The following is a 57,671-nucleotide window of genomic DNA, read 5'->3' as shown; positions in this document are numbered from 1 at the left end:
AATTATGTGAAGGACTTGCCTACTAATGATATTTTGAATGGAAATGTCGTGATAGATGCTATAAATTATGTAAAATTTGATGATGGCGAGAGACGTTACTGTGAGATTTTTCCAACGTTAGTTTATGTTGATGATTGCAGTGATGCTAATAATATTAAGTATTCATTTGGGTATGATGTGGTAAGAAAGCTGGAGAGAAATGACTATATTGTCAATGGCTCGATTTTTTACAGCTTGAAAAGGTGGGTTCATGAGCATAATAAACTTGAGAAAATTAATGATGAGTTTGGAAATATTTTGTATGTGAAAAGAAAGGATATAATAAAGGCGTATTTGAAATATGTCGTGAATCGTGCTGAATACATGTTTAAATGCAAATTTAAAAAAATTCATGCTTCAAGCCCTGTAAAATTAAAGGAGCAGTTTTTGACGATGTTTCAAGAAATTTTTATGGTGGAAAATAAATTTAATAAAAATCAGAATTCTGAAATTTCTGAAAAAAATATAATTTCAAGCGAGAAAAATTATGAATATGAGATTATTCGTGAAAATGCGATGGATGAAGCGATTGCAGTGCTGTATAATACAATTGAGATACAGATAAGGAAGGGGAGATATAAGGAAAACGAGGAATATAGTGCTTTAATTATTGATTGTGGTGGCGGAACGACAGATTTGGCGGCTTGTAAGTATGTGATTAGAAAGGATAGGATTTCATATTATCTGGATATAAGAACGAGCTTTGAAAATGGGGATGAGAATTTTGGTGGAAATGACTTGACTTACAGGATTATGCAATTTTTGAAAATTGTGCTTGGGGCAAAGTATTCTGAAGATAGGGTTGTTTCTATTAATGATTTGATAAAATATGACAATGATATGATTTACAAGGTAATTGATGACAGCGGTGTTGAGAAAATCTTTGAAAATCTGAATTTGGAATATGAAAAGTATGAAAATGTGATTCCTACAAAATATTCGCAGTTTGAGAATAAAATGAGTGAAGAATATCAAAAAATACGGAATAACTTTTATATGTTATGGGAAGCCGCTGAAAATCTTAAAAAAGAATTTTTTACATCCGATGGAAGACTGCGGACACGTTTTGATGTGCCTAGAAATTATGAAAAACGGAATGATATTCATATAACGCAGTTAAAAAGCTGGAAAATTCATATTTATAAAAATGGAATATTTACCACAATAACAGATTATCCAAGACATATTTTTACTATAAAAGAAATTGAAAAAATCGTAAAAGCTGATATTTACGGAATGCTTAGAAAATTTTTGAATACGTATTATAAGGAAGGGCTGCTTTTTGAATATTCATTAATAAAATTAAGTGGGCAGTCAACGAAAATCAGTACATTTCAGGAAGTACTAAAGGAATTTGTGCCGGGAAAGATGATTGAATACAAGGAACTGAGCCATCGTGATGATTACGAGCTAAAACTGAACTGTCTGGATGGAGCTATAAAATATCTGGATTATAAGCGTTTTGGGCATATAGATGTGGAAATTGTGAATGAGGTTCCGCTTGTACCGTATTCTGTGTGGGTGGAAAAATACGATGGGGGAAAAGTGGAAATGATACAGACTTCACGAAAGGCTGATATTCTGATTGGACAAATTGACAAAAAGATTTCTGCTGAAGAACTAAAAATTTATGTTTATACTGCAGAAGGCGAATTGAAAAAAGAAATGATTTATAAAAATGAGGATAATTATGAAGAAATGGATGCACAGGAAATTTTGCCTGAGTTTACAAATATCATTTCTCAAAATGATACCGATACAATTCAAAATAACACAGTAAGATTTTTTATTTATACGGATTTGAACAACTGGGGATTTTTTGTCGTTCCAATTCAAAGGAAATCGGATCAGCTTTATCTTGGACGAAAGGAATATTTTCCTTATGAAGATAATTTAAGTGAAAATTCCTATTTTGATGGAAACCACTAAAAAAGGAAGAGAAATTTGAGAAAAAAAGATGAAATAATTTGGATAATGCCCACAATTTTTATTTTTATTATTCTTTTTATGATAAAATTTTGTACTCCGAAAGTTAATCAGAAATATGTTATTGAAAAAATAACACGTGAAAATCTTGAACTTTTTGTGGATATGAAAGGAATTGTTGTTGCACATAATATTACTAAAATTGGACTGGATGTGAATTTATCCGTTGATGATGTTTATTACAAGGCTGGAGATTTTGTAAAAAAGGGCGATGTAATAGTGAAATTTAGCGATTATCAGAAAAATGGATTGAATGAAAAACGTACGTTATTAGTGATTAAAAATCGAGAATTACGAAATTTGGAAAAACAAAAGGAATTGGGAGCTGATGTTAGTCAGAAAATTCAGGAATTAAGCGGAGAAATATCAGGATTGGAAATTGAAATTAAAGATGAAATGAGAAATACAAGATTGATTCAGAGAAGTGTAAGAAGTCCATTTGATGCTTACATTGTGAAAATTAATACAGTGAAAGGCGGAATTAGAAATAAAAATGAGCCTATTTTGATTCTTGCAAAAAAGGAAGATTTAAAAATAGTTAGTGAAAGTTTGAAAAGTGAGAAAGTTAAAAATCTCAATATTGGTGATGTTGCCGAAATTAGTATTTTTAGGAGAAAAGATAAAAAAAATGGAGAAGAAAAAACACTTGAAGAATTAATTGAAATGAAAAATGATAAAAATAAGGAAATTTTGCAAGATAAGGATAAGACAAAAAAGAATTCAGATTTATTTTCTGAAAAAAAAGTTATTGAAGCAGAATTATTTAAGATTAATAAAATTGGGGATATGAATGTGTTTGAGTTTTTACCAACTTTATTTAAGGATTTGTTTTTAAACGAGCAAGTGGATATTCGTGTGATTTATAAGAAAAAAGAGAATATTCTAGCTATTCCAAAAAAGGCTGTTATTTTTAAAAATCAAAAAAACTATATTTATTTGATTGATAAGAATAATTTGGTTAAAGAAAAGGAAGTGTTTATTGGGATGGATAATGGAGAGAAGATTGAAATTTTTGGAATGGATATTGGAGAAGGAATGGAAATTATTGGGAATCCTGATGATAAAATTGGGAATAATGTGATTGTGGAACGAAGGAATATTAAGGATGAGGAAATTGAAAAGAAGAAAAAGTTGGAAAGGTTAGAGCGGGAAAATGAAAAGCTGGGGAATAGAATGAATGAGAATGAGAGAGAGATTATCAGACTGAAGAGAAAATAAAAATCAGGATTTTTTTATCCTGATTTCCAGCTATATTTTTTAAATTTGTGAAAAATAAAAGAAAAAGTTTTTAATTCATACTCAAACCTATTTTAAATTAAACTGCTAAAATTATATAAATTTATGGTTTGAGTAAAATAGTCATAGCTTTTGAGTTTAGTTTTAAATAAGTTTTACTATAGATCATTATTCTTATTAATTTTTCCTTCTTCGTTGATAGAAAACCCATTTCCATTTGGAAAATCAGATTTATTTAAGGAAATTATCTTTTTTATTGCTAATTTTTCTGAATCTATAAAAGGACCTAAACTTCTGTAGGTTTGTCTTACTGGAATAATTTCTCCAGAAATAAAGTCTCCTTTATTATTTATTTTGATTTTAAAAATAGGTGCAATTCCCATTGAACCAGAAACATTTATTTTTCCAAAAGTTGCAAAATTTCCTCCACTATATGAAATAAATTTATTTTTGTAAAGTTCGACTGCTCTTGTAACATGAGGGCCTTGCCCAAAGATTACATCAGCTCCATTGTCTATAGCAAAATGGGCAAACTCATAAACATTTCCTCTATCTTCGCCATGAAAAATTTCATGTCTTTTAGTAATGTGTTCAGCATTAGCACCTTCGGCTCCACCGTGAAACATAACAATTACAATATCAACTTTTGATTTTAATTCAGAAATAAGTTTTTTTGCATAATTATAATCATTTAGTTTTACAGTAGCTGAATTTGGAGAAAATGAAATAAATCCAAATTTTTTTCCATTTTTTTCTAAAATCGTACTTTCAGCAATATTTTTAATTCCAGAGTATTTTATTCCTAAATTATCAAGATTTTTAATAGTTTCCTTAATCCCGATTTCTCCAAAATCATTACTGTGATTATTGGCAATGCTCAAATAGTCGAATCCAGCCTGTTTTAAATATGTCCCATATCTTGAAGGCATGCGAAAAGCATAACACACATTTGGATTATTACAGCTTTTGGGAGTTCCGCCTGTATCAAATAGTGTTCCTTCCAGATTTCCTGCAGTTATGTCAGCATTTTTCAGTATATTTTGCGTATTTTCAAGAATATTGGCATCATTTTCAGGAAGCAGATATTCAAAAGGGTAATTTGATCCAAGCATTATATCTCCAACGCCAATTATTGTGAATTCTGTCTTTTCATCAAATTTATCATTTTTTTGAGTATTTGATTTTTTAATGTCGGTTGTTTTTTCAAAATTAATAAATTTATTCCTAAAATTTTTAAAATTGGGATTTATTATGATTATTGCAAGTATAGAAACTAAAATAATAAATAAAATTAATAATAGATATTTTTTCATAAAATCCTTTCATAAATATTTTTTATAATTCAATTATATTTTACATATGTTTATTATAAAAAGCAATAGGCACTAAGCTTTAAAATAAAAAAATTTGACAATAAATAATAATTTTGATACCATTTAAAAGTAGAATAAAAAAACTGGGAAAGAAGGAGAGTATATGTCAAGTATTATAATTCCAAAAAATTATGATTCCAAATACGGAATTATGGAAACAGAAATTGCCATAAAAGTGGCGAAAGACTGTTTTGAGAGAGAACTTGCAAAAGCATTAGATTTAACAAGAATTTCAGCACCTATGTTTGTTAGAAAGTCTGCTGGGATTAATGATAATCTAAATGGAGTCGAACGTCCTGTGGCTTTTGAAATGAAAGAAATGCCAGATACTACATTGGAAATTGTGCATTCACTTGCAAAATGGAAAAGAATAGCATTAAAGCAGTATGGTGTAGAGGCTGGAAAAGGTATTTACACAGATATGAATGCCATTAGAAGAGATGAAGATCTAGATAACACTCATTCAATTTACGTGGATCAATGGGACTGGGAAAAAGTTATCTCAAAAGAGGATAGAAATTTAGAGTTTTTAAAAGAAACTGTAAAAAAAATCTATCAAGTCTTTTTAAATACAGAAAAAGAATTGACAGATAAATTTAGCAAATTTGAAAAATTTTTACCTAAGGAAGTAACTTTTATAACTTCACAAGAGTTAGAAAATTTATATCCTGAATTGACTCCAAATGAAAGAGAAGAAAGATTTGCAAAAGAAAATGGCGCAGTATTTATTATGCAAATTGGAAAAATGTTAAATTCTGGACAAAGACATGATGGGCGTGCTCCAGATTATGATGATTGGGAACTAAATGGAGATTTGATTATGTGGAATCCAGTTCTTGATAGTTCGTTAGAATTATCATCAATGGGAATCCGTGTAGATAAAGAGGCGCTAGAACGTCAATTGAAGGAATTGAACTTAGAAGAACGAAAAAATCTTGATTTTCATAAAATGCTTTTAAATGATGAATTACCGTTAACAATCGGTGGAGGAATCGGACAGTCGAGAATTTGTATGTTCTTGTTACAAAAAGCGCATATTGGAGAAGTTCAGGCTTCTGTTTGGACTCCTGAGATCGTAAAAAAATGTAAAGAAAATGGAATTAATCTTTTGTGGTATTAAGATGAAAATATAAATCAAAAAGAAAAAAGTGAATTACTAATTAATTTTAGTTTTTCACTTTTTATATTGTTTTTATTTTTTTATAAACTTAAGATAAATCAAGTCTAACAGGATTATAATAGGATTTTTTTAAATAAACTTATTTACTGTAAGTCATGTTTAAAAAATATAAATCAAAAAGCCACTTTATATTTAACAGTCTACATATTGTAACTAAAGTAATCCCGCAACCCAACCTCGATATTACTAATTAACATATGGTAGTAACATTTACAATGATTCGTACTGATGTAACAATACTGGGATTAATCGTAATTTTTGTAACTTCCCCGCATTACGTCATTTTGTAGGATATTTTTTTCCTAATATCCAAAGGCTTATGTTCACCTTAATAATATCTACGCCCAAAATTTATTATGAATTTTCTAATTAAAGAATATAAACCGAATATTTTTAAATAGAATTTAGTGTAAGTTATATTTTTCTATTCTTCAATCAAATCAATAGTCCAGTTTGCCTGCTGTAATTTTGTATCAGTTTCACGAATTTCCTTAGACAATTTATCTAGCTGCTTTTGCTGTGCTGGAACATTAACCGTACTAAAAACCTTTATTTCTGTTGAGGAATAAAGATTTATCTTTTGGCTTGCAATTTCTATAAATTCACGCAGAATTCCTGCTTTTTGTGAAAGAGTATCTTTTTTTGCAATTAGTTCAACTAATGAAATCCCATCAATTTTTGAAAGAGTATTCGTTTTGTTTATTTTTATTATTAAATCATTTAGCTGGGAAATTAAGTCATCTAATTCAGTTAATAAAAATTCGGGATTTTCAGCAGGTTCTTCATTTTCTTAAACTTTAGCATTATTATTAAGTCTTGTTTTTAACTGTGAAATTCTTTTTTGAATATCGGCACGTAAAATAAGAGCTTCAACGATTTTCATTTGATTTATCCTCCAATTTTCAATTTTTTAGTACTTTAAAGTATAATGTAAAATTTATAAAATGTAAAGGATAATTTTGTATAATAGAAAAGATTAAAGTTAGTAAAAGAAATAAGTACTTAAAAGATATTTTTTTAACTTGTAAATATCTATTGTAATGATTACAAAATTATGATAAAATTAACTGGAAAATTTTGAAAAACAAAATATTGATTGTTAAAAATTTATAAAGATATAAAAATATATTTAATGGAGGGAATTATGGAACTATCAAAAGGTAAATTGCTGAATATTTACGAACGAATGCTTAGCATTAGAAATTTTGATTTAAAAGTAAATCAGCTTGTGAAAAGAGGAATGGTGCCTGGAATGACACATTTGTCAGTAGGAGAAGAAGCGGCGAATGTTGGTGCTATTGCGGCATTGAATGCTGATGATCTTATTACATCTAATCACAGAGGACATGGACAGGTTATTGCTAAAGGGATTGACTTGAATGGAATGATGGCTGAAATTATGGGAAAGGCTACTGGAACTTGTAAAGGTAAAGGTGGTTCGATGCACATTGCTGATTTAGAAAGTGGAAACTTGGGAGCAAACGGAATTGTTGGTGGTGGACACGGAATGGCAGTTGGTGCAGCTTATACTCAAAAAGTAAAAAATACTGGGAAAATAGTGGTTTGCTTTTTCGGAGATGGGGCTACAAATGAAGGAAGCTTTCACGAAGCAATGAACTTGGCGTCAGTATGGAATGTACCTGTTATTTTTTATGCAATTAATAATGGATATGGAATAAGTACTTCAATTAATAGTGTTGCAAAAGTGGAGCATCTTTATCAAAGGGCTGCAGCTTATGGAATGCCAGGATATTTTATTGAAGATGGAAATGATGTTCTTTCAGTTTATGAAACTTTTGAAAAGGCTGTAAAGGATGTGAGAGAAGGAAAAGGACCTGTATTTATTGAAAGCGTAACTTACAGATGGTTCGGACATTCGAGTTCTGATCCTGGAAAATACAGAACAAAAGAAGAAGTTGACGAATGGAAGTTAAAAGATCCTAACTTAAAATTCAGAAATTACTTACTTGAAAATAATATTGCAACAGAGGAAGAATTAGTAGAGCTTGAAGAAAAATCAAAAAAACAGATTGAAGATGCAGTAGAATTTGCAAAAAATAGTCCAGAACCTACGTTGGAATCTGCATTTGAAGATATATTTGCGAATTAGAAAAGGAGATAGAAAATGGAAACAAAGTTGATGTCTGTAAAAGAGGCAATTATTACAGCAATGTCGGAAGAGATGAGAAGAGATGAAAATGTATTTTTAATGGGAGAAGATGTAGGAATTTTTGGAGGGGATTTTGGAACATCAGTTGGAATGCTGGATGAATTTGGGCCAGAAAGAATAAAAGATACTCCAATTTCAGAGTCGGCAATTTCTGGAGCTGCAGTTGGTGCTGCAATGACAGGGCTTCGTCCTATAGTTGATGTAACATTTATGGATTTTATCGTTTATATGATGGATAACATTGTAAATCAGGCGGCAAAAACTAGATATATGTTTGGTGGAAAAGGACAAGTGCCAGTAACATTCAGATGTGCGGCAGGTTCTGGAGTGGGTTCGGCAGCACAGCATTCACAGTCACTTGAATCTTGGTTTACTCATATTCCAGGAGTAAAAGTTGTTGCGCCAGGAACACCTGCGGATGTAAAAGGGCTTTTAAAATCAGCAATTCGTGATAATAACCCAGTAATTTTCCTTGAATATAAAGCACAATACAATATGAAAGGTGAAGTTCCTACAGACCCTGAATTTGTTATTCCTTTAGGAAAAGGTGAAATTAAAAAAGAAGGAAAAGATATTACAATTGTAACTTATGGAAGAATGCTGGAAAGAGTAATGAAGGCAGCAGAAATTGTAGAAGGTGAAGGAATTAGCGTAGAAGTTGTAGATCCAAGAACATTAGTTCCATTAGATAAGGAAATTATATTAAATTCTGTGAAAAAGACTGGAAGAGTAATTTTAGTAAATGATGCTCACAAAACAAGCGGGTTTATCGGAGAAATTTCTGCAATTATTTCAGAAAGTGACACATTTGACTATTTGGATCATCCAATAGTAAGATTAGCAGGGGAAGATGTACCAATACCTTATAATCACACTCTTGAAACAGCGATGGTTCCAAGTGTGGAAAAAATTGTAGAAGCAATTAGAAAAGTAAAAAATAAACAATAAAAAATATATAGGAAGAAATAAAATAGAAAGGAAGAAGCTATGGAAAATAATGAGTTAAGAGCTACTCCTGCAGCACGTAAATTAGCACAGCAGATGGGACTTGATCTTTTTCTTGTGAAAGGTAGTGGAGCAAACGGACGTGTTCATAAGGAAGATGTAGAAACATTTAAATTTGAAAATCATATTAGAATATCGCCACTTGCAAGAAAGATTGCGTTGGATCATAACATTGAGCTGGAAAGTGTTGTTGGGACAGGATACAATGGAAAAATAATGCGAGATGATATTTTGAAATTGATTGCTAAGCCACAGGAAACGGAAGATTTGGCAAGACATGAAAAAGCTGTTGTCGCAGAAGAAAAAGCAGTTGCACAGCAGGATATAGAAATTGTGCCAATGTCAGCAATGAGAAAAGTTATTTCAAAACGTATGACAGAAAGTTATCTAACAGCACCTACATTTGCACTTAATTACGAAATTGACATGACAGAAGCTATTGCACTAAGAAAGAAAATACTTGATACAATTTTGGAAAGTACAGGAAAGAAAATTACAATAACAGACATTATTTCATTTGCAGTTATAAAAACTTTGTTAAAGCACAAGTTTGTAAATTCAAGTTTGTCAGAAGATGGGACACAGATTATTCTGCATAATTATGTAAACTTGGCGATTGCAGTAGGATTTGACGGTGGACTTCTTGTGCCAGTTGTAAAAGGTGCAGATAAAATGACACTTAGCGAATTAGTTGTTGAATCTAAGAAGATAGTGAAAAAAGCATTGGATATGAAGTTGACACCTGATGAGCAAAGTGGAAGCACATTTACAATAAGTAATCTTGGAATGTTTGGAGTACAAAGCTTTAACCCGATAATAAATCAGCCAAATTCAGCAATCTTGGGAGTTTCTTCTACAGTTGAAAAGCCTGTTGTTGTAAATGGTGAAATTACAGTTCGTCCAATGATGACTTTGACACTTACAATCGATCACAGAGTGGTAGATGGACTTGCTGGAGCTAAATTTATGCAGGATTTGAAAAATGCTTTGGAAAATCCAATTTCTTTGTTAATTTAAAATTAGATAGAAAATATGAAATGTAAAATTATTTGAGTATAAAGGAGTGAATTTTATGGCTACAGAGATAATTATGCCTAAAGCTGGAATAGATATGACGGAAGGGCAGATTATAAAATGGAATAAAAAAGAAGGGGAAAAGGTAGAAGAAGGGGAAATTTTACTTGAAATAATGACAGATAAGACAAGTATGGAACTGGAAGCTGAAGCATCAGGATATTTGATAAAAATAGTAAAAGGAGATGGAGAAACTGTACCTGTTACAGAAATTATCGGATATATTGGTGCAGAAGGAGAAGCAGCTCCAGAAGCAGGTTCAGCAAATACAGCAAGTGCAGCTCCAGCACAAGCTTCACAGCCAAAATCAGAAAATGTGGCTCAACCTGCACCTAAAAAAGAAAAGGCAGAAGATGAATTTGATGTCGTTGTAATTGGTGGAGGGCCTGCTGGATATGTAGCGGCAATTCGTGCAGCTCAGCTTGGTGCAAAAGTGGCAGTTGTAGAAAAAAATGAATTTGGAGGAACTTGTCTGAACAGAGGATGTATTCCTACAAAAACATTCCTTAAAAATGCTGAAATTCTCGAAGGTATCGAAATGGCAAGCAAAAGAGGAATTATTTTGGAAAGTGAAAAATACACAATTGACATGCCAAAAGTTGTGCAGTTGAAAAATGAAATTGTTAAAACATTGACAAATGGTGTAAGAGGACTTTTAAAGAGCAACGAAATTAAAATGTTTAATGGAGTTGGAAAAATCAATAAGGATAAAGATGTTGTTGTAAATGGAGAAACTGTTTTAAGAGCTGATAAAATAATCTTAGCTGGTGGATCGAAAGTTGGAAAAATCAATATTCCTGGAATTGAAAGCAACAAAGTTCTTACAAGTGATGACATTTTAGACATACAGCAAATTCCAAAATCACTTACTGTAATTGGTGGAGGAGTTGTTGGAATTGAGCTTGGACAAGTGTTCTTATCATTTGGAAGTGAAGTTACAGTTGTGGAAATGATGGATAGAATCGTACCAGGAGTAGACAGGGAATCTTCAGCTGTACTTAGAAAAGAGCTTGAGAAAAAAGGAATGAAAATATTAACTTCTACACAAATTAAGGAAATAGTTGATGATGGACACAACTTAACGATCAAAGTTGACGGACATGATGACATTGTTTCTGAAAAAGCATTATTGTCAATCGGAAGAGTACCTGATTTAGAAGCTATTGGAGAAATTGAGCTAGAAATGGAAAAAGGTCGAATTAAAGTTGACAAATATATGGAAACAAGTGTACCTGGAATTTATGCGCCTGGAGATATAAATGGAATTAAGATGCTTGCTCATGCAGCATTTAGAATGGGAGAAGTTGCGGCTGAAAATGCGGTTCAAGGAAACCATAGAGAAATCAGACTTGAAACAACTCCATCGGCAATTTATACAGTGCCAGAAGTGGCAATGGCAGGACTTACAGAAGAAGAAGCAAAAGCAAAATATGACATTAAAGTTGGTAAATTCCAGTTCGCAGCAAATGGAAGAGCGTTGGCTTCAGGGGAATCAGCAGGATTTGTAAAAGTTATAGTTGATAAAAAATATGACGAAATTCTTGGGGTGCACATTGTAGGACCATCAGCGGCAGAAATGATTAACGAAGCATCAGGGCTTATGGCAATGGAAATTACAGTAGATGAAGTGATTAAAACAATTTATGCTCATCCAACTTACTCAGAAGCTCTGTTTGAAGCATGTGCAGATGCATTAGATGAAGCGATTCATTTACCTAGAAAAAGAAAATAATAAAAAAGTGAAATAAATTGAAATTTTGAAAGGAATTTTAAACATATGAAATATTATGTTAGTAAGTCAAATGATCCAGCATTTAACATTGCTTTGGAAGAATATTGCTTTAAGCAGCTGCGTGATATTGACGAAATATTTTTACTTTGGATAAATGAGCCAACAATTGTTGTAGGAAAATATCAAAATACAATTGAGGAAATTAACACAGAATATACTCGTGAAAAAGGAATTCATGTTGTTCGTAGAATTTCTGGAGGAGGTGCAGTTTACCATGATTTAAACAACTTAAACTACACAATTATTTCCAATAAGCAGGAAGATAAGGAAGGCTTTAACTTTAAGGAATTTTCAAAGCCAATTATAGAAACTCTAGCAGAATTGGGAGTAAAAGCAGAATTTACAGGTAGAAATGATTTGGAAATAGATGGACAGAAATTTTGTGGAAACGCTCAAGCATACATAAAAGGACGTGTAATGCACCATGGATGTCTATTATTTGATGTAAATTTTGGAGAATTAGGAAATGCATTGAAAGTTTCAAAGGATAAAATTGAGTCAAAAGGCGTAAAATCAGTAAGAAGCCGTGTTACAAACATACTTCCTCATTTGAAAGAACCTATCACGGTAAATGAATTTGGTGAAAAAATAATGGAATATATGAAAAAACAGTATCCAGATATGAAAGAGTATGTTTTTAGCAAAGAGGAGCTGGATTACATTGCCAAGAGAGCTGAAATTAAGAGAAGCTGGGAATGGAATTACGGAGAGTCGCCAGAATTTAATATAACTAGAGGAAATAGATTTGAAAATGGTAAAATCCAAATTTTTGCCACAGTAGAAAATTCCAGAATTAAAAATATCAAATTCTATGGAGATTTCTTTGGTAAAAATGAAGATTTGAGTGAAATTGAAAATCTTTTGAAAGATACGAAATATACAAGGGAAGCTGTGAAAGAAAAATTAGAAACAGTTGATATTGGTGAATATTTTTCTAGATTTACGGTAGATGAAGTTGTGGAAGTTATTGTTGAGTAGCAATAATATGTTCAAATTTTTAAAAATTGAACTAATAAATCAATTAATTTTTAAGCTTGATTTTAAAATATAACTTTAGTAAAAAAAAATAAGCACTTTGGAAACAGAGTGCTTTTTTGAAATTAAATTTAAAGTGCATCCAAAACTTTGGACAATCAAATGAAAAAAACTAATTTTCTGTTTGTTAAAATATAATTTTAGAGAGATATTTAATTGCGGACAAAAGAAGTATAAGCTACACAGATGAATTTAAAAACCCTGTTGGATTGAAATTTGAATATTAAAAATCTTAAAAAAATTCTAAAAAGAGGTAATGTTATGAAAAAAAAAATATTATTTTGTTTTTTGACATTTTTAGGAGTTCTTATAATAAGAAATACATATTATCATATAATTAAACCTGTTTTTTTTTCAATTATAACTTATGATGATCCTTTCCCTAAATTTTATTTAGATTTAACTTCGAAATATAAGTTAATCAGTTCTTTCGAAACAATAACTACTTCAGAGTATATATTGAATGAAAATCGTAATAAATTATATATAAAAGAAAAAAATAAAAAATTAATTTACTATGGCGAAATTTCAGAATTAAAAAAAATAAGAAATTATTGGATTTGTTATGGAAAAATTGGTAATAATAATAAAATTTATTTTATTATAAATCAAAAAAATGAGATAGAAGTTTTAGGAACAACAAAAGAAGAATTGAATAGAAAAATTAAGAAAAAAATTAATTTTCATGATCCAAGATTTTATATGGTTCGTTTTGGTGGAATTATAATAGAAGATTAAATAAATTAAGTAAAGCAATTGTTAAACTTCTTAAAAAATAAATTTTATAAATTTAATAAGTACATAAAATGCAAATTAAGGAGTACTAAGGAATTAGAAATGTATAAGAAAGTTTTTTTGTATATTTTTGTAACAAATGTTTGACATCTATACACTAAAAAAACAAAAAGTAAAGAAAATAGTGTTGACAAAAAATACAGAGTATGGTATTATAAATGAGCTAGTTTATTCTGGTAATACCAATATTTTATTGGGAGGGATAGAAAACGATGAGAGTACAAGTTATTTTAGAATGCACTGAAACTAAGTTGAGACATTATGTTACAACTAAAAACAAAAAAACTCATCCTGAAAGATTAGAGTTAAGAAAATACAATCCAGTGCTTAAAAGACATTCTCTTTATAGAGAAGTTAAATAATCTCATAAAAGTAGATAGGTCAGTAGTTCAATTGGTAGAGCGTCGGTCTCCAAAACCGAAAGTTGCGGGTTCGATTCCTGCCTGGCCTGCCATTTTATTTTATGGGAATTTTTTTTTGAAAGTATCAATTTGATTAATATCATAAAAATTAATCAAGTGTTAAATGATTATACAGTCAGTGTTTAGGTTTTGTTTAAATTCCTAAATAATTCTAGGAGAAAATCATGAGTAAATTTAATTTAAAAGAAGTTTTGGGAAATTTACGTGAAGAATATAAAAAGATATATTGGCCTGATAAAATAGAAGTTTATCATGTAACTATAATTGTGATTCTTATGACAGCATTTATAGCGATATATACACTACTTTTTGATACAGCGTTTAATTTTGTGCTAGCAAAGATAAGTGATATTTTGAAAAATCTTATAGGAGGCGCGTAAAGTGACTGAAACAAAGGAAAAAAATGAAGATGAAATTGTATACGAAAAAAAATGGTATATAATTCATACGTATTCTGGCTATGAAAAAAAAGTGGCGGCAGATCTTGAAAAAAGAATAGAGTCGCTTGACTTGACAGATAGAGTTTTTAGAATTTTAGTTCCTGAAGAAGAGGTTCTAGAAGAAAAGCGTGGTAAACAAGTAAAAGTTTCAAGAAAACTTTTTCCAAGTTACGTAATGATAGAAATGCTTTCTGTTAGAGAAGAAAATGAGCTAGGATTAGGATATCGTGTTGACAGTGATGCTTGGTATGTTATAAGAAATACCAATGGAGTTACTGGATTTGTAGGGGTTGGAAGTGATCCAATACCGTTGTCTGATGAAGAAGCTTCAGATTTGCTTGCTAAAGTTGGTATTGATGTCGAAGGTGAAGAAAGAATACCAAGATTTGATATTAATTTTGAAGTTGGTGAAGTTGTTAATGTTAAAAGCGGTTCTTTTGATGGACAACAAGGAGAAATTTCTGAAATTGACTACGAACACGGTAAAGTAAAGGTTATGCTTGAAGTTTTAGGACGTTTAACGCCAGTAGAAGTAGAGCATACCGAAATAGAAAAAATAGACTATTAAAAGTCAAAAATAAAATTGAAAAACAAAAGTATTATTAAAGAATAATAATTAGCGAAATTTTAATTTGAAAGAAAAAGTGGGAGATTTAACAAATTCAATTACCACAAAGGAGGAAAAATGGCTAAAGAAGTAATCGGGAAGATTAAATTACAATTAGAAGCGGGGAAAGCGAATCCTGCACCACCAGTAGGACCTGCATTAGGACAACACGGGGTAAATATTGCAGAATTTTGTAAAGCATTTAATGCTCAAACACAAGATAAAATGGGATTTGTAATTCCAGTAGAAATCACTGTTTATGCAGATAGAAGTTTTACTTTTGTTTTAAAAACTCCACCTGCATCAGATTTGTTGAAAAAAGCGGCTAAAGTTCAAAAAGGTGCTGGAAACTCTTTAAAAGAAGTTGCTGGAACTATAACAAAAGCTCAATTACAAGAAATTGCAGAAACAAAAATGCCAGACTTAAATGCTGGATCAGTTGAAGCAGCTATGAATATTATTGCAGGAACTGCAAGAAGTATGGGAATCAAAATTTCTGAATAATAAAAAAGAAATTTTAATAACCGATAATATAATTCTATAATAAAAAAATTAAACGATTAGTAAAACAAGTGGGAGATTTAGTAAATTCAATTACCACAGAGGAGGAAATAATAAATGGCAAAAAGAGGAAAAAGATATAATAACATTTCTCAAAAAGTAGATAAAATGAAAGTTTACACACCAGAAGAAGCATTGGAATTAGTTTTTGAAACTAAAAGTGCTAAATTTGTGGAAACAGTAGAGTTGGCAATAAGATTGGGAGTAGATCCAAGACATGCTGATCAACAAGTAAGAGGTACAGTTTCATTGCCGAATGGTACAGGTAAAACTGTAAGAATTTTAGCTATCACAAGTGGAGAAAATATTGACAAAGCATTAGCTGCAGGAGCAGATTTTGCTGGAGATGATGAATACATTAACAAAATTCAAAATGGATGGTTAGATTTTGATTTAGTAATTGCTACACCTGATATGATGCCTAAATTAGGTAGATTAGGAAGAATCTTAGGAACTAAAGGATTAATGCCTAATCCTAAATCAGGAACAGTTACAACAAATGTTGAACAAACAGTTCAAGAATTTAAAAAAGGAAAAGTTGCGTTCAAGGTTGATAAATTAGGATCAATTCACTTACCAATTGGAAAAGTTGACTTTACAAAAGAAGCTATCGTAGAAAACTTTAAAGTTGCTTTAGATCAAATTATTAAATTAAAACCAGCAGCTTCAAAAGGACAATATTTAAGAACGGTTGCAATCTCATTAACTATGGGACCTGGAATTAAAATTGATCCATTGTTGGCTGGAGCATTTGTAGCTGAATAGTAAAAAATAATATTACCGAGTAGATTTTTTCTATTCGGTAATTTAGATAAATGTGTGATTTAAAAATAATTTTTTAAAAGATGCTTGCATTTTTTATAAAGTTATTGTATAATAATACATATTGATTTGTGACACATAAATCATATAAATAATAACCAAAGACAGTAGGTAGAATGAAAGTTCTTTAAACCCTACCGAGGTAAATATTATTACAAATAGATATTAGAATAATAGATATTTTTATAGTATGATACCTCTGGGCTTATTGTTTTTGTTTCAGAGGCTTTTTATTATAAGGAGGTGAAACAAATTGCCAGCACAAGCAAAATTAGAAGCAGTAAAAAGTTTAGTTGAAAAATTAAAAGAAGCTAAAGCGGTAGTATTTGTTGATTATAAAGGAATTAGTGTTAATGAAGATACTGAACTTCGTAAAACTGCAAGAGAAGCAGGAGTAGAATATTTCGTTGCTAAAAACAGATTGTTTAAAATAGCATTGAAAGAAGCGGGATTTGATACAAATGTTGATGATTTATTAGAAGGAACTACATCGTTCGCATTAGGATATGAAGATGGAGTTGCACCATCTAAATTAATTTTTGATTTTGGGAAAAAATTAAAAGATAAATTATCAATTAAAGGTGGATTGCTAGAGTCTGAAAGAGTTGACGTGTCAACTGTTGAAGCATTGGCTAAATTACCATCAAGAGACGAATTACTTGGTCAAATTGCTTATGGATTGTTGTCGCCAGTTAGAATGTTGGCTGTTGCATTAACAAATGTTGCAGAACAAAAAGAAACTGGAGCATCAGCAGAGTAATTTTAAACATAAAATAATTTTAAAAATATAAAAATAAATAAAAAAATTAGGAGGAAATAAAATAATGGCATTTAATAAAGAACAATTTATAGAAGATTTAAAAGCTATGTCTGTATTAGAATTAAAAGAAGTAGTTGAAGCTATTGAAGAAACATTTGGAGTATCAGCTCAACCAGTAGCAGTTGCAGGAGGTGCAGCAGCAGGAGGTGCAGCAGCTGAAGAAAAATCTGAATTTGATGTAATCTTAGTATCTGCAGGAGGAGCTAAATTAGCAGTAATTAAAGAAGTAAGAGGAATTACTGGATTAGGACTTAAAGAAGCTAAAGAATTAGTTGAAGCTGGTGGAAAAGCAATTAAAGAAGGAGTTGCTAAAGAAGAAGCTGAAGCAATAAAAGCTCAATTAGAAGGTGCAGGAGCAACTGTAGAATTAAAATAGTAAAAAGAAAATCAATAGTGAAGACACTCTTAAGGATTATGGAGAGTGTCTTTTTCCACTACAAAACTTTAAAATTGAATAATTAATTATTCTTTTTTGTATTAATTTTTATAAATAAGTCAAACAAATTCATAATTATAATACGATAAAGCTACTTCTAAAAGAATATCGAAAAGGATTACTTTTAGATGAATTCAGTTGTTTTTAAATAATCAAATCTGAAAGTAGTTTTGGTATAATTAACTTTAAGGCTAAATATAGAGGTTTACATGTTTAAAACAGGAGTATTTTTAGTCTATTTTTTAGTTTTTTATAGTATAACGATATGAGTTTTTATAAAGGTTGCTTAGTTTAAGTGACGTGAAATAACAAATCGAAATTATGAGAACATTTTTAGATGAAGTTTGAATTTTTAAATTTAATTTTTGATTTGAATTTAAGAAGAATGTGTTCTTTTATAGGGAGGAATTTTTTAAATGAACAAACTTATTGAAAGATATAGTTTCGGGAAAATAGTAGATAGAGGGGAAATGCCGCACTTTTTAGAATTTCAACTAAATTCTTATGAAGATTTTTTACAGACTAAAGTGCCACCTCAAAAAAGAGAAAATAAAGGTTTTGAAGCAATCTTTAATGAAATTTTTCCAATTGAATCCAGCAATGGATTACTAAAATTAGAATACTTATGGTATGAAATTCACGATAATGATGAGCCTTTAAATGATGAATTGGAATGTAAAAAAAGAGGTAAAACATATTCTGGACAATTAAAAGTTAGATTAAAATTAACTAACAAGAGAACAGGAGAAATTCAGGAAACATTAGTTCATTTCGGAGATATACCACTTATGACTGATAAAGCGACATTTATTATAAATGGTGCTGAAAGAGTCGTTATTTCTCAATTACACAGATCACCAGGAATTACTTTTAACAAGGAATTAAATATTCAGACAGGAAAAGATGTGTTTATTGGGAAAATTATCCCTTATAAAGGAACATGGCTTGAATTTGAAACTGATAAAAATGACATCTTAAATGTAAAAATTGATAGAAGAAAGAAAGTATTATTGCCAGTATTTTTAAAAGCGGTTGATTTTTTCCAAAATAATACGGAAATTATGAATCATTTCTTTGAAGAAAAAGAAGTAGAGTTGTCAGAACTTTATTCAAAATATAGAGATACTGAGCTGGAAGAAGTTTTACGTTCAAGATTAGAAGGAAGTTTTGTAAGGGAAGATATTTTAGATGAAGAGACAGGAGAGTTTGTTGCAGAAGCAGAAGAAATTATTGATATGCCTGTAATTCAGAAAATAATTGATGCGAAAGTGCCTGTAATTAATATTTGGGAAGTGAAGCCTGAAGATAGAATTATTGCAAACGCTTTAGTGCATGATAGTACAAAAAATAGTGACGAAGCTGTTATTGAAGTATTTAGAAAATTGCGTCCAGGAGATCTAGTAACTGTGGACAGTGCAAGATCGCTTGTTAAACAGATGTTTTTTAATCCGCAAAGATATGATTTAGCAGATGTTGGAAGATATAAAATTAACAAAAGACTGAAAATAGATGTACCAGCAGATGTGATTGTACTGACAAAAGAAGATGTTTTACAAACTATTGAATACGTAAAAAATCTTGTAAGCGGAGAAGGCTTTACAGATGATATTGACAACTTATCAAATAGACGTGTAAGAGGTGTTGGAGAGTTGCTTTCTATCCAAATAAAAGGTGGAATGCTTAAAATGTCTAAAATGGTCAGAGAAAAAATGACAATTCAAGATATCACAACACTGACTCCACAAAGTCTTTTAAATACAAAACCATTAAATGCATTAATTCTTGAATTTTTTGGAAGTGGACAGCTGTCACAATTTATGGATCAGTCTAATCCATTGTCAGAATTGACTCATAAGAGAAGAATTTCAGCATTAGGACCAGGGGGACTTTCAAGAGATAGAGCAGGATTTGAGGTGCGTGACGTTCATAACTCGCATTATGGAAGAATTTGTCCAATAGAAACTCCAGAAGGACCAAATATCGGACTTATTGCTTCACTTTCAACTTATGGAAAAGTTAATAAATACGGGTTTATAGAAACTCCATTTGTAAAAATAAACGATGGAAAAGCTGATTTTAATGATATTAGATATTTAGCAGCTGATGAAGAGGAAGGACTGTTTATTGCACAGGCTGATACTCCTATTGATAAAGACGGAAATTTCTTGACTGATGAAGTTGTTTGCCGTTATGGAGATGAAATTGTGCATATTGATAAATCAAAAGTTGATATTTTGGATGTATCACCTAAACAGCTAGTATCTGTTTCAGCAGGATTAATTCCATTCTTGGAACATGATGACGCCAACCGTGCATTGATGGGTTCAAATATGCAACGTCAAGCAGTACCTTTATTAAAAACACAGGCTCCTTATGTAGGAACTGGGCTTGAAAGAAAAGTTGCTGTGGATTCAGGAGCAGTAATTACTTCAAAAGCAGCAGGAACTGTAACTTTTGTGGATGCAAGAAAAATTATTGTAACTGATAAAGAAGGAAAAGAACATTACCATAGATTATTAAACTTTGAAAAATCTAACCAATCAATGTGCTTACACCAAAAACCAATTATTGATTTGGGAGATAAAGTTAAAAAAGGTGACATTATTGCAGATGGACCATCTACTGCGGGTGGAGATTTGGCATTAGGTAAAAATATCCTGCTGGCATTTATGCCTTGGGAAGGATATAACTTTGAGGATGGAATCCTTATTTCTGAAAGACTTAGAAAAGATGACGTATTTACATCAATTCATATTGAAGAATTTGATATTGAAGCAAGAACTACAAAATTAGGAGATGAAGAAATTACAAGAGAAATTCCTAATGTTTCTGAAGAAGCTTTGAGAAATCTTGATGAAAATGGAATTGTAAGAATAGGAGCTCATGTAACTCCTGATGACATCCTTGTTGGAAAAGTAACTCCAAAAGGGGAAACTGAACCACCAGCAGAAGAAAAATTATTACGTGCAATCTTTGGGGAAAAAGCAAAAGATGTAAGAGATACTTCATTAAGACTTCCACACGGAGTAAAAGGAACTGTTGTAGACGTACTTGAATTATCTAAGGAAAACGGAGATGATTTGAAAGCTGGAGTAAATAAACTAATCAGAATTTATATTGCAGAAAAAAGAAAAATAATGGTTGGGGATAAAATGTCTGGACGTCATGGAAACAAAGGGGTTATTTCAAGAGTATTACCAGTTGAAGATATGCCACATTTAGAAAATGGAACGCCGATAGATGTCTGTCTTAATCCGCTTGGAGTGCCATCACGTATGAATATCGGACAGGTCTTGGAAGTGCATTTGGGACTTGCAATTGGAGATATTGACAAATATATTGCAACACCAGTATTTGATGGAGCAAGTGAAGAAGATGTTAAAAATTACTTGGAAGAAGCTGGATACAGCAGAACTGGTAAAGTAAAACTGATTGACGGAAGAACTGGACAGCCATTTGACAACCCAGTAACAGTTGGACGTATGTATATGCTAAAACTTCACCACTTGGTAGAGGACAAAATGCATGCTAGAGCAATTGGACCATATTCACTTGTTACTCAGCAACCACTTGGAGGAAAAGCCCAATTTGGTGGACAAAGACTTGGGGAAATGGAAGTTTGGGCATTGGAAGCCTACGGTGCGTCAAATATCCTTCAAGAAATGCTTACAGTTAAATCAGACGACATCAGTGGAAGAACAAAAACTTATGAAGCTATCGTAAAAGGACAGGAAATGCCAGAAGCAGACGCTCCAGAATCATTTAGAGTATTAATTAAGGAATTCCAGTCACTTGGATTAGATGTTGCTCTTTATGATAAAGATGGAGAACAAATTGAACTAGACAAGAATATAGATGCTTAGAAAAAATGGGTAAAAAACGGAATTTTAAATTAAAAATTAAAATATAAAAAGTTTTCCCACTTTACTTTTCAAAAAAAGTGGAATTAAAGAATAGAGGAGGCTCTTAACGAATGAGTATAAGAGATTTTGACAGTATTCAAATAAAATTGGCATCGCCAGAAAAGATTTTGGAATGGTCGTATGGTGAAATTACAAAAGCCGAAACAATAAATTATAGAACTTTAAAACCTGAAATGGACGGATTATTTTGTGAAAGAATATTTGGGCCGTCTAAGGATTATGAGTGTGCCTGTGGGAAGTACAAGAGAATGCGTTACAAAGGCATGGTATGTGAAAAATGTGGTGTTGAAGTAACAACTTCAAAAGTTAGACGTGAAAGAATGGGACATATAAAACTTGCTACTCCAATTGCACATATCTGGTATTCTAAAGGTACGCCTAACAAAATGAGCCTTTTATTGGGAATCAGTACGAAAGAATTGGAATCAGTTCTATATTTTTCAAGATATATTGTGACTGATCCAGGAGAAACTGGGCTTCAAAAAGGTGAAATTCTGACTGAACGTGAATATAAATTATATGAAAATCAGTTTAAAAATGAATTTACAGCAAAAATGGGAGCTGAGGGAGTTCTAGCCTTGCTTGAGGAAATTGATTTGTTTGAACTAGAAAAAACTTTGCAAGGAGAAATGGATACAGAACACTCTACACAAAAGAGAAGAAAAATTATAAAAAGATTAAAAGTAGTTAGAGATTTGATAGAAGCAGGGAACAGACCAGAATGGATGATCTTGACTGTATTACCTGTAATTCCTGCGGATTTACGTCCGATGGTTCAATTAGATGGTGGAAGATTTGCCACTTCTGACTTGAATGATTTATACAGAAGAGTAATCAACAGAAATATCAGACTTAAAAAATTGATGTCAATAAAAGCGCCTGAAATCGTGATAAAAAACGAAAAAAGAATGCTTCAGGAAGCAGTTGACGCATTAATTGATAATGGTAGACGTGGAAAACCAGTTGTTACACAAAACAACAGGGAATTAAAATCGCTTTCTGATATGCTGAAAGGGAAACAAGGACGTTTTAGACAAAATCTACTAGGAAAACGTGTGGATTATTCAGGAAGATCGGTTATCGTCGTTGGGCCAAATTTAAAAATGAATCAATGTGGACTTCCTAAAAAAATGGCACTTGAGCTGTATAAACCATTTTTAATGAGAGAACTTGTAAAAAGGGAACTTGCCTCAAATATAAAAGTGGCTAAGAAAATGGTTGAGGAAGAAGATGAGAATGTATGGGAATTGATTGAAGAAATTATAAAAAATCACCCAGTTCTTTTAAATAGGGCGCCAACATTGCACAGACTTTCAATTCAAGCTTTTGAGCCAACATTAATTGAAGGGAAGGCAATAAGACTTCATCCACTTGTATGTTCTGCTTTTAATGCAGATTTTGATGGAGACCAAATGGCAGTCCACCTGGTATTGTCACAAGAAGCTCAAATGGAAGCAAAATTATTAATGCTTGCAACAAATAATATTATTGCACCATCGAGTGGTAGACCAATAGCAGTTCCATCGCAAGATATGGTAATGGGATGTTATTATATGACAAAAGAAAGAAAAGGTGTTAAAGGAGAAGGAAAATCTTTCTCTAACAAAAATCAGTTGATTACAGCATACCAAAATGGACAAGTTGCAGTTCACGCACTTGTAAATGTAAGAATTGATGGGCAAACAATACAAACTACACCTGGACGTCTTATGTTCAATACAATGCTTCCAAAAGAAGTGAGAGATTATACAAAAACTTTTGGTAAAGGTGAATTAGGAAAATTAATCGCTGAATTATATAAAAAATTTGGATTTGAAAAAACATCTGAATTACTTGATAAAATTAAAGAATTTGGATTCCATTATGGAACACTTGCTGGAATTACTGTTGGAATTGAAGATCTGGAAATTCCTGAAAGCAAAAAGGCTATTTTGGAAAAAGCTGAAAATGAAGTGGCTGAAATTGAGGAACAATATAAATCTGGAGAAATTATTGATGCAGAAAGATACAGAAGAACAGTCGCTATATGGGATGAGGCAGTTTCAAAAGTAACTAAGGAAATGATGGATAACTTGGACGAATTTAACCCAGTTTATATGATGGCGAACTCTGGAGCCAGAGGTTCGATTGCACAAATGCGTCAACTTGGTGGAATGCGTGGACTTATGGCAGATACGCAAGGGCGTATTATCGAAATGCCGATTAAAGCCAACTTTAGAGAAGGACTTAACATTCTTGAATTCTTTATGTCATCACATGGAGCGAGAAAAGGACTTGCGGATACAGCATTGAGAACTGCCGATTCAGGATACTTAACAAGAAGACTTGTTGATATTTCACACGAAGTTATTGTAAATCATGATGACTGTGGATGTGAACATGGAATCGTCGTATCAGATTTGATGGATGCTGGGGAAGTAATCGAAAAATTAAGTGAAAGAATTTATGGAAGAAACTTGGCAACAGACTTAATTCATGAAGGAAAAGTAATTGCCAAAAGAAATACTTTAATAACTGATGATTTAATTAAGAAGATTGAAGAATTAGATATTCGTGAAGTAGAAATAAGAACGCCTTTAACTTGTAAACTGGAAAAAGGAGTTTGTAAAAAATGTTATGGATTAGATCTTTCTAATCACAAGGAAATTCTTAAAGGAGAAGCAGTTGGAGTTATTGCAGCTCAATCAATTGGAGAACCTGGTACACAGCTTACAATGCGTACTTTCCATACAGGAGGGGTAGCAACAGCGGCATCTGTTCAGTCAGATTATAAAGCTGATGTTTCTGGAAAAGTTAAGCTTAAAGATATATCTATACTTGTAAATGATGAAGGGAAAGAAATCGTTGTTTCACAAAATGGACGTGTAATAATAGGAAAACATAGATATGAAGTGCCTTCAGGTTCAACTTTACACGTAAAAGATGGAGATTCTGTTAAGAAAGGTAAAGTGCTAGTAGAATTTGATCCTTATCAAATACCGATTATTACATCTGTTGCAGGAAAAGTAGAATTTAGAGATATTTATGTAAAAGAAAATATTGATGTAAAATATGGAGTTACTGAAAAAGTAGCAATAAAACCTGTGGAAAGTAATGATGTAAACCCAAGAATAATAATTTATACAAAAGGTGATAAGAAAGTAGAATATGCAGTTCCTTATGGGGCATATTTAATGGTAAGTGAAGGAGAAACTGTTAAAAAAGGTCAAATTATTACAAAAATCCTAAAAACTGGAGAAGGAAATAAAGATATTACAGGAGGTCTTCCTCGTGTACAAGAATTATTTGAGGCAAGAAATCCTAAAGGAAAAGCCATTTTATCAGAAGTTGCAGGGCGTGTAGTTTTCTCTGACAAAAAGAAAAAAGGTATGAGATTAATCTTGATTGAAGATCCTGAAACAGGGGAATTAATCCAAGAATACACTGTTCCTGTTGGGGAGCATTTAGTTGTAACTAATGAAATGTTAATCGAAAAAGGTGCGAAAATAACTGACGGGCCTGTTTCGCCACATGATATTTTGAAAATAAAAGGACTTGTAGAAGCACAGCAATTTATTCTTGAATCAGTACAGCAAGTTTATAGAGAGCAAGGAGTTGCGGTTAACGATAAACATATTGAGATAATCGTAAAACAAATGTTCCAAAAAATTAAAGTTAAAGAAGCTGGAGATTCATTATTCCTTGAAGATGAGTTAATCGATAAAAAAATTGTGGAACGTGAAAATGAAATATTAATTTCAAAAGGAAAACGTCCAGCAACTTATGAACCAGTAATTCAAGGTATTACGAAAGCAGCTGTAAATACAGAAAGTTTCATTTCTGCAGCATCGTTCCAAGAAACTACAAAAGTTCTTGCAAATGCAGCTGTTGAAGGAAAAACAGACAGACTTGAAGGATTGAAGGAAAATGTAATTATTGGTAAAAAAGTGCCAGGAGGTACAGGGTTCAATGATTATAAATATTTGGATGCAGTCTTAAAAAATGATATTGTAGAAGAGGAAGCTGTGGAAACTGAAGTGGAAGTAGATGGAGAAAAAGTAGAAGTTACAGAAACTTTAGGTGCCTTGAAGGACAATCCAAATGAAATTATAGAAACTGTTGAGGAAACAGCAGAAGTTGAATAATTAAGATAATTTAAACTTGATTAGTAAATAGCAACTATGAATATAAAATTTTAATATTACTGTCAAAATTAGATTATTAATATAATATTGTGAATAGGGAGATTTGTGAATATAAATTTCCCTTATTCGCGTAAAAAAATAAAAGGTGGTTTCTAATGAAAGGAAAACTATTCATTGTTTCAGGGCCTTCAGGCTCAGGAAAATCAACAGTTACAAAATTAGTAAAAGATCGACTAAATATTCCATTATCAATATCAGCTACAACTCGACAGCCAAGAGACGGAGAAATCGATGGCAAAGATTACTTTTTCTTAACTAAAGAAACTTTTGAACAAAAAATAAAAAATGATGAATTTTATGAATATGCAAATGTTCATGGAAATTATTATGGAACATTGAAAGAAGTAGTAGAAAGTAATTTAAATAAAGGATTAAATGTAATTTTGGAAATTGATGTGCAAGGTGCATTAATTGCAAAGGAAAAGAAAAAAGACGCTGTATTGGTATTTTTTCGTACAAAGGATATGGAAACTCTTGAAAAAAGGCTTCGTAACAGAAATACTGATACAGAAGAAGTCATTCAGACACGTTTAAAAAATGCGTTAAAAGAACTGGAATATGAAAAAAAATATGATTACACTATAATAAATAATGATATTGAAGAATCTTGCACAGCATTGATAAATATTATTAATCCACAAAATTGATATAAATTCTAAAATAATAGGAGAAAATTATAAAAAATGAAAAAAGAAAAAATAACAATAGATGAACTATTGACTAAAATACCTAATAAATATGAACTTGCAATTGTATCAGGAAAAATTGCAAAAAGAGAATTTGCTAAAGGGAAGCAAAAATCGGAAATAATGGATGAAGTTTTTAAAGATATTATGGAAGATGATGTGGAAATAATTCGTGAAACTAATGAGGAAAATTAAAAAAATTTGTTTATAAAGTATTGACTATTTAAAAAAACAAATTATACTAATAGTGTAAATATTTTTTATTGACTGTTTTTTTATGGAGGAATAAAAAATAATGATTTATAGTGAAAAAGAGATACAGAAATTAATTGATAATTTAGATATTGTTCAAGTGATTGGAGAATATGTAAATTTAAAAAAGGCAGGTTCAAATTATAAAGGCTTATCTCCTTTTAAAGATGAAAAGACTCCATCTTTTACAGTCAGCCCAGTAAAAAATATTTTTAAGGATTTTAGTACACAAATTGGTGGAAATGTAATTTCGTTTTATATGAAAATCAATGATGTCAGTTTTATTCAGGCAGTAGAAGAGTTATCGCGAAAGTATAATATTCCGCTAAAGAAAAATAGGGAATATAGGACAATCAATCAGGAAATTGAAAGAAAAAAGGCTGTAAACAAGGAATATTACGAAATAATGAATGAAGCCCAGATATTTTTTAGAGAAAATATTGAAAAATATCCTGAAGCATTAGAATATATGAAGGAACGTGACTTCTCTATTGAAGAAATCAGAAAATTTAGGATAGGATTTGCCAATAGTTCAAGAGATGAATTATTTCAGCATTTATTAAAAAAAGAATTTCCAGAAGAAAAGATAATAGAATTAGGACTTGTCAAAAGAAATGAAAATGGTGAAATTTATGATAGCTTTAGAAATAGAGTGATTTTTCCAATTTACAATATAAATTCTCAGATTGTAGGATTTGGGGGACGTATAATTGAAAAAAATACTAATTTGCCTAAATATCTAAATTCTCCAGATTCGCCTATTTTTAAAAAAGGAAATGAACTTTTTGGAATAAAGCATCAAGGAGAAAATATTAGGAAAAAAGGCTTTGCGATACTGATGGAAGGCTATCTTGATGTACTTACAGCCCAAAAGAATGGTTTTGAAAATGCAGTTGCAAGTCTTGGAACTGCACTTACTGAGGAACAGGCACAACTTTTAAAGAAATATACAGATAAAATATTGATTTCATATGATAACGATGAAGCTGGGAAAAATGCCATAATAAAAGCAGGATACATTTTAAAAAAATATGATTTTGACGTAAAGTGTCTAGTTATAGATGGAAATGAGAAGGATCCTGATGAGTTCTTGAGAAAAAATGGTAAAAAGGCATTTATAGAAGTTGTAAAGAAATCAGAAGAAATTTTTGATTTTTTAACAAAGGAAGCTTCAAAAGATTTGGATTTGAATGACATAAGTGGAGAAAGAAAATTCATTGAAAGATTAAAACCATTTTTTTCAAATGTTACAAATAATCTTAATAAAAATCTATATTTACAAAGATTATCAGCTAATTTTGGAATTAATGAATTTGTTTTAGAAGAGGAACTCAAAAATTTGCCGAATAAAACTTCTAAAATGAAAAAAAGAAGAATCTATGAAAATCAGAAAGTTCAATACAAAAAGCAAAAAAGAGATTTATATATTGAACTGGAAGAACAAACACTTATATATATCTTGGAATTTTTTAAATCAGAAAAGGAAAAGTGTATAGAACTTTTAAATAAAGAATTTAGCCATCCGATTTTTAATGAACTAATAGAAAAATTGAAAGCTATAGATTTTGATATAATGAAACTTGATAAAATTGATATTAGTGAAGAAAATAGGGAGATTGTAACAAACTTGAAGTTACGGGCAGATAATGACATTAAGGATAAGGAAATTTATTTTAGGGAAATTTATTCTGGCTGGTTTGAGCGTGAAATAGATGAGGAAAGAAAAAAAACTGAGGAAGAAAACGATAGAATTAAGAAAATTGAATTAAAAAAAATATTATCAAAATTAAAAAATATTAATAAAATTAGTGAAATAGAAAAATTATATAATGAATTTATATTGATAAGGAGACCGAATTATGTCTGATAAAAAACAAAATTTAAAAAATAGTCTCGCAAATTTTATAAAACAGGCACGAGAGCAAAAAGTTGTAAGTTACGAAGAAATAAATTCTGTTTTATCTATCGGATTTTCAACTGAAAAAATCGAGCAGTTAATAAAAAAACTGACTGATGACGGTGTTCAAATCGTAGATACTATAAAGGAAAAAGAGGATTTATTAAAAGTTCCTGATTCCATAGAAGCTATCGAAAAAATGGAAATATCGGATTTTGAAGATTCGCATGATGAATTTGTAGAGAGTGAAATCGACGATTCGGAAGTGGATAAACTATTACAGACAGATTTGTTAAAAATGGCAGAAAGTATGGATGTAGATGAACCAATAAAAATGTATTTGCGTGAAATTGGACAAATTCCACTACTTAGCTATGAAGAAGAAATCGAATATGCTCAACGAGTTTTAAATGGCGAGGAGGAAGCAAAACAGAAATTAATAGAGTCAAATTTAAGGCTTGTTGTCAGTATCGCAAAAAAACATACAAATCGTGGCTTGAAAATGCTGGATTTAATTCAAGAAGGAAACATGGGGCTTATGAAGGCTGTGGAAAAATTTGAATATGAAAAAGGATTCAAGTTTTCGACTTATGCAACTTGGTGGATTAGACAGGCTATAACACGTGCAATTGCAGATCAGGGAAGAACAATAAGAATACCTGTTCATATGATTGAAACAATTAATAAAATCAAAAAGGAAAGCCGTATTATTTTACAGGAAACTGGAAAAGAGCCAACAGCAGAGGAACTGGCTGAAAAGTTAGAATTACCAGTAGAAAAGGTAAAAAGTATTTTGGAAATGAATCAGGATCCGATTTCACTTGAAACTCCAGTTGGAAGCGAAGAAGATAGTGAACTGGGAGATTTCGTGGAAGATGATAAATTTGCGAATCCTTATGACGCAACAACGAGAGTTCTATTAAAGGAACAGCTTGATGAAGTATTAAAAACATTAAATGAGCGTGAGGAAATGGTGCTTAGATATAGATATGGACTAGATGACGGTTCTCAGAAAACTCTTGAAGAGGTGGGGAAAATCTTTAATGTAACAAGGGAACGTATTAGACAGATTGAGGTAAAAGCATTAAGAAAATTAAGACATCCAAGCAGAAGAAAAAAATTGGAAGATTACAGGAGCTAAAGTTGTTATTTAGCTCCTTTTAGATATTTAGGATTTTTAGATGAACTAAATAATAAATAAAATAAGGGGAAAAAAGATGTTAAAAAATGTTTTTGAAGATATAAGAAAAAAAGGAAGTTTCAGTTTTGAAAAAATTATAGAAAATCATACAATGAATGATGATGAATTTTTTGAATTTTTGAAATTTATCCATTTGGAAAATATTCCAGAGGTTAGGACTTCAACTGATGGGAGTGATTTTATCGTATTAGAAGACGAGAATATTTTTATTGAAGAAAAGGATATGATAAAATCATATTTAGAAGATATAAAGAGAAAATACGAAGAACTTGAGAAAAAAAGTGAAAATGAGAAAGAAAGGGAAGAATTAATTGATAAATATTTAAAAATTGCAGTAAAAGAAAGCTTGCTTTATTCAAAATATGGATTTTCGTTTTTGGATACAGTTCAGGAAGCTACACTTGGAATTATGTCAGGTTTGAATTATTATGATGAAATTATGAAAATAACAAAAGAGCCTGAATTTTTTGTGAAAAATTTTGCTGTAAAATATATTTTGGAATTTCAGAAGGAACTGTTAAAAGATATTAAATCATCTGAATTATCGTATATTTTATATTTAAAAGTAAAAGTTGACAGGAGTATGGGATTTTCAATGGATGAAATAAGTAAACAGATGAATGTTTCAAAAGAATATATTGAACAGCTTGAAAAACTATTTGACGAGGTAGAACCTGAAGAGCTGATTGGAAATTCGCAGATATTGGAAAAGGCTGATAAAATTACACAGATGTATATTCTTGAAAATATTCCTAAAAAACTAAATTATCTAGATGAGCAGATTTTAGTTATGACTTATGGACTGGATGATAAAGTGTATACAGAAAAGGAAATTGCAAAATCTTTAAACATTGCTAGTCACAATGTAAATATTTTAAAGGAAAAGGCACTTAATAAGTTATCAATTGACTTAATGAGAAATGATTTTGTAGAAAATAATGAAGAGGCAAATTATACAATAAATTAAGAAAAATAATGAAAGGAAAAGGAAATTATGAAATTATGGGAAATAATAGGAGAACTTCACACAATCTTTAATCCTAAAGTTGCTGAAAACTGGGATAATGTTGGACTTCTTGTGGGAGATAACACAAAGGAAGTCAATAAAGTGTTATTTTGTCTGGATGTAACAGAAAAAGTTGTAAAACAAGCTGTAGATAACAATGTAGATTTGATAATTTCACACCATCCAGTTATTTTTTCAGGTTTAAAGAAAATTACAAATGAAACTGTACATGGAAGAAAGTTATTAAAATTAATAGAAAATAAAATAGCAGTTTATTCAATTCATACTAATTCTGATTTTGCAATTAATGGATTAAATGACTTTATAATGGATAAACTAAATCTAGATGGGGAAAAAATAATTTTTAATGAACACGAATTTGAAGACTATAATCCAATAAAAAATAAGGTGGAACGTGTACATAGCGGACTTGCAAGAATAAAGATATTAAATGAGGAAATGAGACTGGAAGACTTACTTGAAAGAATAAAGAATTCACTTGGAATAAGCTATGTAAGGTATGTTGGCAATAAAGATGCATATGTACGAAAAATTGGACTTGTTACAGGTGGTGGAAGCTCATTTTTAGATGATGTTGCAGATAAAATTGATGTTTTTTTGACTGGAGATTTGAGATATCATGAGGCTTTGGATGCTCTGGAAGACGGAAAAATTCTTGTAGACGTAGGACATTTTGAAAGTGAATATTTGTTTGTGGATATGATGGAAAAAGAAATGTCAAAATTTTTTGATGGAGAAATGATAAGACATTTTGAAGACGAAGTATTTAAATTAGGGTAGAAAAATATTAAAAATAATCGAATAAAAATTAAAAATATTGATAAAAACACTAAAAAAAATTTGAATATTCAGTACAAAATGTTATAATACCCCTATAATTTCAAAAATTTGACTATCAAATGATTTGTTATAATTTTTGGAAAGACTAAGAGAAAAGGAAGGTATTTTTTATGACAACTACTCACTCAAGCTGGTATCACAAGTTTAAAGCCTTTGGACCTGGTATCCTTATGGCTTCAGCAGCTATTGGAGGTTCCCATATCGTAGCCTCTACGCAGGCAGGTGCATTATATGGATGGCAATTGGCAATTATAGTTATTTTAGTCAATATTTTCAAATATCCATTTTTCCGTTTTGGGACCCAATATACGCTAGAACATAAACATTCGTTAATAGAAGGATATGAAGAAAAGGGGAAAATTTATCTTTGGGTATTCTTTATTATGAATATATTTTCTGCAGTTATTAACGTGGCGGCAATTGGTATTTTGACAGCGGCAATTTTAGCAAATATTTTAAAATTGACATTTCTAAGCAGTCTTACTCCTGCGGCAATGGCTTCAATGATTAACATGCTTACTACAATTGTTCTTGTAGGTTCACTTGCAATGCTGGTATTTGGAGGTTATAACCTGTTGGACAGTTCTTCAAAATTTATTGTTATTTCATTGACAGTTGCAACAATTATCGCAGTTGTTATTGCGTTATTCAAACAACATCCGATGGCACCAGATTTTGTTATCCAATCGCCTTGGAAACTAACAGCATTGCCATTTATTGTATCATTAATGGGATGGATGCCTGCTCCAATTGAAATTTCCGCAATTAATTCGATGTGGACTGTTGAAAAACAGCAAAATATGAAAGTTCCCCACAAACTTGCAATGTTGGATTTTAATGTAGGTTACTGGGTTACAACAATTCTAGCCTTTGTATTTTTGGCACTTGGAGCATTGATTCAATATGGAACGGGAACAGCGATTAAAGGAGCAAGTGCAGCTTATATCGCGCAGTTTATTCAAATGTATTCAAGCGTTATTGGAAACTGGTCAGGACTTCTTATTGCATTTATCGCATTTATGTGCATTTTTGGTACAACAATTACAGTTGTAGATGGTTATTCACGTGCTAATGCTGAATGTCTTAGATTAATTATGAAACAAAAAGAAGTTAAAACATCACATTTTAATATATGGATGATAGGAACAGTAGCTGTGGCAATGGTTATCGTATTCTTTTTTGCTGGAAATGTAGCCGCAATGATGAATTTTGCCATGATATTCTCATTTGTTTCAGCTCCAGTATATTCATATCTTAATTTTTCACTTGTTAAAGACAATAACAAGCTGCCTGTTTGGTTGTGGTTCTTATCAGTGGCAGGAATTATATATTTAGCAGGGTTTACAATATTTTTCCTTGTTTATTTGTCTGGAATTTTGAAATAGTATTGTTATTTTAATTTTATAAAAAAAACCACCTTTCAACAAGATTTAGTAATTGTCATTGTAGGTGGTTTTTTCTTTTTTTGTTAATCATAGATTGTAAAATATATTGCGACAAACTAAAAAAATATAAAAACTCATGATAATTTCGTGTTAAAATGTTAGTAACGACAAAAACATTAACGAAAGGAAATATATCATGAGCCATAAATGAAAGAAATAAACTAGAGGTCCTGCTAAAAGAAAATTACAAAATTTCTAAAATTGCCAAAATCCTTAACAGGCACAGGACTACCATTTATCGTGAAATCAAAAGAATTAATGGCGAATACTATTCTGAAAATGCTCAAGAAGATGCCAATACAAAATCTGCTAATAAAGGAAGAAACTCAAAAATTACTGCTGAATTGAAAAATCTGATAGAGGACAGGCTCTGCAAAACCTGGTCGCCTGAACAAATTGTCGGAAGGGAATTAAAGGGGAGACTGTCATTTAAAACTATCTATAACTGGCTGTACAGTAATTTTCTAGATGTTTCGGTGAATGTCTTGAGAAGAAAGGGAAGGAGAGCGAAAACTGAGGAGACGAGAGGGAAATTCAATATTGGGAAGTCAATTGACGACAGACCGGAAGAAGTAAAGAAAAAAGAAGTTTTTGGGCATTGGGAGCTAGACTCGGTAGTTTCAGCAAGAGGAGAGAGCAAAGCCTGCTTTGCAACATTTGTGGAATTGAAGACACGGTTTTATGTGGCAATAAAGATGGAAGATAGAAGTAAAAGTTCAATGCTGGAAGCAATAAGACAGCTGACAGCCAATATACCAGAAGAAGCATTCAAGACTTTCACATCAGACAGGGGGAAGGAATTTTCGTGCTGGGAAGAAGTGGAGAAGCTGGGAATAGAATTCTATTTTGCAGACCCTTACTGCTCATGGCAGAGAGGTTGCAATGAAAACAGCAACGGTCTTCTAAGAGAATTTTACCCAAAGAAGACCGACATATCAAAAGTAGAGACAGAAGACTTGATAAGAACCTTAATGCTGATAAATTCCAGACCAAGAAAATGTTTAAACTATGCAACACCATTTGAAAAATTTTTGCACGAAATTAGTTTTAAAAAAAATTGGTAAAATGTCGCAATTAATATTGCAATTTATGTTAATTTTAAAACTTTTTTAAGTTGCTAAGCAATTGTAGTTAAATAATGAAAAATTGTTAGTTTATCCTAAAAAATATATTATACTATTTAAGTGGGAAAATTAGAAGATAAAAAACTGCACTAAGAAAGAAATATTTTTTAATATATTTTTGTAACAAATGTTTGACATCTATACAACATCTATACAAAAAAAATTTTAAAAGAAGTTGACAAAACTTAAAAAATATATTATACTAATTAGGTAATTTAAAATTTATGCCCGAGTGGTGAAATTGGTAGACGCAACGGACTCAAAATCCGTCGATTTTATATCGTGCCGGTTCGACTCCGGCCTCGGGCACCAATAATAAAATTAAATTTTTTCATAATAAATTGCACTCTACACTCCTAGAGTGTTTTTTATTTTAAAAATCTTAATTGACAATTATACTACTTTCCATTTAAATAGCGAATGTTTAATAAATTTTGAATTATACATTATTTAGCTGGGGATTAAGGCTTCTTATCCTTAAAATAGTTTTTATTTTCTAATAGATTTAGTATTAAACAAGAAATAGTATTATAGTAAAACTAGTTTAAAACAGAACTCAAAAATTATGACTATTTTACTCAAACCCTAAATTGTATAATTTCTATCAGTTCAATTTTAAATGGGTTCGAGTATAATTAAAAAAAAGAATAAAAAATTCTTGAAATTCCAAAATAAAAATGATACCATTACAATAGGAGAAAATAAACTTGAAAAATAATGGTTTATACTTGGATAGTTAGAACTATTTAAGTGTTGAAAAAATTATCAATTTAGTCAATTCAGAAACTATTCAGTAAAAATCAAAAATTTTAAAAAAAGAACAAAATTTGGAGGGAAAAAAGTGGAAAAGAGAGCAACTATAATAACATACGGTTGTCAAATGAACGTAAATGAAAGTGCAAAAATGAAGCAGATGCTGCAAACAATGGGGTATAGCATGACTGAAGATATTGAAAATACAGATTTGGTATTTTTAAATACTTGTACAGTAAGAGAAGGTGCAGCTGTTAAAGTATATGGAAAATTAGGAGATTTGAAAAGAATTAAGGAAGAAAAAGATGGAAAAATGATTATTGGTGTCACAGGATGCCTTGCTCAAGAGGTAAGAGATGAATTTATTAAAAAAACGCCTTATGTCGATTTGGTTCTTGGAAATCAGAATATAGGAAGAATTCCTGATATTTTGGAAAGAATCGAAGCGGGAGAAGAAACACATATTGTTATGGTAGATGATGAGGATGAACTTCCAACAAGAGTAGATGCAGACTTTGGAGATGATATTGTGGCTTCTATCTCGATTACTTATGGGTGCAATAATTACTGTACGTTCTGTATAGTCCCTTATGTGCGTGGAATGGAGAGATCTGTACCTCTTAATGAAGTTGTTAGGGATGTGGAGCAATATACAAAAAAAGGATACAGGGAAATATTATTTTTAGGACAGAATGTAAATTCGTATGGAAGCGATTTTGCGAATGGAGAAGATAATTTTGCAAAGCTGTTGGAGCAAAGTGCAAATGTAGAAGGAGATTTCTGGATAAAATATGTATCTCCACATCCAAAGGATTTTAGTGATGAAGTAATTGATACAATTGCAAGAAATCCTAAAATTGCTAGAATGTTGCACTTGCCATTACAGTCAGGTTCTACAAAAATTTTAGATTCAATGAATAGAGGATACACAAAGGAAGAGTTTATAGCTCTTGCTAAGAAAATTAAAGAAAAAATACCTGATATTGGACTTACTACTGATATTATTGTTGGATTTCCTGGGGAAACAGATGAAGACTTTCAAGATACAATGGATGTAGTGAATGAAGTTGGATTTGAGAATGCATTTATGTTTATGTATTCAAAGAGAACAGGAACTCCTGCGGCTACAATGGAAAATCAAGTTGATGAGCAGGTAAAAAATGAGAGATTGCAACAGCTTATGAGATTGCAGAACATGAAAGCAAAAGAAGAAAGTCAGAAATATTTAGGAAAAATTGTAAAAGTGCTAGTTGAAGGACCAAGTAAAAAAAATCCTGAAATGCTGGTTGGAAGAAGTTCTACACATAAAATAGTTTTATTCAAAAGTGATAGAAAAGACCTGAAAGGGCAATTTGTAAATACGAAAATTTACAATGCGAAAACATGGACATTGTATGGAGAGCTGGTGGAGGAATAAATGGCAAAAAAAGATAATGAAATAGAATCGGAGAAAAATTTGGATGAACAGCTAGAATTAGATAAGAAAGATGTTTCTGAAAATTCAGACTCTGAAGAAGAAATGATACGAGAAATTCTTTCTCAAAATGTAACAAAATTAAAGAAAATGGCAAAGGAATATAAAATTGGAAGTTTTTCTGGAATGTCAAAACTTGAACTTATAAATGCAATTTTGATTGAAAAGGGGAAAGAAAGAGGAAAAACTTATGGATTTGGTAAATTGGATGTAATAGGTGAGGGAAATTATGGATTTTTGAGAAATACTTCGATTGGGCCTGATGTTTATGTGTCAATTTCACAGATAAAAAGATTTTTCTTAAGAAATGAGGATATTGTATTTGGAGAATTGAGAATTCCGATTGGAACTGAGAAAAATTATGGTATTTTGAAAGTATTGCTTGTAAATGGAGACTTGCCTGAAAAATCACTAGAACGTCCGTATTTTGACGATTTAGTGCCATCTTATCCAGATGAAAAGCTAAACTTAGGAGGCGGAGAAATTTCTTCAAGAATTATTGACTTAATTTCGCCAATTGGGAAAGGGCAGAGAGGACTTATAGTCGCACCTCCAAAAGCTGGTAAAACAGTACTTCTTTCTACTCTTGCAAATGACATTATAAAATACAATCCTGAAATTGATGTGTGGATACTATTAATTGATGAACGTCCTGAAGAAGTTACGGATATTAAAGAAAACGTAAAAGATGCGGAAGTATATTCAGCGACTTTCGACGAAGATCCAAGAGTACATACAGAAGTTACAGAAAATGTGCTTCAGATGGCAAAAAGGCAAGTGGAACGTGGGAAAGATATTTTGATTCTTATGGATAGTTTAACAAGGCTTGCACGTTCATATAATATCACTATTCCGTCAAGTGGGAAATTAATTTCGGGAGGAATCGACCCTAATGCACTTTATTATCCAAAAAGATTTTTAGGTGCCGCAAGAAATATAAAAAATGGTGGAAGCCTTACAATTATTGCCACAGCTCTTGTTGAGACAGGAAGTAGAATGGACGAAGTAATTTTTGAGGAATTTAAAGGAACAGGAAATATGGAAATCATTTTAAGCAGAACGCTGGAACAGTTAAGAATATTTCCTGCAATTGATGTACTAAAAAGTGGGACAAGACGTGAAGAGCTTCTGATTCCAAGAGAAAATTTGGAAAAAATTTGGAAATTAAGAAGAGAATTGAATGAAATGTCAGAAGTTGAAGGAATGAAAAATCTGATAGAACTTATAAAAAAATACAAAAATAATGATGAATTACTGGAAGATTTATATAAAGCTAAAAAAACAAAATAAAAATAAATATTAAGGAGAAAAAAGATGTTTGGAAATGTAAAAAATGAAGCAGGGTTGCTGTTTAACAAGGGAAATTTTAAATTGGTAAAGAAAATTTTGAAAAAAGATGAAAAAATTGCTAAGCACAATCATGAAGATGAGGAAATTGTTTTTACCGTTCTAAAAGGGAAAATGGAAATGTATCTGAATGAAACTGAAAAACATGTTTTAGTACCAGGAGATATTTTACATTTTGATGGAGTAAACTTTATTAATGGAAGTGCTTTGGAAGATTCTGAAGTTAGTGTAACATTGATAAAAAAATAATTATGTAAAAAGGGGCTTTTTAGCCCCTTTAATAATTTATTCTTTTTTTAGTTGTAATGATTTTTATTGTAAGTATCAAAATATAAAGATATACTAAATAGGGAATGATTCCAAATTTATGGAATTTCACAAAGATAACTGCAAAAGTGAAAATTCCGATAGTAAGTAAAATCATTTTTCCAGATTGCTTTAATATTTCTTCTTTTATATCATAACCGAATACAACTGGACGAAAAACTTTATTTATAAATTTTGTAAAAGGATTTAATATTATCAGAACATACGATAATGTTTCATTTTTTATTCCAAGTAATGATAATAAGACTATCACGAGTCCAAGCATTATTCCGTAATATATTTTTCCGCCTGCAAAAGATGGACTTGTCGGCATATCAGTTGCCATAAAAATTCCTGTTAATAATAATCCGCCGATTGAAACAGAGGTATCTCCTTTTAATAATGTTGTTATAAGAAAGAATGTAGCAAATAGGCTTACAGGAATATGCCATGAAATCCGATTTTTGAGCAATAAGTACAATCCACCTAGAATCAAGGCAAAAGCAGAGTATGATCCTAAAGAACCTGAAGAGGTCAGTAATAGTTCATCTAGATAACTTGTAAATGGAGCTTTATAAAAGTTTGCAAAAAAATTAATTTTAGGCAATATTAAAGCCTCTTGGCTAAACCAAATTGCTCCTGAAGACATTGAAATTGAAAAAAAGACAGTCATAAATTCACGACCTACTACTGCTGGATTAAGAATATTTTTTCCAATTCCCCCATACATTAATTTTCCAAAGATTACAGCCATTGCCGCTCCAAAAACAACTATAGGTAAAGGAGTTAACGGGGCTAAAGTCATAGCCAATAAAATACCAGTTATAATTGCAGATAAATCATGTATAGAGTTGGTATCGTCTAAAAATATTTTTGAAAATAGCTTTTCCGTTACAACTGCTGATAAAACAGAAGTTGCAATTAGCAAGAGTGCATTTATTCCATAAACCAATCCTGACGCAATAATAGCTGGGAATAATGATATAATAACATCTTTCATAATATTTCTTATATCAATTTCAGTCCTAATGTATGGAGTAAAAGATAGTTTTTTTAATTTCCTTTTTTTGAAAAAATTTGTTATTATTTTTTGTCTTCTATTTTTTTCGTTTTTATTTTTATCATTATCATCTATATTATTTTTATTAAATATTTTTTCATTTTTAGCCTGTTTTTTTTCTATTGGCTGTACTTTTTTTTCATTTGTTTTTACAATTGAACTTAGAGCTTTATTTTCTGTTTTGTTTTTTCTTATGTTTATTTCACTTCTAATATTTTCATCTTTAGTTTTTTCTAATTTTATTATTTTTTCATTATTTTTATTTCTTAATGCTGAATTTTTAGAAATATTGTTTTGTGATGGATTATTTTTTTTGGTTTCTGAAAATTTTTGATTTTTAGAACTGGAAATATCTTCATCATTATCCAAAAGCCCATTTTTAATACTTTTTTTTCTATCTAATATTTCTTCCAGTAATGACTTTTCATCTTTCATTATTTCTTTTCCTCCATTTCTGACAAAATTAATTTTCCAGTTTTTATACTTTCCATTAAAGGAACTCGTGATGGACAGACAAATTCACAGGCTCCACATTCAATACAGTTCTGGATATTAGCTTTTACCATTTTTTCATACTTTCCTTTTTCATAATAATCAGCAAACTCAAAAGGCATAAGGTTCATTGGACAAGCTTCAACACAATATCCGCATGAAATACAGTTTTTACGTTCTATTTCTTCATTGCTCAAAAATAGTATTCCAGAAGTCCCCTTTATTACTGGTACTCTAGAATCAAAAACTTCTGTTCCCATCATTGGTCCGCCAAAAATTACTTTATCTTCATTAGGTATTCCTAATTCTTTTACGATATGATAAAGAGGAGTTCCAAATTTTATTTTATAATTTCCAATGTTTTTAGCTTCTTCTCCAGAAATTGTAACAATTCTTTCAATAAGTGGTTTCCCTTCAAAAAATGCGTCATAAATCGCTTTAACTGTGCTGACATTACTTACAATGACACCTTTTTCAAGAGGCAGTTCCCCTTTTTTTAGTTTTTTTCCTGTAATAGTATTTATTAGCTGTAGTTCACTTCCTTGCGGATAAATTGTAGGAAGTAATTTTATTTTTATTTCAAATTCCTCTTCTTTTTGAATTTTATCAAATATTTCGATTAAATCACTATTTTATTCTTCTATTCCAAGCACAATTTCTTTTGGGTTTAGTAATTTTTGTATAACTTTTAATCCACGAACAATTTCTTTCGTATAGTTTTTCATTGTTGAATAATCAGAAGTTAAGTATGGTTCACATTCAGCACCGTTTATTATAAGTGTCTCCACTTTCCTAAATGTAATGTCATATTTTATATGAGTAGGAAATTGTGCTCCTCCAAGACCTACAATTCCTGCTTCTTTTATTATTTTAAAAATTTCATCTTTTTTTATTAATTTTAAATCACGGAGTTCCCTTTTCGTAAGAGTTTCTTCCTTATTCTGAAAATCATTTGCTATAATAATTGTTTTTACCTTATTTCCACTTGCTACAAAATGTTCAACAATATCAACAATATCTCCAGAAACTGGGGAGTGAATATTAGCTGAAATATTACCTGAAACCTCTGCAATTTTTTCATATTTTTTTACAGAATCTCCAATTTCTATTATTGGTATAGATGGACTTCCTATATGCTGGGAAAGAGGAATATAAAAAAGACCTGAATCAGTTAGTTCTTTTAGTTTAGTATTTTTTGTCATTGGTTTCATTAGTTTCCAATTTTTATTTTTAGTTTTTTCCTCATTTTCTTCGATATTCTTATTTAAGAGAATATTTGCTATTTGTTTTAAATTTATTCTTTTAACCATTTTTTTTCTCCAATTTTTTATTTTAATTCTCTAGTAAAAACCATATTTTATAAAAAAATCTAAAATTAAACTTAAAAAGTTATAAATATTTGTATAAAAATAGGCTATTAATTAGAAAACAAGGGGTTTATGCCCCTCGTTTCCAGCTATCATTATAACTAATTAGCTTCTGTCATAAGTTCGTCTATCAGATCTTTTACATGTACAATTTCCTTTAATCTCCATCCGTTTGCTCCTGAGAAGAATAATCCGCTTTGAAGCCTACCTAAATAAGCATCGCCTAAGCTATCGGCAATACAGTATCCAACTCTATTTGCACCTTTTCCACGTTCACAAGGGAATACACAGTTACTAATACATTTAATTTTTTTTGTATTAGGCTCCAATGTTTCTATTAAGTTTGTTTTTATTGCACGTCCTGGATAACCTACTGGAGAGCTGACAATTACAATGTCTTCTTCTTTTGCGTTAAGAAGTACCTGTTTTAGCACATCACTTGCATCACATTCATAAGTACCGATAAATCTTGTTCCCATTTGAACAGCATCTGCTCCAAGTGCCATAATGTTTTTTATATCGTTATTATCCCATATTCCACCTGCTGCAATAATTGGGAAATCTCCCCATTTGTCACGCTCTTCCTTTATAGGTGGCAAGATTGCTTCCAGCTGATGTTCAGGTGCGAATAATTCTTCATATTTTGCCCCTTGGTGTCCACCACTTTTTGGACCTTCCACAATTACTGCTCCTGGCATTTTACCAGCTGCTTTCCATTTTTTGCAGATTATTTTTAATGCTCTGGCAGATGAAACTATTGGAACGATTTCTACATCCGGGAAATCTTTAACAAGCCTTGGAAGTTCCAATGGAAGCCCAGCCCCAGTAACAATAATGTTTGCTCCTGCATCAAGAGCATCCTGTACAACTCTTTCATAATCATTTATTGCATGAAGAATATTACACGCAAGCGGTCTGTCACCACAAATCTTTCTTGCATTTTTAAAAATTTCAAAAAGTGCTTCACGGTTGTAGGCATTTTCTGTTCCAAGAGGACGTCCATTTACAGCTTTTTTAACAAATCTCATATTTTGGTAATATCCAGTACAGATGGCGCTTATTGTTCCAAGACATCCATTTTTTGCAACATTTCCAGCAAGCTGGTCCCAGCTGATTCCAACACCCATTCCACCCTGAACTATTGGTTTTTCAATAAAATATTTTCCTATTTTTATTCCTTTTAATTCAATTTTTTTATTTTCTGTCTTTTCGTTCACTTTTATTTCCTCCAATTTTATAATTTTTATAAACAATTATTTGTGATTATTTGTAAAAATTATATGGTGGAGCTCTGCTAATTTTTATATTTTCGTTTATTGAAGTATAATTTAGAATAATATAAAAAAATAAATATAATTTTGGTAAAATTTCTAATATTTTTTTTATTCTTTCGATTATTTCATTTCTAATGTCATTTTCAATAAAATTTTTATATCCATTGGAACAAAGCCGTTCAAAGTTTTCAACAAGTTTTTTTAAATCGACATTTTCAAAAAAAGATAAATCAATGCCTGAATTAGAAATATATTTATCTAAAGATTTCAAAAAATTGTCACTTTTGCTTATAATAATGTTTTTATTTCTTTTATATAATAAAGCGACATTTTCAATATTTAAAAAATTTATTTTAGAAAAAGTATCAAAATAATTCTTTTTTGTAAATTGTTCTGAAAGATTTGAAATAGCAGACTGTATAACTTTTGATAAATTTTTCAGTCGAAATTTTTCAAACATAAAATCTCCTCTGTTAGTTATTTTTATTAGTTTAATATAAAAAAATCCGAATATATAACCACTGTTATTTAATTATATAATGTTTTTATATTTTTTACAATTGGATATTTTTATTTTGATAACCAAAATATATGTTTATATTTTTTAGCATCAAAAATAATTATAAAGAACAAATATAATAGTAATTTTTTCCCTAAAATTTTTTCGGTTGAAAAATACCATTGAAATGGTGTATAATTTATAAAAAGAACGGTAGGAGGCGTTATGGTTGCAACAATACAAGTTAACAAGCAAAGTATCAAACAGTTACTGGAAAGTGGAAAAGATCAGATGTTTTTAATACCTGAATATCAGAGACCATATTCCTGGACTGAAAATGAGACTAAGACGTTGTTTTATGATTTATTAGAATTTACTGAAAATGAGTCAAAGAGAAATAGTGAAGTGGAAGGAACATATTTTTTAGGAAGCATAGTTTCTTATGAAAATGAGAATGGAGAACAGGAAATAATTGACGGGCAGCAGAGAATTACTTCATTGTTTCTTCTTTTACGTGCAATTTATACAAAATTAGTTTCCTATGAGGAAAAAACTGTTGAGCAGAAAAATTTTATAAGACAGATTCAGCCTGCACTCTGGAAGCAGGAGAAATTAACTGGAGAAGTTGATTATAAAAGCGTACTTATAAATTCAAGAGTTATAGATAATGAAGGAAATAAAATTTTACAAAATATTTTGGAAACTGGAGTTGCTGATCCTGAGGCTACTGATAATTATTCAAAAAATTATATTTTATTCCAAAAATTATTTGATAAACTTTGTGAACTAAGCCCTACGTTAATGCTTGAATTTATTTATTATACTTTAAATAGAGCGGTTGTCTTTCCAATAAATACAGATTCACAAGATGACGCATTAAGTGTATTTTCTACTTTGAATGACAGAGGATTGCCACTTTCTGAAGCTGATATTTTTAAGGCAAAAATGTATAACCGAATCAAAAAAGAATACAAGAAAATGTTTATAAAACAGTGGAAAAAACTAAGCGAACGGGCAATTTATGCCAAAGAAAATGTAAAACAGCTGTTTTATTATTATATGTTTTATCTAAGGGCAGTAGAAAAAGATGTGGCAACGACTACACTTGGACTTAGACGTTTTTATTCAAAGGGCGGATTTACAAGGCTTTATAAATCAAATCTTTTGAAGCATCTGGATCAGATTCTTGATTTATGGGTTGTGATGAATAGGCACGAATCAATTGATGACAAGCCTTGGACAGAAAATATACAGATTATAAAGATTTTAGATACTTTATCAGCTTATCCAAATGAATCTTGGAAATATCCTGTTGTTGTCTATTATTTGTCACATGGCGAAAAAGAAAATTTTGAAACTTATTTCTTAAAATTTTTAAGAAAGCTATTTTTGGAATTGACAGCAAATTATCTTGTAACACCGAGTGTTGCTGCTGTAAAAGCTGACATTCTTAAACTTAATGTTGATATTGTTGATAATGTTTCTCCAAAAATTGCATTTAAGAATATTCCAATTTCAATATTGCAGGAAAAAGTCAAAACACCAAACAAAAATCTTGTGCGTATGATTTTAAAAATGGTTGTGTATAACAATCAGGATGAATTACTGACTGAAAAATGGGAAATTGAATATATATTGCCACAAAAATGGAGTAACCGTTTCTCAGAAAGTGTTGAAAGTAAACAGGTTAAAGAATATATAAATTATATTGGAAACAAGATTCCTTTTGAAAAAAGATTGTCAATTAAAGCTTCAGAAAACTTTTTTGAAAAGAAAAAAGCAAGTTATGAAAAATCTAAAATTAAATATGTACGTGAATTAATCCCAGCTGATAAGACCGACTGGACTTTTGAAGATATTGACAAAAGAAACAGAAAGGTATCGGAAGAACTTGTTAAATTGTTCATTACGTGGAATGGGGAATATGAATTTTAAATTTAATAATTTTTTTGATAAAATTGTTTTAAAGTCTGTTTTATTTTCTTTAATTAAATTCTTGAAATTTAAAATAAAAAGGTATATAATAATTTATGAAAATATTTAAGGAGTTGGTTATGTTACAAAATTTTTATGGCGTTATTCAAGTAAAACATTACCAGAATGGACGTTTGAGACTTCAAACAGATGTATTAAAGGAAAATGAAGAATTAGAACAGGAATTTTTAAATAATATACGTCAATTATCAGGAATACACTCAGTAAGCGTTAATTCCATTATTGGAAGTATCTTAATTTATTTTGATGAAAAAATTATTGAAAGTTCATTTTTATATTTAATCGTACTAAAACTGCTCCATCTGGAAGAAGAAGCCTTGAAAAATAAGCCTGGAAAAATAAAAGAATTGTTAAAACAGGCATTTGAATCTGTTGATATGGCTATTTATAATAAAAGTAGAGGTTATCTGGACTTAAAGACATTAGTTGCAGGAATTTTTGCTTTTTATGGTATTAAAAAATTAAGAGAAATTCCAAAATTGCCTACAGGTACTACTTTATTATGGTGGGCTTTTATTTTTTTATCAGAAGGGAAAAGAAAATAATGTTGGAAAATTTATTTAAGGCTACATATCTGATGTTTAATCAGATAAAGGTTGTACACAGTATTCCTGGCAGATTAAGGCTTTCTGTCCCCAATTTATCAAAAATTCCAGAAGAATTAAAAAAATATGATTATCGAGTTACAGAACTTATTTTATCAAAAAAAGGCATAAAAAGTATTGAGTATTCGTATGTGACAAATAAAATTCTGCTTTATTATGATGTAAAATTAATTTCAGAAAAACAGATACTGGACTGGCTGAACAAAGTCTGGAAAACTATGATTAATCATTCTGAATTATATGAAAATAAATCCTTAAAGGAAATAGAAGATAATTTGGATACTTTTTATAACATAATTAAAGAACTTTAATTATTGCCAAAATGAAAAAAGAAAGGGACTTTTATGTTAAATAAAGATTATTTGCTGGATTGCAAGATTTTACACGAAATTCGTGGAAGAATCAGAATAAAATCAAAAGCTTTAAAATATCTTGGAATTCATAAAGAAGAGATAACAAAGCAGCTAATGCAGGTTCATTATATCCAAAGTGTCGAAATTTCAAGTATTACAGGAACTATTCTTGTTTATTTTGACAATTTTTCATTAACTGGTGAAAACCTGATATCTTTACTTCAAAATACATTAAATACATATCTGGTAGATATATATAAAAATGAAAAAAAGCAAATATCAAACAAATATGTAATTGAAAGACGTCTGCAGGAAGAATCTCCACAGGAAATTATTAAAAATATTGGTGCTGCTGTACTTTTACTGCTACTGCCAAATCCAAAGACAAAATTAACAGGGATTAGGCGGCTATTTAACTACAAAACTTTATCAACAGTTTCTTTAGCCCTGCCTGTTTTAAAAAATGGAATTTATTCTCTTATTCAAAATAAGCGTCCCAACGCAGATACGCTAAGTTCTACAGCTATCGTCAGCAGCATTATTTTAGGAAGTGAACGAACAGCTTTGACAATTATGATTTTAGAAAAATTTGCAGAGCTTCTGACTGTTTATACAATGAAAAAGACACGTGGCGTAATTAAAGACATGTTAAGTGTTGGAGAAAACTATGTCTGGAAGCAGTCTGATGATGAAAATACAGCTAAAAAAGTTCCAATTGAAGAAATTAGCAAGGGAGATTTTATACTTGTTAAAACTGGGGAAAAAATAAGTGTGGATGGAACGATTGAAAAAGGTGAGGCGATAATTGACCAGTCGGCAATTACTGGGGAATATATGCCTGTTACGAAAAAGGCTGGAGAAGAAGTTTTTGCAGGAACACTTTTAAAAAGTGGAAATATTACCGTAAAAGCTGAGAAGGTTGGAGATGACAGGACAGCTTCCAGAATTATAAAATTAGTGGAAGATGCCGCTTTTAACAAGGCTGATATTCAATCTTACGCCGATACATTTTCTGCACAGTTAATCCCGCTTAACTTTCTGCTCGCTGGAATTGTCTATGTTTCAACGAGAAACTTGCAAAAAGCTCTTAGTATGCTTGTAATTGACTATTCATGCGGAATAAGGCTGTCAACAGCAACAGCATTTTCAGCTTCAATTAATACAGCAGCTAAAAATGGAATTTTGATTAAAGGAAGCAACTATCTGGAAGAACTTTCAAAATCTGACACAGTGATATTTGATAAAACAGGTACAATAACCGAAGGAAAGCCTAAAATCCAAACACTAAAGACTTTTGGAAAAAATATGAAAGATAACAGAATGCTTGCACTGGCTGCTGCAGCCGAAGAAACTTCATCACATCCATTGGCAAGTGCAATTTTGAACGAAATTAAAAATAGAGGATTAAAAATTCCAAGACATAGGGAATCCGTTGTTAAAGTGGCACGGGGAATAGAAACTTTTGTAAATAAGGATATTATCCGTGTAGGAAGCCAGAAATATATGGAAGAAAATGATATTTCACTTAAGATGGCAGGTGATATAGTCAAAGGAATGCAAAACCGTGGTGAAATTGTAATTTATGTGGCTAAAAATAATGATTTAATCGGTGTTATCGGCGTTTCGGATCCGCCTAGGGAAAATATAAAAAAGGCAATGAATCGGCTAAGAAATCAAGGAATAGATGATATTGTACTGTTAACGGGAGATTTGAGACAGCAGGCTGAAACTATCGCTTCAAGAATGTCAATGGACAGATACGAGTCTGAACTGCTACCTGAGGACAAGGCTAAAGATATTTTAAAATTCCGTTCAATTGGTTCAAAAGTTATTATGATAGGTGACGGAATAAACGACGCTCCTGCCCTTTCCTACGCAAATGTAGGAATAGCTCTAGGAAGTTCGCGTACCGACATTGCGATGGAAGCTGCTGATGTTACAATAACTTCAGACGACCCATTACTAATACCAGGTGTAATTGGTTTAGCAAAAAACACTGTAAAAATAATAAAGCAGAATTTTGCAATGGCAATTGGAATAAACAGTTTTGCTCTTGTATTAGGTGCGACAGGACTTCTGCCTGCAATATACAGTTCAATTTTGCATAACTCTATCACAATTTTAGTAGTTGGAAATTCATTGCGACTATTAAAATACGATGTTAATAAATAAAAATTTTTGTGTTTTTGAAGGAGTTTGAATAAGATATGAAAAAACTAACCTTAATAATACTGCATAAATTACCGAACCGTGTCAGATTCAAAATTTCACATGATATTGCCAATACAAAAAAATTTTTTGAAACAGTAAAAGTTGAAACTAAAAATACAGCTTTACGGTATAATCAGACTATAAATACTTTGCTCGTTACATTTGAACCTGAAGAAATTTCAATAGATGAAGTAATTTACCGAACTGCGACTGCCTTATCAGTTGAACATGGCATGACTTCAGTAAAACTTGTTGAAGATTTTGAAGAAAAATCAATAGATTTACTGTCAGTTTATTCTGGAGCCGCAATATTACTTTCGTTTCTGCATGGGCTTGGCAAAAGTAAAGTCGAAAAATTACAAATCGGCATAAATAACTTTACAGCGGGACTGACAACCGCAGCAATTATCGAGCATGCTTACAGGGAAACACAGCGTAAAGGTTTTTTTGACATCGAAATATTGCCTGCATTATATTTGCTCAAATCGTATCTGGCAAACAGATCGGTTACAGCGATAGCACTTATGTGGTTTACAACTTTTGGACGGCATCTTGTATTAAATAACTTTTCCAACAAGGAAGTAAGAATTTATCGTTTAAAAGCTGATAATGGAAAATCTCATTATGTTGTAGATGTAAAAAATGATAATTCTATTGAAAATCTGAGTGATTTGATAGATCACATATTTTTCAATAACAGAGCAGGCAATGAGCTGGATGACAAATACATTGCTTTGCAATAAAAATTAATAAATGATAAAATAATAATAAATAAAAATTTGGAGGTATAAAAATGATAAAACTTGGAAACATTAAAAAGGAACATTTAGTAGGAGCAGCAATTGGAGTAGGAACTGTGGCTGTAGGATATTATTTATACAAAAAGAATCAAAATAAAGTTGACAGTTTTTTAAGAAAACAAGGTATAAACATAAAAACATCTTCAGAAGCAACTTATGATAATATGAACCTTGAAGAATTGATGACAACAAAGGAACATCTTGAAGATTTAATTGCTGAAAAAGAACTATCTACAAGTACATCCTCTGCAGAAGCAGTTGTGGAAACTAAAACAAAATAGTAAAATAAAGCCACTTTTTTATTAGTTCAAATATAAAACAACTTTATCAAAAGGAGGAAAACAATGAAATTAGTATTGATTCGGCATGGAGAAAGTGAATGGAACTTGGAAAATAAATTTACTGGATGGAAGGATGTTGACTTGAGTCCAAAAGGAGTGGAAGAGGCAAAAGCTGGAGGTAAAGCATTAAAGGAAATGGGATTAGTTTTTGACATTGCGTACACATCTTATTTGAAAAGAGCTATTAAAACTCTTAATTACGTTTTGGAAGAACTGGATGAATTATACATTCCAGTTTACAAATCTTGGAGATTGAATGAACGTCATTACGGAGCATTACAAGGATTAAACAAAGCTGAAACTGCTAAAAAATATGGAGACGAGCAAGTCCTTATCTGGAGAAGAAGCTTTGATGTTGCTCCGCCTGCAATAGACAAATCAAGCGAATATTATCCAAAATCAGATAGAAGATATGCAGATTTATCTGATTCTGAAGCGCCACTTGGAGAAAGCCTTAAAGATACCATCGAAAGAGTTCTGCCTTATTGGCACTCACATATTTCAAAAAGTTTGCAGGAAGGGAAAAATGTTATTGTAGCAGCTCACGGAAACAGTTTGCGTGCTTTAATAAAATATTTGTTAAATATTTCAGATGACGATATTTTAAAACTGAATTTAACAACAGGAAAACCTTTGGTATTTGAAATAGATAAAGATTTAAAAGTGTTATCATCACCAGATTCATTCTAATCTTAATAAAAATAAAATCTTTTAAGCAAGGGCAAAATTTTAGTCCTTGCATTTTTATTTTGCATTTTTTAGTAATTTCAATTATAATAAAAATAAAGTGTAGTATTTAAATTGTTAAATAAATATATTATAAAAAGTTGAAAGGATGATGAAAAATATGACTTTGGAAATAACTACCCCGGCTGTTCTTTTTCCTACGGTATCTCTTCTTTTGCTAGCATATACTAACAGATTTTTGGCACTTACAGCCATTGTCAGACAGATGGATTCAAGCGGAGAAATCGAGCATGAATTTTATCAGGTTAAGAATCTGAAGAAACGTTTAAATTATATTAAGAAGATGCAGTACTTTGGAGTTTCTAGCTTATTATTATGTGCTGTTTCAATGTTATTCCTGTTTTTCCAAATAAATTTTATTGGATATATAAGTTTTGGGATAAGTCTAGTGTCGCTCATAATTTCGTTAATATTTTCATTGTTAGAAATTCAGATTTCACTAGAGGCATTGAGGATTCATTTGAATTATAATGAAAATGATAATGAAATTAAGAAAATAAATAAAAACTAGAATTATTGAACATACATAAGTTATAAATATTTTGATGGAGAAAAAATGAAAGAATTTTTATTAAATTTGGAAAGTATTGATAAAATTGGAATTTACAGATTTGATACTGATGGATTTTCTGTTGGAAATATAATAAAAATCTGGGACAATTATTTACTTTTAAAATCTTATGATACTGAAAATAAAGAAGATGGAATGAAAATCTATCAAATTGATAAAATTCAAAGAATTATTTTGGATTCAGATTATATAAAAAATTTAGGAAATAACTTATTAGATAAAACCGAAAGCAGTTATGAATGGCTGTATACAAAAAACTTAAATTCCATTGACGATATTTTAGAAAATATTATAAAATACAGAACTTTAGTTTTTTTACATTTAAGAGACGAAACAACGGAAATTTGCTATATTACCAAAAAAATTGGAGAAAACTATCTTTTAGAAATACTGGATTATAATCTAAATGTAACTTCTACAGAAATTATTTCTAAAAATTATATCCGTTTGATAAAATTTTTTGACAGGAAAAAAATAAATAAAGATTTTGAGATTCATAAAATTAAATTATTTGTTGGAAAAGCTTATATTGGAAATATTGTTATGGGAAATAAAAATTTTTTAGTTTTAAAAGAAATTCCTGATTTTGCAACTGAAAAATTTGTAACAGTTATACGAAAAGAATTTATTGAAGAAATATCTAAACCATTTACTAAAGTTAAATACATTGACAAAATAAGCTTAAATAAATATTTTGAAAATATTAATTATCTAGATTATCTTTCAATTTTAAAAATTTGTCAGGAAAATAATTTATTTATTTTTATTGATAATGAAGATTTTGAAGACAGTAAAGTTGGGATAGTAACAAAATTGGGAAATAAAAGACTACAATTAAAAATATTGGATAAAAATTTACGATTTATCGAAATTTTGAATATAAATTATTTAGATATTCATATTCTTTATATAACAAATTATTGCTATATATAAGGTTATATCTCGTTAAAGTTAAAGTTTTTTTCAATACATTTTAACAAATAAAAAACTTTTCCATAATATTTGAATAAATCAGAAAAAATTGATATAATTAAACAGAAAAGAAATTTTAAGATTAAACTCAAAAAATTGAGTTTTTTTAAACATTAGATTTTTTATAGTTTGAGTAAAATAAAAACAAATATTTTATTGTTAATAATTTTAAGGAGGAAATAATGATTTCGGTAATTTTAGCGGCTGGAAAAGGGACTAGAATGAAGTCTGAACAGTCTAAAGTTCTGCACAAAGTGAACGGTGTTCCGATGATTAGAAGAGTGGTCAATGTACTAGAAAATATTGGGAATGATAAAAATATTTTTATTCTAGGGCATAAAAAGGAAGATGTTTTAGCTGAAATGGGAAATGTTGTTTATGTTACACAAGAAGAACAGCTTGGAACAGGACATGCTATTTTAATTGCAAAGGATAAAATCAAGGAATATGGAGAAAATGTATTAATCACTTATGGAGATACACCCTTGTTAAAAGAAAAAACATTGGAAGAATTAAAAAGAGTATTTGAGGAGAAAAATCTTGATTGTATCGTACTTTCATGCAAAGTTAAAGATCCATTTGGATACGGACGGATTGTTAAGGAAAATGGCAAAATTTCAAACATTGTCGAAGAAAAGGAAGCAAATGAAAATGAGAAAAAAATAGATGAAATTAATACAGGAGTATATATTTTCAAAAATGAAAGTCTGCTTTATGCGATAGAAAAAATTGACAACAACAATTCAAAAGGTGAATATTATTTGACTGATGCTATAAAAATTTTATCGACAGAAGGCTATAAAGTTGACAGCTTTCAAATTGAAGATGAAGATGAAATCTTAGGAGTAAACTCAAAATCTCAGTTAGCACAGGCAAGTAAAATTTCAAGAAACAGAAAAAATACTGAACTTATGGATAACGGAGTAATTCTGATTGACCCAGATACAACTTATATTGAAGATAATGTTGAAATTGAACAGGATACTGTAATTTATCCAAATGTTACAATTCAAGGAAATACAAAAATCGGAAAAAACTGCGAAATTCTGGGAAATACAAGAATTGAAAATTCTGTAATTGCTGATAATGTGAAAATAGAGGCTTCTGTTGTTGAGCAGTCTACTCTTGAGGAAGGGGTAACTGTGGGACCTTTTGCACATTTGCGTCCAAAAGCACATTTGAAAGAAACTGTGCATGTTGGAAACTTTGTGGAAATAAAAAATGCTACGCTTGAAAAAGGTGTGAAAACAGGGCATTTGACTTATATTGGAGATGCTGAAGTTGGGGAAGACACAAATATTGGTGCAGGAACAATTACTTGTAACTATGATGGAAAAAATAAACATAAGACAAAAATTGGGAAAAATGCCTTTATTGGAAGCAATTCGATAATTGTAGCTCCAGTTGAAATAGGAAGCAAAGTTCTAACAGCGGCTGGATCAGTTATTACAAAAGATATTCCAGATGAAACATTGGCATTTGGAAGAGCAAAACAAGTAAATAAAGAGAAAAAATAGAAAACTAGCAATTTCTGAAAAAATGTCAAAAAATCAAAAATGTTATAAAAATATCATTTAATTATGTAAATTTAATAAAAGATAAAAATTTTTTAAATAAAATTCAAAATATAGAGAGAAAGGGAAATGAAATGATAACATTAACCAAGGAAGACAAGAGCAGAATAAGAATATTTGCAGGAACGTCAAGTGAAGCATTAGCAGAAAAGATTGTAAAATATCTGGATATGGATTTATCTTCTGCTGAAATTGTAAGATTTGCGGATGGAGAAACTTTTGCAAAAGCGAACGAAAGCGTACGTGGATGTAAAGTATTTGTAATTCAGTCGACTTCAAAACCTGTAAATGAAAGTATTATGGAGCTTTTAGTTTTTATTGATGCGATTAAACGAGCTTCAGCGAAGGAAATTATAGCGATAATTCCTTATTATGGATATGCAAGGCAAGACAGAAAGGCAAGTCCACGTGAGCCAATCACATCAAAACTTGTTGCCAATTTATTAACTGTAGCAGGTGCAACGAGAGTAATTACAATGGATTTGCATGCAAGACAAATTCAAGGATTTTTTGACATTCCAGTAGATCATATGGAAGCTCTGCCAATCTTGGCTAAACATTTTATAAAATATGGGTTCCACCCAGACGATACTGTTGTTGTTTCACCTGATGTTGGTGGCGTAAAAAGAGCGAGAGGGCTTGCAAACTGGCTGCATACACCGCTTGCGATAATTGACAAAAGACGTGCGAAGGCAAATGTTTCGGAAGTTATGAATATTATTGGAGATATAAAAGGAAAGAAAGCTATTTTAATTGACGATATGATTGATACTGCTGGAACAATCTGTAATGCGGCACAGGCTCTGATTGATAAAGGGGCGACAGAAGTTTATGCTTGTGCGACACACGCTGTTTTCTCAGATCCTGCAATTGAAAGATTAAAAAATTCAGCTTTTACAGAAGTTGTGGTAACTGACACGATTCAACTGCCAGAAGACAGAAAATTTGATAAACTGAAAATCTTGTCAACAAGCAAGATGTTTGCTGAAATAATAAAAAGAATAGCTACAAATAATCCAATAAGTGGCTTATTTGAGATGCCAGTTGATGATGGAAATGATGACTAAAATTAAAAAAGCAGCATATATTTTGAAAAAAGGAGGAGTTGCTGTATTTCCGACAGATACAGTTTATGGAATCGGCTCTCTTCCTGAACAGAAAGCTGTACAAAAAATATATAAGATAAAAAAACGTGATTTTTCTAAAAAAATAATCGCACTAATCAGTAACAGAGATATTTTGAGTGAATTAATAAACGAAACTGAAGAAAATATTCAGAAAATTTCTAAAATTCTTGATAAATACTGGCCTGGAGAATTGACAGTTATTTTTTCTGCAAATGAGAGTTTTACTCAAAAATTTGATAAAAATATGAAAACGATAGGTGTTCGTATTCCGAAAAATAAGATTACTCTTGAAATTATAAAAAATTCTGGTGGAATTTTATTGACAACAAGTGCAAATATTTCAGGTGAAAATGCTGTTACTGAAATTGAGAATCTAAGCGAAGAACTGTTAAAAAATGTAGACATTGTTATTCCAAATGAAAAATCAGAATTAACTGGAAAGCCTTCGACAATTGTGAAATATGAAAATGGAAAACTTATATTGTTAAGGGAAGGAAATGTTTCACTTGAAGAAATAATGAAAAATTTTGAATAATAAATAAAGAAATAATGAAGAACAGAAAGGAGAATTTATGGCAAAGATGGTAAATCCTAACACAGTAAGCAACATGGATTTAATAAATGCAAAATCACAGGCTAAAATGCAGCAGCTTGTACAAAAAATTGGAAAAGGAAAAAGAAAAGTCAATATTACATTTTCTAAAATGTCAAGAAGTTATTTAACAAGAATGATTGAGGAAATGAGAAAAATGATGAGCCAGTATGAAAAACAGCTACCAAACGTGTTTGGTTTCTTCAAATATCTGGAAAATGAAGTAAAAATAACAAAGGCAAATAAAAAGGAAAAAACTAAAAATGTAAAACTTTCTTATGAAGAAGTTGACTTTTTTAAATTACAGCTAAAGGAAACATTAAAGGGGATTGACACACAACGTGCCGCTTTAAAATGGTACAACTTGATTAAAAAGGCATTATTTAAAACATTGAAAAAGCAGACAGAATTAGTACTAGAAGAATTTAATGCTGGAAGTGTAAAAAAGAAATAACTAAAAATAAAAAACTATAAAAGCGGGAAGGGAAATTGAGGACAATGAATGAAAAAATAACTGAGAAAGTAAAATTAAAGGATATTTCTGATAATAAAAAAAATAATTTGTTATCAAAAGATACAGTTTCTTATTTAAATGAAATTGTAAAAGCAGGATTTAAGGAGCGTGCCAGCGATATTCACATAAAATTTGACTTGCTGGAAGGCATGGAAATAAAATACCGAGTTGACGGATATCTTATGGAAAGTGAAAAATTATACGAATCCGTAAACAAAAAAGTGCTTGAAAAAAATATTACAGAAATTATTGCCAGAATAAAAATTTTGGCGGGAATGAATGTTGCAGAGAAAAGAAAGCCACAAGATGGCAGCTTTTCTTTTTTATTGAATATAAAAAATATTAATAAGCGATATGACATAAGAGCCGCCTATATGCCAACAATTGGCGGAGAAAGCATAGTTCTGCGTATTCTTGAAAATTATCTGGAAGACATAAACCTTAAAACGCTAGGATTTTCAGACCAAAGCATAGCAATGCTAAATGAGATTTTAACTAGAAAGTATGGAATGATACTTGTAAGCGGACCGACAGGCTCTGGGAAATCCACAACCTTAAAATCCTTAATAAATATGTTAAATGACGGAAGAAAAAAAATCATAACGGTAGAAGACCCTGTAGAAAGCAAAATTGACGGAATTATTCAAATACAGGTAAATCAGAGTATCGGAGTAACGTTTGCTGAAGTCTTGAAAGCTACATTAAGAAATGACCCTGATATTATTGTAATTTCAGAAATTAGAGATGAAGTTACGGCTGAAATCGCAGTAAGAGCAGCATTAACAGGACATCTTGTAATTTCGACAATTCACACAAACGATGCTGTTTCCACATTAATCAGGCTAATGGATATGGGCATTCCAAAATACTTGATACTAGATTCATTAATTGGAGTAATTGGACAAAGATTAGTTGGGAAAAAGTGCCAGAAATGTATGGGAGAAGGCTGTGATGAATGTTCCAGCGGATACAGCGGCAGAATTTCGATAAATGAGTTGCTTGTACTAAATCAGGATGTGCGAAATATTTTGAAAGAAGACAATCATCTTGGCTCTGAAACAAAAAATAAATTGAAAATACTGAATCAGAAGTACCAAAATCAGAAATGCTTTATTGATTTTATGGAAGATGCAGATGAAAAAATAGAAAAAAATCTAATTTCTGAAAAGGAAAAAACGAGTATTATCTTTTAAGAAAATATCAAAAATACAAAATTAAGCAATGATTAGTTTAATGATTGAAATACGAAGAGAAAGAGTAGGTAATTAGGATGAAAAAGTTGAAATTTATATTATTGATTTTGATAAGTATTTTCTGTTTAAATTCCTGTCTTACAACAGCTTTTGTTATAGCTTCTATGCAAGGGGACGGCTTATTACCTTATCCTGAACCGAAAGACAATACTTATCGTGGAAATAATAAAAAAATAAATTTATTAATTCTTAGTGAAAACAAGAGAAAAATGAGAATTAAAAATACTAATAAAGAAATTTTAGTACCAGAAGGTTTTGATTTAAGAGAGAGTCCAGTTTTTCTGTTTAATGATTCTCTAAGCTCTATTAAACCATTAAAGTTTTATCTTTATTACAAAAATGAAGAACGCCCTTTGCCGTTATATATTTATACTGAAAATTTTGAAGAATTTTCAAAAAAAGAAAATTTAGTTAAAATAAGTGAAAATACATACTTTAACAAATTCGAAGATAATAGTAAAAAAATTAAATTAGATCAAATTATTAAAAAAATTGATGATAATGTCTTTGCTGTTGTTAGTATTGTTGATATGAAAGATATTTCTAAAAATTTCTTTTTAGAGTTGATGAAAGATTGGTAAAAAATTTAAATTTTATAATTACAAAACTAATAATTATTGTGTTTTGATAAATAATAAGGTAAATTTTATATATTGAAGAACAGAAAAATAAAATACGAACTGTACCTGAAATTTTGTATAACAAGATGGAGGGTGCAGTTTTTTATTATTTTTTAGATATTTTGATTAATAAATATTTTTTCATTTTTATTTTCGTATGATTGCTCATTGCCGCAAAACCTTATCTTGCAGTAAAGGTTTATCCTGATAATCAAAATATTTGGCAAGATTGCTATGCAATAACTTATGGCTAGTCTACGACATTTTTCTGCACTGACAAAAAACTCGCTATTTATAATATTTATCTCAATATCACAAAAATTTTTTGAAAAAATGAAAAAATTTTTAAAAAATGTTGTGAGATAATACATATGTGACAAGCATATACAAAAAAAGAAAGGTTTCTGATATAATGTAAATCTACCAAACCACATTAAGGAGAAACCTTTCAT

49 protein-coding genes, 2 tRNA genes, 2 pseudogenes and 1 other annotated feature (1 of these 54 running past the window's edge) are annotated in these 57,671 nt (G+C 30.5%); of the genes and pseudogenes, 46 read left to right on the top strand and 7 right to left on the bottom strand.

The window, feature by feature from the left end:
- A protein-coding gene (locus ACEG17_RS01820) for a molecular chaperone (protein WP_372582333.1) crosses the window boundary here: on the top strand, nt 1–1,968 show its 3' portion. It extends 696 nt beyond the left edge of the window; the window shows 1,968 of its 2,664 coding nt (coding positions 697–2,664); the start codon falls outside the window, past its left edge; it ends in the stop codon at nt 1,966–1,968.
- A 15-nt stretch (nt 1,969–1,983) separates the two neighbouring features.
- Nucleotides 1,984–3,243: an efflux RND transporter periplasmic adaptor subunit gene (locus ACEG17_RS01815; RefSeq protein WP_372582332.1), complete on the top strand. Its 1,260-nt coding sequence runs from the start codon at nt 1,984–1,986 to the stop codon at nt 3,241–3,243.
- 176 nt (nt 3,244–3,419) lie between these two features.
- Here ACEG17_RS01815 and ACEG17_RS01810 read toward each other — a convergent pair whose 3' ends face one another.
- Entirely contained in the window at nt 3,420–4,574 is a 1,155-nt protein-coding gene (locus ACEG17_RS01810; RefSeq protein ID WP_372582331.1) for a CapA family protein, read from the bottom strand.
- A 163-nt stretch (nt 4,575–4,737) separates the two neighbouring features.
- Here ACEG17_RS01810 and asnA point away from each other — a divergent pair, with 163 nt between their 5' ends.
- Nucleotides 4,738–5,754: an aspartate--ammonia ligase gene (gene asnA, locus ACEG17_RS01805; RefSeq protein ID WP_372582330.1), complete on the top strand. Its 1,017-nt coding sequence runs from the start codon at nt 4,738–4,740 to the stop codon at nt 5,752–5,754.
- 484 nt (nt 5,755–6,238) lie between these two features.
- Here asnA and ACEG17_RS01800 read toward each other — a convergent pair.
- A pseudogene (locus ACEG17_RS01800) lies at nt 6,239–6,592 on the bottom strand (DIP1984 family protein); the annotation flags it as partial.
- A gap of 366 nt (nt 6,593–6,958) precedes the next feature.
- Between ACEG17_RS01800 and ACEG17_RS01795 the strand changes: the two are divergent.
- From ACEG17_RS01795 to ACEG17_RS01660, 28 genes are all read left to right on the top strand, one after another.
- Nucleotides 6,959–7,924 (top strand): thiamine pyrophosphate-dependent dehydrogenase E1 component subunit alpha, encoded by a 966-nt coding sequence (locus ACEG17_RS01795; protein ID WP_026746700.1) that lies wholly within the window; start codon nt 6,959–6,961, stop codon nt 7,922–7,924.
- A 15-nt stretch (nt 7,925–7,939) separates the two neighbouring features.
- On the top strand, nt 7,940–8,932 hold the full coding sequence (locus ACEG17_RS01790; RefSeq protein ID WP_372582329.1) for an alpha-ketoacid dehydrogenase subunit beta: 993 nt from the start codon (nt 7,940–7,942) through the stop codon (nt 8,930–8,932).
- Nucleotides 8,933–8,971: 39 nt separating this feature from the next.
- Nucleotides 8,972–10,006: a dihydrolipoamide acetyltransferase gene (locus tag ACEG17_RS01785; RefSeq protein ID WP_178934977.1), complete on the top strand. Its 1,035-nt coding sequence runs from the start codon at nt 8,972–8,974 to the stop codon at nt 10,004–10,006.
- Between the two features lie 55 nt (nt 10,007–10,061).
- Complete coding sequence (lpdA, locus tag ACEG17_RS01780; protein ID WP_372582328.1) at nt 10,062–11,795, top strand: dihydrolipoyl dehydrogenase; 1,734 nt, start codon at nt 10,062–10,064, stop codon at nt 11,793–11,795.
- A 45-nt stretch (nt 11,796–11,840) separates the two neighbouring features.
- Nucleotides 11,841–12,833, top strand: coding sequence for a lipoate--protein ligase (gene lplA, locus ACEG17_RS01775; RefSeq protein WP_372582327.1), 993 nt, complete (start codon nt 11,841–11,843; stop codon nt 12,831–12,833).
- 318 nt (nt 12,834–13,151) lie between these two features.
- On the top strand, nt 13,152–13,628 hold the full coding sequence (locus ACEG17_RS01770; RefSeq protein WP_372582326.1) for a hypothetical protein: 477 nt from the start codon (nt 13,152–13,154) through the stop codon (nt 13,626–13,628).
- Between the two features lie 269 nt (nt 13,629–13,897).
- Nucleotides 13,898–14,047: a 50S ribosomal protein L33 gene (rpmG, locus tag ACEG17_RS01765; RefSeq protein WP_021745196.1), complete on the top strand. Its 150-nt coding sequence runs from the start codon at nt 13,898–13,900 to the stop codon at nt 14,045–14,047.
- Nucleotides 14,048–14,063: 16 nt separating this feature from the next.
- Nucleotides 14,064–14,139 (top strand) — tRNA-Trp (locus ACEG17_RS01760).
- A 132-nt stretch (nt 14,140–14,271) separates the two neighbouring features.
- Complete coding sequence (gene secE, locus ACEG17_RS01755; protein ID WP_147004879.1) at nt 14,272–14,487, top strand: preprotein translocase subunit SecE; 216 nt, start codon at nt 14,272–14,274, stop codon at nt 14,485–14,487.
- Between the two features lies 1 nt (nt 14,488).
- Nucleotides 14,489–15,115 (top strand): transcription termination/antitermination protein NusG, encoded by a 627-nt coding sequence (gene nusG, locus ACEG17_RS01750; RefSeq protein WP_372582325.1) that lies wholly within the window; start codon nt 14,489–14,491, stop codon nt 15,113–15,115.
- Nucleotides 15,116–15,232: 117 nt separating this feature from the next.
- Nucleotides 15,233–15,658, top strand: a complete 426-nt coding sequence (gene rplK, locus ACEG17_RS01745; RefSeq protein ID WP_021745199.1) for a 50S ribosomal protein L11 — start codon at nt 15,233–15,235, stop codon at nt 15,656–15,658.
- A gap of 114 nt (nt 15,659–15,772) precedes the next feature.
- Complete coding sequence (rplA, locus tag ACEG17_RS01740; protein ID WP_147004881.1) at nt 15,773–16,480, top strand: 50S ribosomal protein L1; 708 nt, start codon at nt 15,773–15,775, stop codon at nt 16,478–16,480.
- 137 nt (nt 16,481–16,617) lie between these two features.
- Nucleotides 16,618–16,778, top strand: a sequence feature (ribosomal protein L10 leader region).
- Between the two features lie 12 nt (nt 16,779–16,790).
- Nucleotides 16,791–17,297, top strand: a complete 507-nt coding sequence (gene rplJ / locus ACEG17_RS01735) for a 50S ribosomal protein L10 (RefSeq protein ID WP_021745201.1) — start codon at nt 16,791–16,793, stop codon at nt 17,295–17,297.
- Between the two features lie 64 nt (nt 17,298–17,361).
- Nucleotides 17,362–17,733 (top strand): 50S ribosomal protein L7/L12, encoded by a 372-nt coding sequence (rplL, locus tag ACEG17_RS01730; protein WP_147004882.1) that lies wholly within the window; start codon nt 17,362–17,364, stop codon nt 17,731–17,733.
- Between the two features lie 476 nt (nt 17,734–18,209).
- The gene (gene rpoB / locus ACEG17_RS01725; RefSeq protein WP_372582324.1) at nt 18,210–21,656 is read left to right on the top strand and encodes a DNA-directed RNA polymerase subunit beta; all 3,447 of its coding nucleotides are present in this window, start codon (nt 18,210–18,212) and stop codon (nt 21,654–21,656) included.
- 110 nt (nt 21,657–21,766) lie between these two features.
- Nucleotides 21,767–25,840, top strand: coding sequence for a DNA-directed RNA polymerase subunit beta' (gene rpoC / locus ACEG17_RS01720; RefSeq protein ID WP_372582323.1), 4,074 nt, complete (start codon nt 21,767–21,769; stop codon nt 25,838–25,840).
- 155 nt (nt 25,841–25,995) lie between these two features.
- Complete coding sequence (gmk, locus tag ACEG17_RS01715) at nt 25,996–26,547, top strand: guanylate kinase (protein WP_372582322.1); 552 nt, start codon at nt 25,996–25,998, stop codon at nt 26,545–26,547.
- A 36-nt stretch (nt 26,548–26,583) separates the two neighbouring features.
- Nucleotides 26,584–26,781, top strand: coding sequence for a DNA-directed RNA polymerase subunit omega (locus tag ACEG17_RS01710; RefSeq protein ID WP_021745206.1), 198 nt, complete (start codon nt 26,584–26,586; stop codon nt 26,779–26,781).
- Nucleotides 26,782–26,881: 100 nt separating this feature from the next.
- On the top strand, nt 26,882–28,705 hold the full coding sequence (gene dnaG, locus ACEG17_RS01705) for a DNA primase (RefSeq protein ID WP_372582321.1): 1,824 nt from the start codon (nt 26,882–26,884) through the stop codon (nt 28,703–28,705).
- Nucleotides 28,698–29,876: an RNA polymerase sigma factor RpoD gene (gene rpoD / locus ACEG17_RS01700; protein ID WP_021745208.1), complete on the top strand. Its 1,179-nt coding sequence runs from the start codon at nt 28,698–28,700 to the stop codon at nt 29,874–29,876. Before dnaG ends, rpoD begins: the two co-directional genes overlap by 8 nt.
- Before the next feature lie 76 nt (nt 29,877–29,952).
- The gene (locus ACEG17_RS01695) at nt 29,953–30,903 is read left to right on the top strand and encodes a sigma-70 family RNA polymerase sigma factor (RefSeq protein WP_372582320.1); all 951 of its coding nucleotides are present in this window, start codon (nt 29,953–29,955) and stop codon (nt 30,901–30,903) included.
- Between the two features lie 27 nt (nt 30,904–30,930).
- Nucleotides 30,931–31,743: a Nif3-like dinuclear metal center hexameric protein gene (locus ACEG17_RS01690; RefSeq protein WP_372582319.1), complete on the top strand. Its 813-nt coding sequence runs from the start codon at nt 30,931–30,933 to the stop codon at nt 31,741–31,743.
- A gap of 170 nt (nt 31,744–31,913) precedes the next feature.
- Nucleotides 31,914–33,188 (top strand): NRAMP family divalent metal transporter, encoded by a 1,275-nt coding sequence (locus ACEG17_RS01685; protein WP_372582318.1) that lies wholly within the window; start codon nt 31,914–31,916, stop codon nt 33,186–33,188.
- 203 nt (nt 33,189–33,391) lie between these two features.
- The gene (locus tag ACEG17_RS01680) at nt 33,392–34,312 is read left to right on the top strand and encodes an IS30 family transposase (protein ID WP_372582445.1); all 921 of its coding nucleotides are present in this window, start codon (nt 33,392–33,394) and stop codon (nt 34,310–34,312) included.
- A 286-nt stretch (nt 34,313–34,598) separates the two neighbouring features.
- Nucleotides 34,599–34,684: transfer RNA gene (locus ACEG17_RS01675), tRNA-Leu, on the top strand.
- A 529-nt stretch (nt 34,685–35,213) separates the two neighbouring features.
- The gene (gene miaB, locus ACEG17_RS01670; RefSeq protein ID WP_147004889.1) at nt 35,214–36,542 is read left to right on the top strand and encodes a tRNA (N6-isopentenyl adenosine(37)-C2)-methylthiotransferase MiaB; all 1,329 of its coding nucleotides are present in this window, start codon (nt 35,214–35,216) and stop codon (nt 36,540–36,542) included.
- Nucleotides 36,543–37,889, top strand: a complete 1,347-nt coding sequence (rho, locus tag ACEG17_RS01665; RefSeq protein WP_232052583.1) for a transcription termination factor Rho — start codon at nt 36,543–36,545, stop codon at nt 37,887–37,889.
- A gap of 24 nt (nt 37,890–37,913) precedes the next feature.
- On the top strand, nt 37,914–38,195 hold the full coding sequence (locus ACEG17_RS01660; protein ID WP_021743624.1) for a cupin domain-containing protein: 282 nt from the start codon (nt 37,914–37,916) through the stop codon (nt 38,193–38,195).
- 28 nt (nt 38,196–38,223) lie between these two features.
- On the opposite strand, the gene ACEG17_RS01655 is transcribed toward ACEG17_RS01660, so the two are convergent.
- From ACEG17_RS01655 to ACEG17_RS01640, 4 genes and pseudogenes are all read right to left on the bottom strand, one after another.
- Nucleotides 38,224–39,747 (bottom strand): RnfABCDGE type electron transport complex subunit D, encoded by a 1,524-nt coding sequence (locus ACEG17_RS01655; protein ID WP_372582317.1) that lies wholly within the window; start codon nt 39,745–39,747, stop codon nt 38,224–38,226.
- Nucleotides 39,747–41,006, bottom strand: a pseudogene (gene rsxC, locus ACEG17_RS01650) (electron transport complex subunit RsxC). Before rsxC ends, ACEG17_RS01655 begins: the two are co-directional and overlap by 1 nt.
- Nucleotides 41,007–41,272: 266 nt before the next feature.
- On the bottom strand, nt 41,273–42,388 hold the full coding sequence (locus ACEG17_RS01645; RefSeq protein ID WP_147004894.1) for a nitronate monooxygenase: 1,116 nt from the start codon (nt 42,386–42,388) through the stop codon (nt 41,273–41,275).
- 46 nt (nt 42,389–42,434) lie between these two features.
- Complete coding sequence (locus ACEG17_RS01640) at nt 42,435–42,905, bottom strand: hypothetical protein (protein ID WP_372582316.1); 471 nt, start codon at nt 42,903–42,905, stop codon at nt 42,435–42,437.
- 264 nt (nt 42,906–43,169) lie between these two features.
- On the opposite strand from ACEG17_RS01640, the gene ACEG17_RS01635 reads away from it, so the two are divergent.
- The 15 genes from ACEG17_RS01635 to ACEG17_RS01565 all read left to right on the top strand — a co-directional run bounded on the left by ACEG17_RS01635 (nt 43,170) and on the right by ACEG17_RS01565 (nt 57,180).
- Nucleotides 43,170–44,879, top strand: a complete 1,710-nt coding sequence (locus ACEG17_RS01635) for a DUF262 domain-containing protein (protein WP_372582315.1) — start codon at nt 43,170–43,172, stop codon at nt 44,877–44,879.
- Nucleotides 44,880–44,998: 119 nt separating this feature from the next.
- Nucleotides 44,999–45,484: an HMA2 domain-containing protein gene (locus ACEG17_RS01630; RefSeq protein ID WP_372582314.1), complete on the top strand. Its 486-nt coding sequence runs from the start codon at nt 44,999–45,001 to the stop codon at nt 45,482–45,484.
- Nucleotides 45,484–45,855 (top strand): HMA2 domain-containing protein, encoded by a 372-nt coding sequence (locus ACEG17_RS01625; protein WP_147004897.1) that lies wholly within the window; start codon nt 45,484–45,486, stop codon nt 45,853–45,855. Before ACEG17_RS01630 ends, ACEG17_RS01625 begins: the two co-directional genes overlap by 1 nt.
- Nucleotides 45,856–45,888: 33 nt before the next feature.
- Entirely contained in the window at nt 45,889–48,069 is a 2,181-nt protein-coding gene (locus ACEG17_RS01620; protein WP_372582313.1) for a heavy metal translocating P-type ATPase, read from the top strand.
- 35 nt (nt 48,070–48,104) lie between these two features.
- Nucleotides 48,105–48,851: a hypothetical protein gene (locus ACEG17_RS01615; RefSeq protein WP_372582312.1), complete on the top strand. Its 747-nt coding sequence runs from the start codon at nt 48,105–48,107 to the stop codon at nt 48,849–48,851.
- 50 nt (nt 48,852–48,901) lie between these two features.
- On the top strand, nt 48,902–49,189 hold the full coding sequence (locus tag ACEG17_RS01610; protein ID WP_372582311.1) for a hypothetical protein: 288 nt from the start codon (nt 48,902–48,904) through the stop codon (nt 49,187–49,189).
- A 63-nt stretch (nt 49,190–49,252) separates the two neighbouring features.
- Nucleotides 49,253–49,939 carry a 2,3-diphosphoglycerate-dependent phosphoglycerate mutase gene (gpmA, locus tag ACEG17_RS01605; protein ID WP_299573333.1) on the top strand — a complete coding sequence of 229 codons (687 nt, stop codon included), beginning with the start codon at nt 49,253–49,255 and terminating at the stop codon, nt 49,937–49,939.
- A 157-nt stretch (nt 49,940–50,096) separates the two neighbouring features.
- Complete coding sequence (locus ACEG17_RS01600) at nt 50,097–50,507, top strand: DUF2721 domain-containing protein (RefSeq protein ID WP_372582310.1); 411 nt, start codon at nt 50,097–50,099, stop codon at nt 50,505–50,507.
- Between the two features lie 45 nt (nt 50,508–50,552).
- Nucleotides 50,553–51,500: a hypothetical protein gene (locus tag ACEG17_RS01595; RefSeq protein ID WP_372582309.1), complete on the top strand. Its 948-nt coding sequence runs from the start codon at nt 50,553–50,555 to the stop codon at nt 51,498–51,500.
- Between the two features lie 221 nt (nt 51,501–51,721).
- Nucleotides 51,722–53,056, top strand: a complete 1,335-nt coding sequence (gene glmU, locus ACEG17_RS01590) for a bifunctional UDP-N-acetylglucosamine diphosphorylase/glucosamine-1-phosphate N-acetyltransferase GlmU (protein ID WP_372582308.1) — start codon at nt 51,722–51,724, stop codon at nt 53,054–53,056.
- A 131-nt stretch (nt 53,057–53,187) separates the two neighbouring features.
- Nucleotides 53,188–54,180, top strand: coding sequence for a ribose-phosphate diphosphokinase (locus tag ACEG17_RS01585; RefSeq protein ID WP_372582307.1), 993 nt, complete (start codon nt 53,188–53,190; stop codon nt 54,178–54,180).
- Complete coding sequence (locus tag ACEG17_RS01580; protein WP_372582306.1) at nt 54,161–54,775, top strand: L-threonylcarbamoyladenylate synthase; 615 nt, start codon at nt 54,161–54,163, stop codon at nt 54,773–54,775. Before ACEG17_RS01585 ends, ACEG17_RS01580 begins: the two co-directional genes overlap by 20 nt.
- 37 nt (nt 54,776–54,812) lie before the next feature.
- Nucleotides 54,813–55,286: a viral A-type inclusion protein gene (locus ACEG17_RS01575; protein WP_372582305.1), complete on the top strand. Its 474-nt coding sequence runs from the start codon at nt 54,813–54,815 to the stop codon at nt 55,284–55,286.
- Nucleotides 55,287–55,330: 44 nt separating this feature from the next.
- On the top strand, nt 55,331–56,539 hold the full coding sequence (locus ACEG17_RS01570) for a GspE/PulE family protein (protein WP_372582304.1): 1,209 nt from the start codon (nt 55,331–55,333) through the stop codon (nt 56,537–56,539).
- A gap of 77 nt (nt 56,540–56,616) precedes the next feature.
- Nucleotides 56,617–57,180 carry a hypothetical protein gene (locus ACEG17_RS01565; RefSeq protein WP_372582303.1) on the top strand — a complete coding sequence of 188 codons (564 nt, stop codon included), beginning with the start codon at nt 56,617–56,619 and terminating at the stop codon, nt 57,178–57,180.
- 152 nt (nt 57,181–57,332) lie between these two features.
- Here ACEG17_RS01565 and ACEG17_RS01560 read toward each other — a convergent pair.
- Nucleotides 57,333–57,671: hypothetical protein (locus tag ACEG17_RS01560; protein WP_372582302.1), on the bottom strand; the 339-nt coding region annotated here is incomplete at its 5' end.

It is taken from the genome of Leptotrichia hongkongensis (assembly GCF_041538065.1).
Taxonomy (GTDB): Bacteria; Fusobacteriota; Fusobacteriia; order Fusobacteriales; family Leptotrichiaceae; genus Leptotrichia; species Leptotrichia hongkongensis.
The sequence above is the reverse complement of the archived record's forward strand: the minus strand, read 5'-3'. Positions and strand labels throughout refer to the sequence as shown.

Excerpts from the sequence above, each read along its gene's own strand:
- ACEG17_RS01625 (WP_147004897.1), top strand. The coding sequence starts at position 45,484 with ATGTTGGAAAATTTATTTAAGGCTACATATCTGATGTTTAATCAGATA.
- ACEG17_RS01575 (WP_372582305.1), top strand. The coding sequence starts at position 54,813 with ATGGCAAAGATGGTAAATCCTAACACAGTAAGCAACATGGATTTAATA.
- ACEG17_RS01785 (WP_178934977.1), top strand. The coding sequence starts at position 8,972 with ATGGAAAATAATGAGTTAAGAGCTACTCCTGCAGCACGTAAATTAGCA.
- ACEG17_RS01640 (WP_372582316.1), bottom strand. The coding sequence starts at position 42,905 with ATGTTTGAAAAATTTCGACTGAAAAATTTATCAAAAGTTATACAGTCT.
- ACEG17_RS01570 (WP_372582304.1), top strand. The coding sequence starts at position 55,331 with ATGAATGAAAAAATAACTGAGAAAGTAAAATTAAAGGATATTTCTGAT.
- ACEG17_RS01620 (WP_372582313.1), top strand. The coding sequence starts at position 45,889 with ATGTTAAATAAAGATTATTTGCTGGATTGCAAGATTTTACACGAAATT.
- ACEG17_RS01630 (WP_372582314.1), top strand. The coding sequence starts at position 44,999 with ATGTTACAAAATTTTTATGGCGTTATTCAAGTAAAACATTACCAGAAT.
- ACEG17_RS01635 (WP_372582315.1), top strand. The coding sequence starts at position 43,170 with ATGGTTGCAACAATACAAGTTAACAAGCAAAGTATCAAACAGTTACTG.
- rpoB (WP_372582324.1), top strand. The coding sequence starts at position 18,210 with ATGAACAAACTTATTGAAAGATATAGTTTCGGGAAAATAGTAGATAGA.
- gmk (WP_372582322.1), top strand. The coding sequence starts at position 25,996 with ATGAAAGGAAAACTATTCATTGTTTCAGGGCCTTCAGGCTCAGGAAAA.
- ACEG17_RS01795 (WP_026746700.1), top strand. The coding sequence starts at position 6,959 with ATGGAACTATCAAAAGGTAAATTGCTGAATATTTACGAACGAATGCTT.
- rplK (WP_021745199.1), top strand. The coding sequence starts at position 15,233 with ATGGCTAAAGAAGTAATCGGGAAGATTAAATTACAATTAGAAGCGGGG.
- gpmA (WP_299573333.1), top strand. The coding sequence starts at position 49,253 with ATGAAATTAGTATTGATTCGGCATGGAGAAAGTGAATGGAACTTGGAA.
- ACEG17_RS01615 (WP_372582312.1), top strand. The coding sequence starts at position 48,105 with ATGAAAAAACTAACCTTAATAATACTGCATAAATTACCGAACCGTGTC.
- rplA (WP_147004881.1), top strand. The coding sequence starts at position 15,773 with ATGGCAAAAAGAGGAAAAAGATATAATAACATTTCTCAAAAAGTAGAT.
- ACEG17_RS01710 (WP_021745206.1), top strand. The coding sequence starts at position 26,584 with ATGAAAAAAGAAAAAATAACAATAGATGAACTATTGACTAAAATACCT.
- glmU (WP_372582308.1), top strand. The coding sequence starts at position 51,722 with ATGATTTCGGTAATTTTAGCGGCTGGAAAAGGGACTAGAATGAAGTCT.
- ACEG17_RS01580 (WP_372582306.1), top strand. The coding sequence starts at position 54,161 with ATGATGGAAATGATGACTAAAATTAAAAAAGCAGCATATATTTTGAAA.
- ACEG17_RS01600 (WP_372582310.1), top strand. The coding sequence starts at position 50,097 with ATGACTTTGGAAATAACTACCCCGGCTGTTCTTTTTCCTACGGTATCT.
- lpdA (WP_372582328.1), top strand. The coding sequence starts at position 10,062 with ATGGCTACAGAGATAATTATGCCTAAAGCTGGAATAGATATGACGGAA.
- secE (WP_147004879.1), top strand. The coding sequence starts at position 14,272 with ATGAGTAAATTTAATTTAAAAGAAGTTTTGGGAAATTTACGTGAAGAA.
- ACEG17_RS01790 (WP_372582329.1), top strand. The coding sequence starts at position 7,940 with ATGGAAACAAAGTTGATGTCTGTAAAAGAGGCAATTATTACAGCAATG.
- ACEG17_RS01585 (WP_372582307.1), top strand. The coding sequence starts at position 53,188 with ATGATAACATTAACCAAGGAAGACAAGAGCAGAATAAGAATATTTGCA.
- asnA (WP_372582330.1), top strand. The coding sequence starts at position 4,738 with ATGTCAAGTATTATAATTCCAAAAAATTATGATTCCAAATACGGAATT.
- ACEG17_RS01595 (WP_372582309.1), top strand. The coding sequence starts at position 50,553 with ATGAAAGAATTTTTATTAAATTTGGAAAGTATTGATAAAATTGGAATT.
- ACEG17_RS01690 (WP_372582319.1), top strand. The coding sequence starts at position 30,931 with ATGAAATTATGGGAAATAATAGGAGAACTTCACACAATCTTTAATCCT.
- ACEG17_RS01685 (WP_372582318.1), top strand. The coding sequence starts at position 31,914 with ATGACAACTACTCACTCAAGCTGGTATCACAAGTTTAAAGCCTTTGGA.
- ACEG17_RS01695 (WP_372582320.1), top strand. The coding sequence starts at position 29,953 with ATGTTAAAAAATGTTTTTGAAGATATAAGAAAAAAAGGAAGTTTCAGT.
- lplA (WP_372582327.1), top strand. The coding sequence starts at position 11,841 with ATGAAATATTATGTTAGTAAGTCAAATGATCCAGCATTTAACATTGCT.
- ACEG17_RS01655 (WP_372582317.1), bottom strand. The coding sequence starts at position 39,747 with ATGAAAGATGAAAAGTCATTACTGGAAGAAATATTAGATAGAAAAAAA.
- dnaG (WP_372582321.1), top strand. The coding sequence starts at position 26,882 with ATGATTTATAGTGAAAAAGAGATACAGAAATTAATTGATAATTTAGAT.
- ACEG17_RS01565 (WP_372582303.1), top strand. The coding sequence starts at position 56,617 with ATGAAAAAGTTGAAATTTATATTATTGATTTTGATAAGTATTTTCTGT.
- rpmG (WP_021745196.1), top strand. The coding sequence starts at position 13,898 with ATGAGAGTACAAGTTATTTTAGAATGCACTGAAACTAAGTTGAGACAT.
- rpoC (WP_372582323.1), top strand. The coding sequence starts at position 21,767 with ATGAGTATAAGAGATTTTGACAGTATTCAAATAAAATTGGCATCGCCA.
- rho (WP_232052583.1), top strand. The coding sequence starts at position 36,543 with ATGGCAAAAAAAGATAATGAAATAGAATCGGAGAAAAATTTGGATGAA.
- ACEG17_RS01660 (WP_021743624.1), top strand. The coding sequence starts at position 37,914 with ATGTTTGGAAATGTAAAAAATGAAGCAGGGTTGCTGTTTAACAAGGGA.
- ACEG17_RS01810 (WP_372582331.1), bottom strand. The coding sequence starts at position 4,574 with ATGAAAAAATATCTATTATTAATTTTATTTATTATTTTAGTTTCTATA.
- rplL (WP_147004882.1), top strand. The coding sequence starts at position 17,362 with ATGGCATTTAATAAAGAACAATTTATAGAAGATTTAAAAGCTATGTCT.
- rpoD (WP_021745208.1), top strand. The coding sequence starts at position 28,698 with ATGTCTGATAAAAAACAAAATTTAAAAAATAGTCTCGCAAATTTTATA.
- ACEG17_RS01770 (WP_372582326.1), top strand. The coding sequence starts at position 13,152 with ATGAAAAAAAAAATATTATTTTGTTTTTTGACATTTTTAGGAGTTCTT.
- ACEG17_RS01610 (WP_372582311.1), top strand. The coding sequence starts at position 48,902 with ATGATAAAACTTGGAAACATTAAAAAGGAACATTTAGTAGGAGCAGCA.